The following is a 46,828-nucleotide window of genomic DNA, read 5'->3' as shown; positions in this document are numbered from 1 at the left end:
GCTGCACTGGTACAACTACCACCGACCCCACACCGGCATCCAAGGCCAAACACCCGCCAGCCGCGGCACCAACCTGTCCGGACAACACACCTAGGGCGCCGCCAGGCCCTGGCGGCGGGCCCTGGCCAGCGTCATCGCGTGCTCCACGACCCCCACCAGGACGTCCTTCACCGACTCCCGGTCCCGTGCGTCGCACAGCAGCACCGGTACCTCGGGGGTGAGGTCCAGGGCTTCCCGTACGGCCACCACGGGGTACTGCTCGGCTCCGTCGAAGCAGTTCACCGCGACCACGAAGGGGATCTCGCGCCGTTCGAAGTAGTCGATGGCGGCGAAGCAGTCGGAGAGCCGCCGGGTGTCCGCGAGGACGACGGCTCCGAGCGAGCCCTGGGCCAGCTCGTCCCACAGGAACCAGAAGCGGTTCTGTCCGGGCGTGCCGAACAGGTACAGCACCAGGTCCTCGCGCAGGGTGATGCGCCCGAAGTCCATGGCCACCGTGGTGGTGTTCTTGCCCTCCACTCCCCCGGTGTCGTCGATGGCGCGGCCCGGCTCGGAGAGGCGTTCCTCCGTCCGGAGCGGCCTGATCTCGCTCACCGCACTGACCAGGGTGGTCTTACCCACCCCGAAACCGCCCGCGACCAGGATTTTCAGGGTCAGCGGCTCGACCGGCGTCACGGCATGCATGGCGCCGGTGCGGCTAGAGCGCCCGAAGGCCATCGATCACCTCACGCAGTATGGATTCGTCGGGCAGTTCGGCCGGGGGGACCGGCCGGGTCACGTGCACCAGTTCGTCGTCGACCAGGTCGCCGATCAGGACGCGTACGACCCCGACCGCGAGGTCGAGCTCGGCCGCGAGTTCCGCGACGGACTGCGGGCGTAGCAGGCAGAGCCCGAGGATGTCCGCGTGTTCCGGGGACAGGGTCGTGTCCCAGACCGGGTCGGCGGCCGCGGACTCCGCGACCACCAGCGCGATCAGATCGAGTCGGTGCTGTCCGGCATGGCTGGTCCGGCCGCGGGTCATCGCGTACGGACGGACCACCGGACCCGCGTCGTCGTCGAACCACTGGCCGCGAGCGCCGTCGGAGGCGGCGTCCGAGGCGGTGGCGGGAGTGTGGGCGGGGTGGTCCTGGCCTGGGTCGCTCATGCCGTCCGTCTCACCCTCCGGCTGGCAGCCCGGTGCGCGGGGCGGTCGCCAGGTGGTCACCGACCCGCTTGACCATGAGGGTCATCTCGTACGCCACCTGGCCGACATCGGAGTCGGCGTCGGCGAGCACGGCCAGGCAGCTGCCGTCGCCGGCCGCCATGACGAAGAGGAACGCCTCGTCCAGCTCCACCACGGTCTGGCGGACCCTGCCGGAGTCGAAGTGGCGGCCGACGCCCTTGGCGAGGCTGTGGAACCCGGAGGCCACCGCGGCCAGGTGCTCGCTGTCCTCCCGGGTGAGGTCCTTGGAGCTTCCGGTGGGCAGGCCGTCGCCGGAGAGGACCACGGCCTTGCGGATGCTGGCGACCCGGTCGACGAGCTCGTCGAGGAGCCAGTTGAGCGGGCCGGAGCCGCGGCCCCTGGTGTCGTTGCCGGACTGCGGTGCGGTCATCGACCGTCCCCTTCGTTCTCGCTTCCGGGACCGGTGGCGGCAGGGGTGCCGGCCTCGGTCACGGACTGGTGTGGTGCGGGGCGCCGTGCTTGCTGCGTCTGGTCGGGCGCCTGCTCTGTCCGCTCTGCCTGCTCTGTCCGAGTTGCCTGCTGCCGCGCGTGGTGGTCGCGACCCGCGGTCCAGCCGCGCTGGAGCGAGGACATGCGCCGGCGTACGTCCTCGGCGTCGCGGTCGGCCCCCGGGTCCGCGGCGGCTTCGGCGGGGGCCGGGGCCGGGGCGTCCTTGAGCTGGGGCGCGAGGCTGGCCTGGCGGATCCGGCGGGGCAGGGTCGCCCCGGCGGGCGCGGCCGCGGGGTGCGCCGTGCCGTTCGGGACGGGCGCCTCCCGCGCGGGGTCCGGGACCGCGGAGACGGGGCGGGGCTCCACGCGGCGGCCGTGCTCGGCCACCAGGGTCGGGGCCGGGCGGCGGCGCGGGAGCGGTACGGCACCGGGCGAGCGGGCACCGTCGGGGCGGGCGGAGTCCGCGCGCGCCGGCTCCAGGCGGACCGGGCCGGTGGGCGGCAGGGGCTCCCGCTCGCGGTGGTCACGGCGGTCACGGCGGTCACGGTCGTGACTCCGGTCGCGGTCGCGCAGGCCGTCCCGGCCCGCGTCGCGGTCCGTGAGCCGGGCGCCGCCCCGCTCGGCAGGGGCGTCGGTGGACCGGTCGCCCTTCCAGAGGCCCGTGCGGTCGCCGGAGCCGTCCGCGGCCCGCTCGCCCATGCGGTCGGCGCCGCGGTCGCCCTTGCGGGGACCGCCGTGGTCGGTGTGCCGGTCCGTGTGCGGGCGGCCGGGCGGGCGCAGGCCGAGGAGGGAGTTGCGCGAGATGCCGTTCGGCGGGGTTTCGTCGTCGAGCGTGGCCATGGCGGGCCTGCCCTTGGCTCCGGAGACCCCGGTGAGCCCGGTGGCTCCGGCGGGGCCCGCGAGGCCGGTGGGGGCCCCCTCAGGGGCCGGGACGGGCTCGTCCAGCTCCAGCATGCCGATCGGGGCCTCCAGCTCGACGGGGCCTCGCTCGGCGCCGGCCGGGAGCCGGCGGCCCGCGGCGCCACTCTCGGCGACGGCCCTCTGGCGGGAGGCGGCCACCGGTCCGCCGGGCGCCTTGCCGCCGGCCAGCCGGATGCCGGTGCCGTTGGTCTCGGGAGCTTCCGTCAGCAGCGCCACCGGGAGGAAGACCACCGCGGTGGTGCCTCCGTAGGGGCTGATCTGGAGGCGGACCTTGACCTCGTGGCGGTGTGCGAGCCGGCTGACGACGAACAGACCGAGCCGGTCGGTGTCGGAGAGTTCGAACTCGGAGGTCTCGCTGAGCCGGAGGTTCGCGTCGAAGAGCGCCTCGGGGGTCATGCCGAGGCCGCGGTCGTGGATCTCCAGGGTGAAACCGTTGGCCACGCGCTCGCCCAGGACCTGGACCGCCGTGTGCGGCGGGGAGAAGACGGTGGCGTTCTCGAGGAGTTCGGCGATGAGGTGGGTGACGTCGGCCACGGCCGGGCCGCCGATGCCCAGGCGCGGCAGCCGGCGTACCTCGATGCGCTCGTAGTCCTCCACCTCGGCGACGGCCGCCCGTACGACGTCCATCAGCTGGATGGGCTTGCGCCACTGGCGGGAGGGCGCGGCTCCGGAGAGGATCACCAGGCCCTCGGCGTGGCGGCGCATGCGGGTGGTCATGTGGTCGAGGCGGAAGAGGTCGGCGAGCTCCTCGGTGTCCTCGGTGCGCCGCTCCATGGTGTCGAGCAGGGTGAGCTGGCGGTGCAGCAGCACCTGGTTGCGGCGGGCCAGGTTGACGAAGACCTCGGAGACCCCGCGGCGCAGTTCGGCCTGCTTGACGGCGGCCTCGATGGCCGCGCGCTGGAGGGTGTTGAGGGCCTGGCCGACCTGGCCGACCTCGTCCTTCTCGTACTCCAGGCGGGGGGCTTCGGTCTCCACGTCCACGTGCTCGCCCGCGGCGAGGCGGCGCATCACGCCGGGCAGGCGGATGCCGGAGACCTCGTGGGCCTCCTTGCGGAGCCGGGACAGGTCGCGGATCAGTCCGCGGCCGATGCGCATCGACAGGACGAGGGAGACGATGAGGGCGATGAACCCGAGCACCCCGGCGAGGGCGGCCTGCACCAGGACGTCCATGGCCACGGGTTCGACGCGCTTTTGGTAGCGGTCGCCCGCGGCGGTGCCCATGACGGCGAGGTCTTCGAGCACCTTGCCGGCGGCGGAGTCCCACTGGGAGGCGGTCACGTTGCGCGGGCTGTGGGTCGGACCCTGGACGAGGAATCGTTCCTCTGCCTCGCGCAGGGAACGGCTCTCCGGGTTGTTCCAGTACTGCTCGAACTGCTCCCGGTCGGAGGCCGGGAGGATCGCGAGGTTGAACTCGTAGAGCAGCTTGCGATTGGCCACGAAGTCGGAGGCGTGCCGGATGTCCGCCTGGCTGACGTTGCGGGCTGCCAGGGCCCCGGCGATCAGGGCGTCCTCGCGAGAAAGCGTCTCGCGGGCACGGGTGATGCCGACGAGGGCGCGGCCCTGCTTGTCCATCTCCACGTCCTGGAGCGCGTGGAGGTTCATGAGGAAGTCGTAGCAGGGGTCCACGAGCCGGTTGTAGAGCTCCAGCGCCTGGTTGGTGTCGAGGGAGCCCCCGTCCACCGCACTGCGCAGGGCTTCGATGCTGCGGAACGCTTCGAGGACGGAGCTCAGGTGCCGCAGGGAGGCCGGGTCGAGTTCGTCGGCGACCTCGGGGTCCTTGGCGTCGGCTGAGATCTTCTCGATCGCCTCGTCGGTGGCCGCACGGCTCAGGAGCAGCTCGGTGTTGGCGACGGCGGCGCGCGGGTCGCCGATGACCACGAGGGTCTGGCGGCGCTCCTTCTGGATGACGCGGACGACGTCCTCCACGGGGTAGCCGACCTTGTCGATGACGTAGGCGACACCGAGGAGTTGGACGGCCTGCCGGCCGGTGATCACCGTTGCGAAGCCCCAGAGGGCGGTCAGGGAGACGAGCGGCACAAGGAGCAACGCCACGATCTTCCGGCGGATGGACTTCCCGCGAAAGCGCATGGCCTCCCCAGCCTCCCCAGCTCAACCCCGTTACCGGGGGTTGGTGTTCCGTCATTTAAACGGCGTGAGCCTACTACTGCCACGGCGAACCTTCGAAGGCCTGTCCGGACGTTTTCGGCCTGACCCCTGGACGAAGATCACGAGTTGTCCGATAGTTCCCGTGAAGTGCGGCCCGATATGTGGCAGATGACACTTGGTGGGGCCTCGGTTCCCGTAGCGGAATGGATGGCTGGAATTCTTCGTTCCGCGATACTTCGGGGCTCCCGGTGCGTCCGGGATCCGGGAATCTATCGGCCCGTTCGTGCGTCTACCTGTTCGGGGCGGGCATGAGCGGCCGCGTGGAGGGGAGGGAGCCGACCATGGCGAGGAAGTACGCAAGCTACGAGGGCAGCGCGGACGGCACGGACGGCGAGGACGGCGGCACCGGTGCGCAGCGGGGGCGGACCCTGTGGGTGGACCAGCCGGCGGGGCGCAGGCGCATGCCGGACCCGGTGCGGACGTCCGCCGTGCGGGCGGTGCTGATCGTGGCCGTGACGCTGACGGACGCGACGGTCTCCTTCTTCCTGACGGTCACGGGCTCCTGGCTGGCGCTTCCGCTCTCGCTGTGCGCGATAGCGGGGGTGGTCGTGGCCACGTGGGGCGTGCTCGACGTGCTGATCACCCGGCAGACCTGGAACCAGCGCCACGGGGTGCTCTCGGAGCCCAGCAGTACGGCGCGGAGCCGGCGGCGCGAGCGCCGCACGGCGCGCAGGGAGGCCCGCTCGGCGCCTCCCCTGCCGCCCCGCGTACCGGCGCACGGCGAGGCGACCGGCATCTGGCCGCCTCCGACGCGCACCGGGCCGGGCTGAGACGGAGCCCGCTCGGTCCCGGCTCCCCGGACCCGCCGGACGGAGTCCGGTGCAGCGGTGCGAAGCCGGGGTGGCCCGCCGGGGCCGGGCCGTGCGAGCGGCGCGCGGAGTGGTTCAGCTTCGCCGGTACATGCGGGTCGCCGTGATCTCGCCGTGGATCGTCTCCCCGTCCGTGAATTGCTGGGGCAGGCCCGGGCGCAGGTGTTCCTCGACGCTGATGTACTTGAGCCCCGCGCGCAGGTCGGCGTCGTTGCGCAGCCGGATGACCAGCGGGAACTCGGCCAGCGCCGTGGTGTCGAACAGGCCCGTGGTGTAGAGCAGCTGGACGCCGAGCGCGTCCGAGACGGCCCGCTGGAGTTCCAGCAGGTACGTGGCGTTCGCGCGCCCGATCGGGTTGTCGAGGAAGAGCGTGCCCGCGTGCCGGTGCTTGTCGCGGCCCCGGTCGTTGCTGCGCAGTGCCGCCATCGTGCAGTACAGGGCGATCGCGGCGGTGAGGAGCTGGCCGCCGGAGAACACGTCGCCCATCTGGCCGACCGGGACCCGCTCGGCGCGCAGCACCGCGTCGGGCTTGAGGATCTCCACCGCGATGCCCTTGGGTTCCAGGGCCGCCTGGACGCCGTGCAGGAGCAGCGACATGCCGTCGCGGCGGCCCTCGCCGAAGGAGGCGGTGCTGTTCTTCTTCACGGCGGCGCGGGTCGCCTCGTCGATGACCTCGCCGAGCCGCTCGGTGAGGGTGGCCTGGTCGGGCTCCTCGAAGCGGATGCGCAGGAACTCCTGGCCCGACCACTCCCCCAGGCCCTCGGGGAGCTGGGAGAGCCGCTGGGCGGAGCGAAGGGTGGCCAGGGCCGACTCCACGAGGCCGCGCAGCCGGTCCACGATGCTGTCCCGGTTGCGCTCCAGCTGCGCCAGCTCGTCGGTGAGGACGCGCAGCCGGGGGGCGAAGGCCACGGCCCAGGCCGCGGCGTGCTCGGGCAGGGCGGAGGCCGGCAGTTCGCGGATCTGCTGGCGCGCGGGGGTGCGTACCTGCTCGTAGCGGTTGGCGTTGGCGTGCCGGACCAGGATGTCGCTCGCCTCGCGGACCGCGGCCTCGGCGGCCGACAGGTCGGCGGCGCAGGCCCGTAGCGAACGGCGGGCCTCGGTGGCCGACTGGCGGGCCTCCTCCAGGCTGCCCGGGTGGGCCACCGGCTCCTGCTCGTCCTCCTGGTGGGTGTGGTCCCGCAGGAGGTCCCGGAGCATGGCCGCGGTCTCCTCGAAGCCGCCCGTGCCCTCCTCGGCCGCGCGGTGGGCGCGCAGCAGGTCGGCGTGGGCCGCGCGGGCGGACTCCACGGCGGCGGTGTGGGCGGCCAGTTGGCCGGTGGCGGTGCGGAGGCGGGCCTGGGCCTCCTCGACGTTGTCGGGGATCAGCTCCTCGGGCAGCTCGGTGTGTGCCCCGCCCTCGGCGGGGGCGTGGCGTTCGGCCTCGCCGCGCAGCCGGCCGAGCTGCTCGCTCGCGGTGGAGGCGCGGGTCTCCAGCATCTGCACGAGGGCTTCGGCGCGGGCGGCCGCGGCCTGCCGGGAGGGGCCGTCGGCTCCGTCGGTGCCTTCCAGGAGCTGGGCCGCGCGGGTACGGACCTTGTTGGTGAGGCGGTCGAGTTCGGCGAGGGCCACCGACTCGTCGCTCTCGGCGCGGGCCTGTTCGGAGCGCAGGTCGGCGCCGACGCCGACCTTCTCGTAGAGCTGGGAGGCGGCGCGGTAGGCCTCGCGGAGGGCCGGGAGCGGCGCCTTGGCCGTGCCGTCGTCCTCGGGCAGCGGATCGGGGGCTCCGGCGATCTCGGCGCGCTCGGCGCGCAGGGCGCGGGCGGTGCGGCGGGCGTCGTCGGCGGCTCGCTGGGCGGCGCGGCGGTCCTCGTCGGCGGACCGGGCCCGGTCGAGGCAGACCTCGGCGCGGGCTTCGGACTCGGCGGCGTCGTCGGCGAGTTCGCGCAGCTTGGCCTGCCAGCCGGCGCGCTCGCGCAGCCGGTAGGCGAGACCGGCGAGGGCGTCCGCGACACGGCGGGCGCGCTGGGCGGTGTCCTGACGCTCGTCGCGGACGCGGGCGGCGTCGGCGGCGGCCTCGTCGGCCTCGGCGCGCACGGTACGGGCCTCCGCGAGCTCGGCGTCGGTCTCCTCGGCGAAGCCGCGGGCGGCGGCTGCCTGCTCCGCGAGCTCGGTGAGGCGGCCGGGCGGGCAGCCGGTGCGCCAGGAAAGCAGCCGGGCCGCGAGTTCGCGGTCGCCGGACAGGCGGGCGGCGAGCTCGCGGATCTCGGTGTCGCGGGCGGTGGCGCGGGCGCGCAGCGCCTGGCGCTCCTCGTCGGCGGCGTGCTCGTCGTGCATGGCCGGGTTCGGCGTCACGATGAAAATGCCGTGGATGCCGGACCCGTCGGCGTCGCCGGCCGGGGGAACGGGCGCCAGCAGGGCCGCGGCGGTGCCGACGGCCACGGTGGAGCGGGGCAGCAGGGCGGCGCCGGAGAGGACCTCGCGGGCCCGGGAGTGGGTGTCGGGGTCGGTGATGACGACGCCGTCGACGAGTTCGGGGCGGGCGGCGAGGACGGCGGCATGGTCGGCCGGGTCCACGGACTGGGCGAGGTAGCGCCAGCCGGGGAGGGCCGGGATGCCGTGTTCGCCGAGGAACTCGACGGTGGCGAGGACGTCGGGGCCGGGCGGCAGCAGGCCTCCGTCGCCGAGGGCGCCGAGGATGCGGGAGTCGTCGGCGGCGGCGGTGCGCAGGTCGAAGAGCTGGCGTTCGGCGGTCGCGACTCCGCGGGTCAGCAGTTCGTGCAGTTCGTCGGCGCCCCGGTCGAGGTCGGCGACCGTGAGCCCGGCGGCGGGGGCCGCGTCGGCGCCCGGTCGGCCGGGTGCGGAAGGCGTCTCGGCGCCCGTGCGGCCGGGTGCCGGGGTCCCGGCGGCGCCCCGGGGCGCATCACCCGCCCCGGTCGTTCCCGGGGCGTCCGGGAGGCCCAGGAGGGCGGCCAGGCGCGGGGCTCCGGCGAGGGACGCGGCGGCCCGGTGCTCGGCGTCGTGGGCCGCTTCGGCCGCGTCGGCGGCGTCGGCCGCGCGGGCGGCGGTGAGTTCCGCGCGGGATTCCGCCGCGGCGGCCTCGCGAGCGGCCTCGGCGGCCGCGCGGGAGGCCTCGCGGGACTCGTCCCAGGCGGCCACGGCCGTCTTCTCCGCGTCGGCGGCGGCCAGTGCGGCGCGCGCCGGGTCGGCGTCGGGTGCGGAGTCGTCGAGCCAGCCGGACCGGACGGCCTCGGCGGTCTCCTGCTGGACCTCCGCGAGGCGGGCGCGCAGGTGCTCGGCCTCGCTGCGGGCCCGCTGGGCGGCCGTGGCCGCGGCGGTGGCCGCGCGGTGGGAGGACTCGCCGGTCTCCTGGAGGACGGCGGAGCGCTCCTCTTCCTCGTTGGCGGCCCGCTCGCCCTGTTCGGCGGCGGCGTGCAGGGCCCGTACGAGCTCGGTGGCGGCGGTGGCACGGGCGGCGAGCGCCGGGGCGGCGTCCCGCTCGGCTTCCAGGATCGCGGCGGCGACCCGGGCGGAGCGGTCGGCGGCGGAGCGGTGGCGCAGGACGTGCTCGGCGGCCTGCCAGGCGGAGTGCAGGGTGCGGGCTTCGAGGAGTTCGCGGCGCTGCGCGGCGGCGGCCTTGTCGGCGACGGTCAGGGCCAGCGAGGCGTGCCGGTAGGCCAGTTCGGCCGAGACGGCGGCGCTGCGGGCGCGCGCGGACTCGGCGGCGGTGACCTGGTGGGCGGCGCCGGTGACCCGCTGCGCGAGGTCGGCGGCGCGGCCGCGCTCCTCGCCGGCGCGGGCGGACAGGCGCCGGGCGAGGGTGCGCGTACGGCGTTCGGCGCCGGCGTGGACGTCGCGGAGCCGGGAGCGGGCGGCGGCGGCCTCGACGATCTTGGTGAGGAGGTCCACGGAGCCCGCGGTGAACTCCCGTTCGGCCATCAGCTCGGCGCGGCGGCCGAGTTTGTTGCCGAAGCCGTGGACGAGGTCGGCGAGGCCGTCCGTGTCCCGGGTGTCGGTGACGGCGCGCAGCAGCAGGTCGGTGAAGTCGGAGTCCTTCTTGACCGCGAAGAGGCCGGCGGCCTCGCCCTCGTCGGCGTTCATCTCGCGCTGGTAGCGGAAGAGTTCGGGGTCGAGGCCGACTTCGGTGAGGTGCTCGTTCCAGCGGTCGTGGATCTCCTCGAAGTACACCTCGAGGTGCGGGTACGCCTTGCCGGCTTCGGTCAGGGCGTCACGGAAGCCCTTCATGGTGCGGCGCCGTCCCTGGGCGCCGGAGGCGCCTTCCACGGGCGGGCGCACCGAAGTGGCCTCGGCCACCGGGAGGTTGTCCAGGCTGAGGCCCGGTCCGGGGCGGAAGGAGTACCAGGCCTCGGCGAACTTGCGCGGGTCGTTGGAGACTTGGCGGCCGCGCCATTCGCTGACCTTGCCGACGACCACGCACTCGCCGGTCTGGGTGTGCTGCCATTCCAGCGCCACGTGGCCGCAGTCGTCGGCCAGCAGGAACTTGCGCAGGACGCCGGAGCTGGCGCCGCCCAGGGTGTTGCGGTGGCCGGGCAGCATCACCGAGAAGATCAGCTTGAGCAGGACGGACTTGCCGCCGCCGTTCTCGAGGAAGAGCACGCCGGCGGGCGCGGGGCGGCGCGGCGGGCCGGTGGGCTCGTCCTCGAAGAACTCCGCCTGGGTGGGCGCCGGATGGGGCACCGGTGCGCCGACTCCGCGCAGGTCGAGCACGGTGTCGGCGTAGCGTGCGCCGGCGGGCCCGATGGAGTAGAGGCGGATCCGGGACAGCTCGTACATGGCGGCGGACTCTCGTGGTCTTTCGTAGGTCGTACGGGGACGGGTGGCGGGCGGGCGTCGCGGGGGCCCGGGCTGGTGGGGCGGCTCAGGCGTGGAAGGGCAGGCCCGCGTCGGCGGCGAGGTCGAGGTCGTCGCCCTCGGGCGGCGGCAGCAGGCTGGCGGACCCGTCGCTGACGGGGACCACACCGAGGTCGAGGAGCTCGGCCATGGCCGCGCTGCCCGCCATGTCGCGGACCTGGAGCTGGTAGCGCGGGGTGGTGCGGTACGTGCCTCCGGCCTCGTCCCCGGTGCGCTGGAGGAAGCCGGAGTCGGTGAGGAAGGCGGCCGCCTTGCCGACGATGCCGGTGGTGGAACCGGCCAGCCGGCGGGCGTCCTTGGTGGCGCCGGTCGCGCTGCGGCGGGCGTAGACCCGCCAGGCGGCCTCCAGGCCGGGGGCGTCGGAGGCGGGGTCGGTGTTCTCGCCGAGTTCCTCCGCGCGCTCCTCCAGGCGGCGGCAGGTCTGCCGGACGAAGGCGTCCACGCCGTTGACGGTGATCCGGCCGATGTAGCCGTCGTCGGCGAGGTCCTCGGGGCGGGGGAAGGCCAGGGCCGCCACGGCGAGGTGGGCGAGGCCGTGCAGGAAGCGGTCCGCGGAGTCGGCGGTGGCGCGGCGGGCGTAGTCGCCCATGCGGACGGCGAAGACGGAGTCTTCACCGGCGGCCACGGCCATGCCGGCGCGGGAGGACACCTCCAGGACGACGAGTCCGAGGCCGGTGGCGACGGCGTCGGCGAGCCGGGCGAAGGCCGGGTCCTCGCGGTAGCGGCGCAGCAGTTCGGCGTACTCGGCGTCGCGGGCGGGCAGCAGTTTGGGCTGGAGCCCGAACGCGACGAGGCGGGCCGCGTCGGCGGCGTCAGCGGGGGTGAGGGCACCCTGCGGGGGCTGAGCCGGGGCGGTCGCCTGGACCGGAGCCGGGGCTGCGTGCGTGTCGGGCTCGCTCCACGCGGGGTGCTGCTCGGCGTGGTGGTCGCTCACGGGTGGATCTCCTCGGTGGTACGGGTGTGCGTGCGGGTGTTGCGGGCACGGGCGGTGTCCGGGCCGGCGTGCGCCGAGCCGGCTTCGGCAGGCCCGGCAGGCCCGGCAGGCCCGGCAGCAAGGAGTCTTCCCCCACCCCGCCCCTTCCCGGAAGCAGGGGCGGGCCCCCACGCCCCCGGGTGGCCGAGGTTCGTGCCCGGGGCCCCGTCGGGCCCGGGGCGACGGGCCTCAGGGGTGCTGTCGACGACGACCGCGGCCGCGCGGCGGGCCACCCGGGCAACGCCCCGGCCCCGGCCGGGCGGAACCGTACCGCCGGCGCGCCGGGCGACGGAACCGCCGGGCGTGGCGCCGTAGCGGTGCGCGCTTGTGCGGCCCGCACCGCGGCGAGCGGCACCACAGAGAGCCGCGCCGCGGGGAGCCGCTCCACACGGGGCCACCCCGCACGGGGCCACTCCGTAGCGGGCCTCTCCGCGGCGGACGGCTTCGCGGCGGACGGCTTCGCAGGGGCCCGGTCCATCGCCCGGCCAGGGCCAGGGCAAGGTCATGCCGCCTCCGTGCGGTCCGCCGTCATGGCTGCCGCGTCCAGGAGGGCGGTGCCGACGATGAGGTCCGCGCCGCCGAATTCGGGGTCTTCGAGTTCCGTGCCGTCGTCGACCGCGAAGAGGAGGCGTTCCTCGCCCTGGCGGTACGCGGTGCCCACCGCCGGGCTCGCCGCGTGGACGGCCAGCAGGGCCACCAGGTAGGGCAGATCGGGGTCGGAGCGGCGGGCTTCGGCGAGGAGGCCGGACAGGCGGCGCGGGGCGTCGTGCGGGAGTTCGAGGAGTGCCATCGCGGCGGCGAGCTGCTCCTCGCTGAAGCGGCTGTCGTCCGGGGTCGCGATCAGGTCGGGCTCCGGCATTTCCAGACCCAGGTGCTCACGCTCCACCGGCGGGGTGAGGAGGATCTCCACCAGGTCCGCGACGCGGACCGAGACGGGGGTGCGCAGGCCCGCGCCCGACGCGAAGAAGGCGTCCGTGACCCGGATGGCCTGGGCGACCGGGAGCGGCAGCGTCGGGGCCACGAGCTGCCCGTAGAGGTCGATGCCGGAGCGCGGCGCGGGGGCGGCGAATGCCTGGCGGTCCTGTTCGGCGCGGAAGAGCGGTCCGGCGTCGAGCAACCGGGACTGGAGCTGGGTGTGGCGGCGGATGCAGTCCTTGACGATGTCGACGAGCTCGGCCGCGCGACGCTTGTTGTCCGGTTCTTCGGCTTCGTCGCGGGCCTTGCGGATGTTGGTCAGGATCGCGTTCTCGTGCCGGTAGCGGTCGGCGACGTGGTCCAGGGCCTCCGCGATCATGTCGGGGACGGTCACCAGCCAGTCCACGGCCCGTACGTTGCGCCGGGTCGCGTCGAGCGTGCGGCGCAGGGTTTCGGCGTACTGGACGGTACGGTAGCGCGCCTGTTCGGCGGCGAGCTGGGCGTCGGCGAGCCGGCCCCGGCTGATCAGGACCTCCAGCTTGACCTCGGCGGCGATCTGCGCGCTGGTGACGTCCGTGTCGAGGGCGCCGACCAGGACGTTGACGGCCTCGTCCGTGGTGCGCAGGTACACCGCGCCGCCGTAGCCCGGGACTTCCTCGATGAGCTTGAAGTCGTAGTCGCGGCGGACGTACACCCCGTCCGGGCCGAACGTGCCGTAGATCGCGCGGAATCCGCGGTCGACGCTGCCGACGTTGATCAGGTTCTCCAGCACCCAGCGGGCCACCCGCTCGTGCTCGGCCGCCGGACGGGCCGGCGCCTGGGCGGCGACCCTCGGCAGCAGGCGGGCCACTATCTGCTCGTGGTCGGCCCCGGTGTCGAAGTCCATGTTGAGCGTGACCAGGTCGATCGCGGCGAGCGCGACCTCCGCCATCGCGTAGACCCCGTACTCGCCGGCCAGATTGGCCTTGCGCACGTCGAGGTCGTGCAGCGGGGCGGTGCAGGCGAGCGCGCGCAGCCGCCGGGCCAGGCCCTCGTCGGCGGCCGGGCCCGGCGCCGGGGAGGGAAGGGTCTTCGCCGGGGCAGGGAGAGTCACGGGCAAAGACTAGGCGCTGACCCTGACAACATCCCAAACGGGATGGTTCGCCCGATCCTCCCGCCGTCGGCGCGAGCGCGGCCCGCACCCCGGTCCGCGCCCTGTTCTAGGCTCACCGCATGGCTTCCATGATCACGCCGGAAACCCCGGCGGCCGGCCCAGTGATCGATCTCAACGCCGACCTCGGCGAAGGCTTCGGGCGGTGGACGCTGACCGACGACGAGGCCCTGCTGTCCGTCGTGACGAGCGCCAACGTCGCCTGCGGCTTCCACGCCGGCGACCCGTCCATCATGCGCCGCGTCTGCGAGCTGGCGGCCGCGCGCGGGGTGCGGATCGGCGCGCAGGTGTCGTACCGGGACCTGGCGGGCTTCGGCCGCCGCTCCATGGACGTGCCGGCCGGTGAGCTGGCCGACGAGGTGGCCTACCAGATCGGGGCGCTGGAGGTCTTCGCGCGGGCGGCCGGTTCCCGGGTGTCGTACGTGAAACCGCACGGGGCCCTCTACAACCGCACCGTGCACGACTCCGGCCAGGCCGGTGCCGTCGTGGCCGGGGTGCTGCTCGCGGCCGGTCCCGGCGGGCTCCCGGTGCTCGGGCTGCCCGGTTCCCTGCTGCTCGACGCCGCCGGGCGGGCCGGGCTGGCGGCCGTCCCGGAGGCCTTCGCCGACCGCGCCTACACCCCCGCGGGCACCCTCGTTCCGCGCGGTGAGCCGGGCGCCGTGGTGCACGACCCGGACGCGGTGGTGGCCCGTGCGGTGGACATGGCCGCCGGGCACGAGGTGACGGCCGCCGACGGCTCCCGGATCCCGGTGGCCGCCCGCTCCCTGTGCCTGCACGGTGACACCCCCGGGGCGGCGGAGCTGGCCCTGCGCGTCCGCGGGGCGCTCGGCGGCGCCGGGGTCCGGGTGGAGGCCTTCGCGTGAGGGTGCTGGAGGCCGGGGCCGCGGCGCTGCTGCTGGAGGTGGATTCCGCCGAGGAGGTGGCCGCGCTCCACGCGGAGCTGCTGCGACGCCGGGACGCGGGCGAGCTGGACGGCGTACGGGACATCGTGCCGGCGGCCCGGACGGTCCTGCTGGACGGGGTGCGGGAGCCGTGCGCCCTCGCGGACCGGATCGCCCGCTGGCGGGTCGCCCCCCTGACGCCGGCCGACGGGCCGCCCCCGGTGACGGTCTCGGTGCGCTACGACGGCCCGGACCTCGCGGAGGTGGCCGCGCTGTGGGAGGTGTCCCCCGGGGAGGTGCCCGGCATCGTCGGCGCGATCACCTTCCGGGTGGCCTTCTGCGGGTTCGCCCCGGGCTTCGGCTACCTGACGGGCCTGCCCGCCCGCCTCCACCTGCCCCGGCGCGCGACGCCCCGTACGGCGGTGCCGGCGGGCTCGCTGGCCCTGGCGGGCGAGTACGCGGGGGTCTACCCGCGCTCCTCCCCCGGCGGCTGGCAGCTGATCGGGTCCACCGAGGCGGTGCTGTGGGATCCGGCGCGCGAGCCGGCCGCGCTGTTCGCGCCGGGGGTACGGGTGCGGTTCGCCGAGGCGGAGGCTGCGCCGTGAGGGCCCTGGAGGTCGTACGGGCGGGCGCCCTGACCACCGTCCAGGACCTGGGCCGGCCCGGGTACGCCCACCTCGGCGTCCCCCGTTCGGGGGCACTCGACGCGGGGGCGCACGGGCTGGCGAACCGGCTGCTGGGCAACCCGCCGGGGGCGGCGGTGCTGGAGACGACCCTGGACGGCGTGGGTCTGCGGGCGGTGGGCGGCCCGGTGACCCTGGCGGTGACCGGGGCGCCCTGTGCGGTACGGGTCGACGGGCGCGCGGCGGCCTGGGGAGCCCCGGTCCTGCTGCGCGCCGGGGCGGAGCTGGAGGTGGGCCGGGCGGAGTCGGGCCTGCGCGGCTACGTCGCGGTGCGGGGAGGGTTCGCGGTCGGGCCGGTGCTGGGCAGTCGCTCGACGGATCTGCTGTCGGGCCTGGGCCCGCCGGTCCTGTCGGCGGGGGCACTGCTGCCGGTGGGCGCGCCCGGTCCGGATCCGGTGGCCGGGGCGGACGCTCCGGCGGTGCCGGGCCCGCCCACGGAGCTGGTGCTGCCGCTGCGCCTGGGGCCGCGGGCCGACTGGTTCACGGCGGAGTCGGTGACGGGGCGGCTGCTGCGGGCGGCGTACCGGGTCTCGGCCGCTTCGAACCGCATCGGGCTGCGCACGGAGGGGCCGCCGCTGGTCCGGGCCCGGGGCGGGGAGCTGCCGAGCGAGGGGATGGTGCTCGGTGCGGTTCAGGTTCCGCCGGACGGGCAGCCGGTGGTCTTCCTGGCCGACCATCCGGTCACCGGCGGCTATCCGGTCGTCGGCGTCGTCCCGCCGGGCCCCGCGCTCGACGCGGCGGCCCAGGCCCGGCCGGGGGTGCCCGTGCGGTTCGTGCGCAGCCGCTGAGCACCCGCCGTGCGGGGGCGGTGAAACGCTTCGCGCGGCAGGTGCCAAGTACGGGTGAACGGGGCCGCAGGGGCCCCGCACACCGGGGAGGAAACGGGTGCGCAACCCATCACGGGAGGCCGGGCCTCCGGATCTCACCACGCCCGAGGGGTTCGGCAGGTTCTACGAGGAACACGTCGACGCCGTCCTCGGCTTCGTCACCCGCCGGGTCTGCGATCCGCACGTGGCGGCGGACCTGACGGCGGACGTCTTCCTCGCGGCGATGGGGTCGGCGGGCGGCTACCGGCCGGACCGGGGGGTCCCGGTCGCCTGGCTGTTCGGCATAGCCCGCAACGTCCTGTCGGGCCACGCCCGTGGCCTGGCCCGGGAGAGCGGCGCCCTGGCCCGGCTCAGCGGCCGCCGGCTCCTCGACGAGGAGGACGTGGCCGCGCTGGAGGAACGGATCGACGCGGAGCGGGCCTTCCGGGCCGTCGCCGAGCGGCACGCCGCCCTGTCCGAGCCGCTGCGCGCGGCGCTCGACCTGGTCGTCGTCGACGGCCTCACGCCGGCGGAGGCGGCCCAGGCCCTGGGGGTCACCACGACGACGGTCCGCGTCCGGCTGCACCGTGCCCGGCGCGCCCTTCGCGCCACCGGGTCCGCCCCGCTTCCCACCCCGGAACCGCACCTGGAGGTAGTCCGATGAGCAGCAGGCCCAACGCGTTCGAGGAGCGGCTCAAGGCCGAGCTCATGGCCATCGCCGCGGACCGGCCCCCCGTCGCCGCCCCTGTCCGGTCGACCGCCCGGCGCTACCGGATCCCGATCGCCCTCGGCGCGGTGGCGGCGGCGGTCGCGGGTCTGGTGGCCCTGCCCGTGCTCGGCGACGGCGGGGGTACGTCGCCCGCGTACGCCGTGTCCCGAAACGACGACGGCACCATCTCGGTGCACATCTACCACCCGGACGGGCTCGACGGGACGGTCCGCGAGCTGCGGGAGCTGGGGATCACGGTGGCGGTGGTGCCGCGCAAACCGTCGGAGCAGTGCCCGGCGAGCGTGGCTTACCCGCAGGGGCTCACGCCCGGGGAGGGCGGGGGCGAGTTCGCGGGCGCCCAGGACGAGTCCGCACAGATGATGATCACCCCGGAGACGGTGCCGCCGGGCCACACACTGGTGGTGAGCACGCCCGTGGACGCCTCGGACGTCCACCCGATCGGCTTCGGCGCCGTCGAGACGTCGAAGGTGCCGTCCTGCGTGCCCGTCTACGCCGACCCGGCCAAGGCCCCCGAGCGGACCCTGAGCCCGAAGGAGGCCGCGGTGCTCAAGGACAAGCAGCGGGTCGCGCCGGAGGAGCGGGAGAAGGAGGCCCGGACGGGCGGATCCGCCACGGCGGGCCCGACGCCGAGCTCTCCGCGCAAGCCGTAGCCCGACGGTCGGCAGCCGACAGCGCGCCCCCGGTCCGTTCCTCGGACCGGGGGCGCGCTGCGTTCCGCGGGGGTGCGCGGCTACACGGCTACACGGCCGACTCCGGAGCGATCCTGCTCCGTACCGCCGACTGGACGTCCTCTTCCTCAGCCGGGTCAGCCGCCAGGCGGCGCAGGCGCGGGGCGACCCGGGCGTCGGCCGTCTCCGCATGGCGGGCGGCCACCTCCCGGGTGGTCTCCTCGCAGTCCCAGAGGCACTCGACGGCGAAGCCCGCGGCGAAGGAGGGGTCGGTCGCCGCCAGGGCCCGCGCGGCGCGGCCGCGCAGGTGGGAGGAGGAGGTCTCGCGGTAGATGTGGCGCAGTACCGGCGCCGCGCAGCCGATGCGGAGCCGGCCCGCTCCGTCGACCAGGGTGAACAGCGGCGTCGAGTCCGGGCCCGAGCCGCGGACGGTGGAGCGCAGGGCCCCGAGGACCAGGGTCGCGTCCTCGGCTCCGCCCCGGGCGGCCAGGAGGGTCCCCGCGGCCGTTCCGAGGGCGTCGGGTCGCTGGACCCAGCGTCGGGCCCGCTCGACGGCGGCGGGGCCGCACATGCGCTCGTAGGCGGCTACGGCCGGCTCGTCGCCGGCGGCTTCGATGAGGTCCAGTACGGCCGGGTTCTCCGGCTCGGCGAGGACCAGGTGGTGCAGCGCGGTGGCGCGGGCGGCCTCTCCGGACGCACCGGCGGCGGCCGCCAGGATCGCGGAGCGGTCCTCGGGGGTGGCCACGGCGGCGAGGCAGCGGGCTGCCGGGACGTGCAGGGGGGTGCCCCGGCGCAGTCCGTCGGCGGCCCAGTCGAAGACGGCCTGGACGCCCCAGCCCGGCTGGGGGCCGCGCGGGGTGAGCTGGCGCTGCCAGCGGTCGAAGGAGCCCTGCTGGCGGGCGGCGCGCAGCCGTGCGGCGTATTCGGGGGCTCCGGGGTCCTCTTCCCACAGGCACCAGGGCCTGGGCTCGTAGGCGTCACGGACGGCGGCGGCGAGCCGCGCCTCGCCCTCGGCGGTGGCGGGGAACCGGGCCAGGACGGGGGTGGCCAGTGAGCGCAGCCCCTCGTCGTCGTCGCGCAGGGCGAGTTCGTCGAGGGCCCAGGCCCAGTTGGCGCCCGTGGCGGCGTACCGGCGCAGCAGCATGAGCGCGTCGTCACGGCCGTACGAGGCCAGGTGGCCCAGGACGGACAGGGCGAGGCCCGTGCGGTGGTCGTCCTCGTCGACGAGGTCGTCGACGCTGAAGAGGTGGGCCTCGATCTCGCCCAGGGGGCCGTCGAGGTCCAGGTACAGGCGTGCGTAGTACAGGGAGCGGTTCTCGACCTGCCAGTCCTGGCGCGGATCGCCGGCCACGCAGTGGTTGAGCGCCGCGAGGGCCTCGGCCCTGGGTGCCGCGAGTGCGTGCAGCGTGCCGTCGCCGCGGCCGCGCTGGAGGAGACCGAGCAGGGTACCGCTCGGCGCTATGACTGGTTCGAACATGGGAATGGCCTCAAATCAAGCTGGGGACGCAACCGGGAATCGGAATTCACAGGGCCGCGTAACAGCATGTGAGGACGTCCGCCGTCTGGTTCCGCTCGATGTAGACCATTGCCTTCTCACTCTCGTCGGTGTCCTCGGCCAGGGCGGCGGTCCCCCGGCAGGAGCAGGGGCCGGACACCCGTTGTGTCCTGCCCGCTCCTGCCCGTCCGCCCTGTCCGCGAATCGAATCCGACGCCATGATGACCCAGGCGGTTTGTGCGCCGCGACCACATTTAAGGCCGCCGTGACCAACCCGTGAGGTCTGGACCGGCCTGGAACCGGCCTGGGGACCGGCAAAAGCGGACTACTTGGCTCCGAAAAGTTCCAGCAGGTCGGCCTTGGCGAACATGCGGGCCGTGTCCACGGCGGAGGGCGTTCCGGCGTTCGGGTCGGCACCCCCGGCGAGCAGTGCGCGGATGACGGCCTCCTCGCCCTTGAAGACCGCACCCGCGAGCGGGGTCTGACCCCGGTCGTTGGCGCGGTCGGCCTCGGCTCCGCGGGCCAGCAGGGCCGTGACGGCGTCGGCGTGGCCGTGGTAGGCGGCGAGCATGACGAGGGTGTCGCCGCGGTCGTTGGTGAGGTTCGCCGGGACGCCCGCGTCCACGTACGCGGCGAGGGTCTCGGTCTCACCGCGGCGGGCGAAGTCGAAGATCTTGGTGGCCAGCTCGACGACGTCCTCGTCGGGAACGTCCGGGGAGTCCGGAGAGTCCTGGGAGCCGCTCTCGACGTGCTCACTCATCGGTCGTACCGCCTTTCACGGGCAGGGCTGCGCACGGTACTGCGTCCGTACGGGTGAAGCGCCAGAGTAGCGCCCGGACCTGCACATGAGCGGCGCGGGCCGAGGCAATGATCACCCTGCGGCCCCCGTGCCCCCATCCCGCCAGGCGCGCCAGCCGGGATGGGCCGGTCAAGTGAAAAATTGCTGGATTCACCCATATGCACCTTTTATCGCATTGATACTTCCTGTGAGCCTGGAAGAACTGATGGTGACTGTCCCCACCCACCAGGAGAACTGACTCATGGTCCTGTCCATCTCAGGTGTCGTCCTGCTCGGCATCATCTGCTTCCTGTTCTTCAAGAAGGACGGCATGAAGCTGACGCACGCGTTCGTGTGCGCCCTCTTCGGCTTCTTCCTCGCCGGCTCCGCCATCGCCCCCAGCATCACGGCGAGCACGGCGAGCCTCGCGAGCCTTCTCGGCGGGATCAAGCTCTAGCGCCCGGCCCCCGGCACCCACCCCGAAGCATCCACAACTCCAGGAGACGCCCGTGGCCCGGCGCCCACTTCCCCGCATCCTCAGCAGCGGCACCGTGTCGCTGACTCGGGGCCGCGACTTCGCTCGCACGGCCGCCGACAGCGCCACGGACGTCCTCCATCCGCTCCTCACCATCGGACGGGGCCTGCGCGTCCTGGCCTCGGCCGGACGGCGCAAATGGTGCGACACCCCCAAGGACAAGCGTGGTCCCGCGCTGTTCCTGGGGGCCGCCTGCGTCCTCGTGGTCGCGCTCGTCCCCTACGGCCCGCTCACCGCCCTGATCACCCTCATGGCGGCGGCGGCCTGGCAGGGACGCGACCGCACCCCGGTGAAGACCGGGCCCAGCGATGCCGAGACCGAACGGCTCGGCTCCCTCTACGAAGCCCTCGTGCCGTACTTCTCCATCCCGGAGGACCCCAGCCCCCTCTTCGCCCACGGCGGGGAGTGGGACAAGGCCTTCAGCGGCTACGAGTTCGACGAGGCGGGCCGCGTCACCCGGCTCCACATCCGCTACCCGGCCTACTTCACCGACGGCGAGGCCGCGTCGAGGGCCCGGATCGAGGCACTGCTGCACGCCAAGTCCGGGCGCGGACGGGAGTATCTCTTCGACTGGGACGAGGAGGGAAACCAGCTCGACCTGAGCGTGCTGGCGGCGCTGCCGACAGGTATCGCCGCCCAGCCCTTCGTCACCTCCCCCGGTGAGACCGTGCTCGGCTTCACCGACGGCGGCAGCGTGCAGCGCACCCTGCCCGTCCTGGACGGCGACGAGCCCCGGGACATGCCGCCGGTCATCTGGCGCACCGGCTCCCGTTCCGCCGAGCCGCATCTGCTGGCCGTGGGCCAGCCCGGCAGCGGCACGTCCACGCTGCTGCGGTCCGTCGCCCTGCAGGCCCTGCGGCACGGGGGCGACGTACTGATCGTGGAGGGCGGCGGCACCGGCGAGTACTCCTGTCTCTCCGGCCGCGCCGGCGTCCTCGCCGTGGAGTGCGGGCCGACCGGGGCACTGGCCACCCTGGAATGGGCCGCCCGCGAGACCGAGCGGCGCCTGATCGCCACCCACCGGGCCCATGAAGCCGGCCGGCCCGCACCCGAGGACACCCGCCGCCCGCTGTGGATCCTGCTCGACCGGCCCAGCGTGCTGGCCCACCTGTCCGCCGCCGAGGGCGCCCCCGATCCGATCGCGCAGCTCCAGGTGCCGCTGCGGCACGGGCGCGCCGCGCACGTCACCGTGGTGGTGGCCGAGCAGTTCGACCACCTGGAGCTGCTGAACGACTCCGTCTGGCAGCACACCAGGGCCCGCGTGGTGCTCGGAGCCGCCACGATCCAGCAGATCGCCGACGTGCTGGGGCTGCCGCCGCACACCACGCCGACGGCCGTACTGCCGCCGGGGCGCGGGTACGCCCGGCTCGGCGCCGGTCCCGTGCACCGGCTCCAGGTGCCGGCCACGCCGGACCCGTACGACGAGGCGACCCATCCGGGACACCGCCAGGCGGTCCTGGACCTGCTGCCCGAGCGGCAGGCGCCGCCCAAGCCCGTCCCGGACCACGTCACCCTGGGCAAGCCGCTGCACATCGTCCAGCCGCCCGCCCAGGCGCAGGGCCCGGCGATCGACGCCTCGGAGATCCCCGAGGTCCCGGCGGACGCCCCGTAGGACCGGTCCCGGGCCCGGCCGGCGGCCTGCCCGGGCCTACGCGACGAAGGTGCGCGGCGGCTCCGCACCGCCGCCGCCCGCTCCGGTGGCGACCAGGCGGGCCGCGGCCGCCAGCCGGGCCGCTGCTTCCTCCGCCACCGGACCGCCGACGGTGAAGGGGAGCCTGACGTACCCCTCGAAGGCCCCGTCGACACCGAACCGGGGCCCCGAAGGGACTCGTACGCCCACCCGCTCCCCCACCTCGGCCAGCCGGGAACCCGAGAGCCCGCCCGCGCGGGCCCACAGGGTCAGGCCGCCGAGCGGGACCCGGAACTCCCAGTCCGGCAGTTCCCGGCGGACCGCCGCCACCAGGGCGTCCCGGTTCTCGCGGGCCTGGTCCCGGCGGATCTCCACGGCCTGCGCCCAGCCTCCGGTGCGCATCAGCCAGTCCACCGCGAGCTGTTCCAGCACGGGCGTGCCGAGGTCGGCGTAGGCGCGGGCGGCCACCAGGCTGCGGATGACGTCGGGGGCCGCGCGGACCCACCCGATGCGCATGCCGGCCCAGAAGGCCTTGCTGGCGGAGCCGACCGTGATGACGGTGGAGCCGGCCGGGTCGAAGGAACAGACGGGGCGGGGCATCTCCATCGCCGGGTCGAGCTGGAGCTCGACCATGGTCTCGTCGGCGACGAGGACGGTGCCGGCCGAACGGGCCGCCTCGACCATCGCGCGGCGCTGCTCGTCGGAGGCCAGGGCCCCGGTCGGATTGTGGAAGTCGGCGACCACGTAGGCGAGGCGGGGGGCGGAGTCGCGCAGCACCTGGCGCCAGACGTCCATGTCCCAGCCGGTCAGCCCCTCCCCCATGGCGACGGGCACGAGGCGGACCCCGGCGGCGCGCATGAGCTGGAGGATGTTGGCGTAGGACGGGGATTCGACGGCGATCCGCTCGCCGCGCCCCGCGAAGAGGCTGCAGATGGCGTCGATGGCGCCCATCGCACCCGTGGTGACCATGATCTGTTCGGGCATGGTCGGGATGCCGCGCTCGGTGTAGCGGTCGGCGAGCATGCGGCGCAGCGCGGGCAGGCCGGCCGGGTAGTCCCCGTGGGTGTGGGCGTACGGCGGGAGCTCCTCCAGGGCGCCCTGGACGGCCTTGGTGAGCCAGGGCTCCGGGGCCGGGAGGGCGGCGCAGCCGAGGTCGATCATCGAGCCGAGGGACTCGGGGGGCAGCGGCTCCAGGCCGCGGGCCGGCATGGGGTTGCCGGCGGGGACCGAGGTCCAGCTGCCCGCGCCCCGGCGGGATTCCAGGAACCCCTCGCCGCGCAGGGCCTCGTAGGCGGCGGCGACGGTGGTTCGGCTGACGGAGAGCGCGACGGCCAGCTCCCGCTCGGCGGGGAGCCGGGCGGCCACGGGGATGCGGCCTTCGAGGACCAGCAGGCGGACCCCGTCGGCGAGCGTGCGGTACGCGGGCAGCTTGCGCCCGCCGGGCGCGGCGGTCCGGCCCTGCTGGGAGGTGATGAGCCGGCCGAGCTGTGCGGCACCGACGGCCGAGGTCCACTGCGCCATGTCGTCCGGTCCACCTTCGTCGAATTGGCCCCTGCCGGCCCGCGGGGGCCGCCATTGGATCGGTTCTGCGGGGTCCAGGGTGCCACGGAGCACTCCGCGCGAAACAGGGAGGCCCCCGGCGCGCCGTTCGCCGGGCGGCCACCGGTCCGCTCCCGCGCCGGCGGGAGCAGGGGGCATACTGCCGCGGTGACGCACGTACGCCCAACCCACCCCTATCTCGACCACCCGGGTCCGATCCCCTTCGCGCACCGCGGCGGGGCCGCGGACGGGCTGGAGAACACCGCCGCCGCCTTCCGGCGGGCCGCCGCCGCGGGCTACCGGTACTTCGAGACCGATGTGCACGCCAGCGCCGACGGGAAACTGGTCGCCTTCCACGACGCCACCCTGGACCGGGTCACCGACGGACGGGGACGCATCCGGGAGCAGCCGTGGAGCCGGATCCGCGAGGTCCGGGCCGGCGGGACCGAGCCCCTCGCGCTCTTCGAGGACCTGCTGGAGGAGTTCCCCGACGCCCGGTGGAACGTGGACATCAAGGACGAGTCCGCCGTGCACCCGCTGGTCGGCCTGATCGCGCGGACCGGGGTCTGGGACCGGGTCTGCGTGGGCTCCTTCTCCGAGCGCCGGGTCGCCCGGGCCCAGAAGATCGCCGGGCCCCGCCTGGCGACCTCGTTCGGGGTGGCGGGGGTGCTCGGGCTGCGGCTGCGGTCGTACGCGATCCCCGCCGCGCTGCGCGCGGGCGCGGTGGCGGCGCAGGTGCCGGAGACCCAGGCGGGCATCCGCGTGGTGGACCGCAGGTTCGTGCGGACGGCCCACGAGCGGGGCCTCCAGGTGCACGTGTGGACCGTGAACGAACCGGAACGCATGGAGGCTCTCCTGGACCTGGGAGTCGATGGCATCATGACCGACCGGATCGACATCTTGCGCACGGTGCTGGACCGGCGCGGAGCCTGGGCCTGACCGGCCCGTTCGGCTGCGCGCACGGCGCCGGCGGCCGCGGCGGTACGGGGACCAGCGAGGGGGCACCAATGAGTGCGCAGACGACGGAAGACGCGGAACCGGGGGCCGAGGACGGCAGAGCCGGCGCCGCGGCAACGGCTGCGGCTGCGGCAGCGGCAGCGCGCAAGCGCGAGCAGCGCGGGTGGTACTTCTACGACTTCGCCGTGTCGGTGTACTCGGCGAGCGTGCTCACCGTGTTCCTCGGGCCGTACCTCACGTCGATCGCCAAGGCCGCGGCGGACGCCGAGGGGTTCGTGCACCCGCTGGGCATCCCGGTGCGGGCCGGTTCCTTCTTCGCCTACACGGTGTCCGCCTCGGTGATCCTGGCCGTGCTGCTCATGCCGATGGCGGGGGCGGTCGCCGACCGGACCGGCCGCAAGAAGCCGCTGCTGGCCGTGGCCGCGTACACCGGGGCCGCGGCGACGGCCGGCATGTTCTTCCTGGCGGGCGAGCGCTACCTGCTGGGCGGACTGCTCCTGATCGTCGCGAACGCCTCGCTGTCGGTCTCGATGGTGCTCTACAACGCCTATCTGCCGCAGATCTCCACGCCGGACGAGCGGGACACGGTCTCCTCGCGCGGCTGGGCCTTCGGATACACCTCGGGCTCGCTGATGCTCGTGATGAACCTGGCGCTCTACCTGGGTCACGACTCCTTCGGTCTCACCGAAGGCATGGCGATCAGGATCTGCCTGGCCTCCGCGGGCCTGTGGTGGGGCGCCTTCGCGCTGATCCCGCTGCGCAGACTGCGGGACCGGGCCGTGGTCCGGGAGCCGGGCGCCGCCCCGGCCGTCAGCGGCTGGAAGCAGCTCATCGCCACCCTGAAGGACATGCGGCGCTACCCGCTGACCCTGTCGTTCCTGCTGGCGTACCTGATCTACAACGACGGCGTGCAGACGGTGATCTCCCAGGCCTCGATCTACGGGTCGGAGGAACTGAAGCTGGAGCAGTCCACCCTCATCGGGGCGATCCTGCTCGTCCAGGTCCTCGCGGTGGCGGGTGCGCTGGGGATGGGCCGGCTGGCCCTCCGGTACGGCGCCAAGCGGACGATTCTCGGATCGCTGGCGGCCTGGGGCGTGACGCTGGCCGCCGGATACTTCCTGCCGGCCCGGACCCCGGTGTGGTTCTTCGCACTCGCCGCGATGATCGGGCTGGTGCTGGGCGGCAGCCAGGCGCTGTCGCGCTCACTGTTCTCGCACCTGGTTCCGGCGGGCAAGGAGGCCGAGTACTTCTCGGCGTACGAGATGAGCGACCGGGGGCTGAGCTGGGTGGGGCCGCTGGTTTTCGGGCTGACGTACCAGGTCACGGGCAGCTACCGGGACGCGATCATCTCGTTGGTGGTCTTCTTCGCACTGGGTTTCGTGCTGCTCGCCCGAGTGCCGGTGCGGCGCGCGGTGGAGGCGGCGGGGAATCCTGTACCCGAGCGGATCTGACCGGGGATCCGCCGCATCCGACGGATCCGAGGGGTCACAGCCGCGCGAATTCGGAACGAATTTCGACGTTCAAGCTAAGGGCCGGTAGTGTACGCCTTTGGCCTGCCAGGCGGACCGTTACTGCGTGCTTATGAAGTGAAGACGTTGGGTGACATCTGCTGCCAGATGTGACAAAACGGGCACTGGTGGGTACAACAAGGGGCGGTACGACGGGCGACGCATGACCCGGAGCGGGAATCTATACCGCCGACCGGACGTTGACCGGATGACGACGACAGCGACACCTGTCCTGTGGGCGACAAGCCCGGGAGGCACGATTCATGAGTGAGCGAGCTCTCCGCGGTACGCGGCTCGTGGTTACCAGCTACGAGACGGACCGCGGCATCGATCTGGCCCCGCGCCAGGCGGTGGAGTACGCATGCCAGAACGGACATCGATTTGAGATGCCGTTCTCGGTTGAGGCAGAAATTCCGCCGGAGTGGGAGTGCAAGGCGTGTGGCGCCATGGCACTCCTGGTTGACGGGGATGGGCCCGAAGAGAAGAAGGGCAAGCCTGCGCGAACGCACTGGGACATGCTCATGGAGCGGCGCACCCGCGAGGAGCTGGAGGAAGTGCTGGCCGAGAGGCTCGCGGTCCTTCGTTCCGGCGCCATGAACATTGCCGTGCATCCGCGGGACAGCCGCAAGTCCGCCTGACAGCCGGACGCCACAGCGGCAAGCAGCACCCGCAGCACCGCAAGACAGTACGAAGCCGAGGGGCCCCACCACACACTGTGTGGTGGGGCCCCTCGGCGTTGTGCTCAGCTGCTTTGTGCTCCGCTGCTTTGTGCTCTGCTGCGCTGTGCGCCCCGGCATCAGGGCGCTCAGGTGGTCAATGGGGTTCAGGCGGTCAGTGGGGTTCAGGGGGTCAGCGGCGGCCGGTGGCCGTTGTCGGGCCGCTGGGGCCCGTCCTCGCGGATGACCTCGCCGTGGATGACCTCGCCCGGGACGACCTTGCCGTCCGGGTAGTGGATCCGGGCCTGCTGGAAGGCGTCGCCGAAGGAGCCGGCCGGCGCCGAGGCCATCTTCCGCTCCAGGGAACGGGCGGCCCGGCGGCCGATCAGGGCGCGAACGGGCGGGAGCAGGAGCAGCAGACCGGCCGCGTCGGAGATCAGGCCGGGCATCATCAGGAGCAGGCCGGCCAGCATGGTCAGGCCGTTGCCCGAGCCGGGCTTGCCGGGCTGCTGCGGAGTCGGCTGACGGCCCTCCTGGGCCTGCTGGAAGGTGTCCGTCAGGTTTTTGAAGGCACGTCGCCCGGCCCGCTTGATGACCACCGCACCCAGCACCAGGCCGCCCGCGAGCAGCAGGGCGACACCCCCGCCGCCGATCATTCCGGCGACCTGGCCGAGCAGCCAGATCTCCAGGATCAACCAGGCCGCGATGGCCAGGGGAAGGTACGTACGGGCGGGCGAACGCCGCCGGGGGGCCGTAGAGGTCGGAACTCCGGTCGTCATAACCCCAGTGTGCCTGGGCCGGCGTAAAGACGTCCTCAGCCGGAGGTACCGGACATCCCCTAGGGGTGGCGGACCTTCCCGGCGTGGGCTACTTGTCCCGGGCCTTGCCCGTCAGCTTGCCGGTCAGCGTGTCCGACACCTTGCCCGAGAGCTTGCCTGCGTGCTCCTTGATGCCCCACTGGGTGACCCTCCAGAGGGCCTCCACCACGATGTCCTTGCTCATCTTGCTGTCGCCGAACTCGCGCTCGACGAAGGTGATGGGCACCTCGACCACGCGGAAGCCCTTCTGCACGGCCCGGCGGGCCAGGTCCACCTGGAAGCAGTACCCGGCTGAGGCCACGTCGGCCAGGCCCAGCCCTTCGAGGGTCTCGCGGCGGAAGGCACGGTAGCCGCCGGTCACGTCGCGGATCGGGACGCCCAGCATCAGCCGGGAGTACGTGGACCCGCCCCGGGAGAGGAACTCCCGGCTCTTGGGCCAGTTGACGACCCGGCCGCCCGGCACCCAGCGGGAGCCCAGCACCAGGTCGGCGCCCTCCAGGGCGGTGAGCAGCCTGGGCAGCTCCTCGGGCTGGTGGGAGCCGTCGGCGTCCATCTCGATGATGACGCCGTAGCCGTTCTCCAGGCCCCATCCGAAGCCGGCCAGGTAGGCGGCTCCGAGCCCTTCCTTGCCCTTGCGGTGCAGGACGTGGACCTGGTCGTCCGCGGCGGCCAGCTCGTCGGCGAGCTTTCCGGTGCCGTCCGGGCTGTTGTCGTCGGCGACCAGGACGTGGGCCCCGGGTACAGCCGCGCGGACGCGGCCGACGATCAGCCCGATGTTCTCCGCCTCGTTGTAGGTCGGAATGATCACCAAGGCCGTGCCGAGCGGTCCGTAGCTTCGCTGTCCGCCGTCGCTCACTGATTCCCCTTTTGCGTTCTCGTACATCCTGTACGCCGTGTCGCAGAGGATGATTTTAGAACAGCGATCGGGGCCCGCGGTCCTTCGGGCCGGACCGGCTCCCGCTGGCTGCGGGCCGCCTGACCGTTGTCTACTGGACCGCGGGGCCCCGATCTGAGGCCACCCGCCCCCAAGCTCCTTCGGAGCAGGGGGGACCCCCGCCCCACTCCTGCGGAACAGGGGGGACATCCTTGCGGCGAAACCTTCCCTCGCCCCCGAGGCGCGGGCGCGGCTGTGCGATCGGCTCCGTCCGGTTCGGACGTCCGGTGGTGGACCCGGCCGAACCTATCCGGGTCCGGCCGCCCTCACCGAACCACGGCCACCCGGATCACCCCTGTGGCCGTACGAATACCTCCCGGCCGCCGACCACGGTGGCCAGGCAGACCGGCAGCTCGCCGCCGGGGGTCAGGTCCGGCAGTCCGGGGGTGCCCGAACGGGGGTCCGTGGACCAGCGGGCGACCCGGTCGTCGGGGGCCTGGACCACCAGTTCGGCCGTGTCCCAGACCGCGTAGTCGGCCGGGGCGCCGGGGACGAGGATGCCCGCGTCGTCGCGTCCCAGGGCCCGCCAGCCGCCCCGCGTGTGGGCCGCGAAGGCGGCCCGTGCGGAGATGCGGTGGGCGGGGGTGTGGTGGAAGGCGGCCGCCCGGACGGCGCCCCAGGGGTCGAGCGGGGTGACCGGGGCGTCGGAGCCGAAGGCGAGCGGGACGCCTGCCTTGAGCATGGCCGCGTACGGGTTGAGGGTGCGGGCGCGCTCGCCGCCGAGCCGGTCGGCGTACATGCCCTGCTCGCCGCCCCACAGCGCGTCGAAGGCGGGCTGCACGGAGGCCGTGAGGCCGAGCTCGGCGAAGGCCGCGATGGTGGCCGGGGTCATCATCTCGGCGTGCTCGACGCGGTGCCGGGCGGCCCGGACGCGGTCCAGGCCGACCTTGTCGGCGGCGGCCCGGACCCCGGTGACCACGGCGGTGATCGCGGCGTCTCCGATGGCGTGGAAGCCCGCCTGGAGGCCTGCTTCGGTGCAGGCGGCGACGTGTTCGGCGACGGCCCGCGCGTCGAGGTAGTCGATGCCGGTGTGCTCCGCGTCGGCGTACGGGGCGTGCAGGCAGGCGGTGTGCGAGCCGAGGGCTCCGTCGACGAAGAGGTCGCCGGCGGCCCCGACCGCGCCGAGTTCCTTGACCCGGGCGAGGTCCCGGTCGGCCCAGTAGCCGAAGACACGGGGGCCGGGGTGGGTCCGTGCCAGCTCCAGGAGGGCGGTGAAGTCCTCCGGGGAGGAGATCTCCGGGCCGCCGCACTCGTGGATGGAGCCGATCCCGAGGGAAGCGGCCCGGTCGAGGGCGGTCCGCTGGGCCTCGGCGCGCTGGGCCGGGGTGAGGGCGCCGAGCGCGGCGCGGCGTACGGCGTGGTGGGCGCCCTGGGTCAGCGGCTCGTCGGCGGCCTCGCGGACCTCGGGTACGAGCCGGAGCAGGGCCGTGGTCACCACGGCGGAGTGCGCGTCGATGCGGCTGAGGTAGAGCGGGCGGCCCCCGGTGGCCTCGTCGAGCTCCTGCCTGCGGGGCGCGCGGCGCTCGGGCCAGCGGGCGGCGTCCCAGCCGTGGCCGAGCAGCACCCGGTCGGCGGGGCGGCCGTCCGCGTACGCGCGCACGCGCTGGAGGGCTTCGGCGAGGGAGGCCGCCGTGGAGAGGTCCAGGCCGGTCAGGGCGAGGCCGGCGGAGGTGGTGTGCACGTGGGCGTCGGTGAAGGCGGGGGTGACGAGCGCCCCGCCGAGGTCGACGACCTCGTCCACGCCCCGCGCGAAGGCGTCCGCGGCGCCCTCGGAGCCGACCCAGGCGATGTGGCCGCGCTCCACGACCATCGCGGTGGCGAAGGGATCGGCGGGGCTGTGGACCTCGCCGCCGCGCAGGAGGACCGTACGGGGGCCTCCGGCGGCGGGGCTGGAGTCGGCGGTGCGGGGGCCTCCGGCGGCGTTGGCGGAGTCGGCGGTGCGGTCTGTCATGCCGACAGTCTGGCGGGTGGGGTCCGCCTCCCGGAACACTGCCCCTCTGCGGTGGGGCTGGGGGGTGATTCCCCTGCCCGCCCCTCCCCGCTCACCGGGGCTGCGCCCCGGACCCCTGGCACGTGCGGCGGCGCTCCCGGGGTCAAACGCCGGCGAGGCTGATTTTCGCCTGCGGGGCCGGATTCGCCGGAATCACACCCGGGGCGGGCGGGCCTCGTACGGGGTGGAGAGGACCACCGTCGTGCGGGTGGAGACGTGGGCCAGGGCGCGCAGGCGGCTCAGGAGGTCTTCCAGCTCGAGCGGGGTGGCCACGCGGACCTTGAGGATGTAGTTCTCGTCGCCCGCGACGCTGTGGCAGGCCTCGATCTCGGGAACCCCGGACAGCCGGTCCGCGATGTCGTCGGGTGCGCTCGGGTCGAATGGCTTGACCGAGATGAAGGCCGTGAGGGGGAGACCGACGGCCTCGGGGTCCACGACGGCCGCGTACCCGCGGATGACACCGCGCTGCTCCAGCCGGCGTACTCGCTGATGGACCGCCGACGTGGACAGTCCGGTGGCCTTGCCCAGGTCCGTGTAGCTCATCCGCCCGTCCCGCACGAGCAGATCCACGATCTGGCGGTCCAGCTCCTCCATTGCGCTCATAGCCGCACAACTTACGGCCCCGAACCGTTCAGGCCCAGCCGTGTCCACGGATTGAGGTGGCACCTGCGGCAGGCATGTGACCAAGGCCACAGGGGTATGCGGGCGTACGGCGGCCGGATGTGGTTACTCGTGCCGCGCGACGGGAAGTGCTTGGGGTGGCCGTGGCCGAAGAACCTGCCCGCCCGGCCCACCCAAGGGGGAGTACATCCATGCTGAACACCAAGCGCGCCGGTCGTACCGAACCGGAGCCCCTGGAAATCGTCGAGAGCGGTTACGCCGATGACGACGACTACCTCGAATACTCCGAGGGCTTCGAGATCCACCACGCGACCTGCCCCGACTGCGGCCAGTCGATCGCGCTCGTCGCGGACGAGGAGTTCCTGCCGGAGCACGCCCTCTGCCTGACTCCGTGGAACCCCTTCGGGCTCACGGTGTGCGCGGGCACCGGGCGGCCCGCCTCCGACGCGCTGCCCACCCTCGGCTTCGGTGACGACGAGCGCTCCGAGGAGCTCGAGCTGGAGCCGGTCGTCCACCTGGCGCTGCCGCAGGGGCTGGACTGGCGGACGCAGCCCTTCTCGCACGTCGGCGGCCCCGGCTCGCGTCCCGTGCGGATGCCGGCGCGCGCGGCGATGCCGCAGATGCGCCAGCACGCGCAGGCCGCCTGAGCCCCGGGCCGAGCGGCCGGGGGGCTACCAGTACGTTCCCTGCACCATGGCGCTGAGGCTGGCATGGTGCAGGATCAAGCTGTCGGGATCCGCCGGGATCTCCACCTCGCCGAAGTGCGCCTGCCGGTAGGCGATGCGCAGCATCACGATCCCGTGCCGCAGGGCCGCGTAGAGCGTGTGGAACTCCATGTCCCGCGGCGTGTGCCCGGTGAGTTCGGCGTACCGGCGTTCTATGTCCTCGCGGCGCAGGAAGCCCGGCAGGCCCGGCTGGCCGAATCCGACGGTCAGGTCCTGGAAGAAGCGGTGCAGGTAGACCGTCCAGCCCAGGTCGACCTCGCGCGGTGCGCAGGCCGCCATCTCCCAGTCGAGTACGGCCACGGGTTCGAAGCCGTCGGCCTCGTAGATGACGTTGCCGATGCGCGCGTCGCCCCAGTTGAGGACGGCCGGGCCGCCCTCGCCGTCCGGCCAGAGCTCTTCGAGGCGGGCGAACGCCCGCTCCAGCAGCGGCGATCGGGACTTCCCCGCCACCACCCATTCGTAGTAGGCGCGTTGGGACTCGACGTGGCGGCGCAGCGGGCTCCCGTCGCCGTCCGGGAGGAGGAACCGCGCCTCCTCGGGCGGGAACTGGTCGTGCAGACGCGCGAGCAGCGCGATGCTCGACTCCTGGAGCGCGGCGCGCTGCGCGTCGGTCGCGGCGTGCAGCCAGTTCCCCTCGTAGGTGTAGGGCATCACGTCGGGCGGTACGCGCCCCTCGGCGCGGGCCATCACGAAGAACGGGGCCCCGAGCGGACCGGGGTCCTCCTCCAGCCACTGCACGCGCGGGACCGGCAGGTCGGTGTGGGCGGCGACCAGGCTCATGACCCGGTGCTGGCGGGGCATGTCGTAGCTGGGGAAGACGGTGTAGGCGGCCGGGTCGGCGGCGAGGCGCAGGGCGCAGGCGCGGATCGGGGCGTCGGGGTGCTCTATGTCGAAGAGCAGGGTCTCGCTGGACATCCCGTTGGAACCGGGGACGGAGATGTTGGTGACCTTGGCGCCGGGGAGCTCGGTGTCGAGCCAGGCGGCGAGGCGCCGGCCCAGCTCCTCGGGTTCGCGGGTGGAGGTACGGGGGCGCGGTGCCGGTCCTGCCATGGGAAACCCCTTCTCTGGCTTGGCTGTCGGGTGTGCGGCGCTGGTGCCGGCCGCCGTGTCGGCCGGCCGGGGGTTACGGGGCCACCGAGCCGTAGTCGGCGAAGCCGCTGGGGTCGTGGCGGCCGAAGCTGCCGTGCTCGAAGATGCCGTAGCCGGTGCGGCCCTCGAGGGTGAAGCGGGCCGAGTGGTCGGTGACGCCGAAGGCGGCCATGGGGTGGGCCGCGGGGTCGGAGAGGTCGTAGGTGCGGCGGTCGGTCCAGCCGCGGCCCTGCCAGGTGCCGTGCTGCCAGTCGGAGGCGGGCGGGTAGCCGGCTCCGACGGCGAGCGGGGAGGAGTTCAGGATCTCCACGCCGAGTTCCAGGGGCTTGCGGCCGGCCGGATCGGTGAGGTGGACGACGGCGCTCTCGGGGTGGCGGCCGCCCGGGCGGTAGCGGATGTCGGTGTGCGGCCAGCCGAGCTGCACGTCGTGGCGGCCGCTGTCCTCGGGGAAGACCTGGACGGCCTCGCTGAGGGCCCGGTGGCCGTCGGCGTCCTCCTGGGTGATGACCATGAGGAAGCGGTCCTCGAACCGGACGGGGATCCAGAGCCAGTGGAAGCCCTCGGGCCGGTGCTCCTCCGCGGCGCGGCCGCCCTCTTCGCCGGGGATCGGGCGCACGCCCCAGCTGCGGTCGCGGGTGCCGGTCCAGTCGGCGTCGAGGATGAACTCCTCGCCCTTGGCGCGGATGGTGCCGGTGACGCTGCCCGCCTGGACGAAGCGGCGGCCCTCGAGGATGAGGCGGTCGCCCCGGCGCTGGGTGTGGTGCGGCTCCCACACGGCGGGGAACTCCGCGGTCCAGGTGATCTCGTACGAGAGCCCGTCGGGGTCCTCGGGGTCGGCGGCGCAGGTGAGGGTGATCCGCCGGAGGGGTTCGTCGACGGTGATGCGCAGCGGGCCGACGGAGAGGTTCATGCGGTCGTCGGTGAGGGCGTCGGAGGCCCGGACCGCGAGGAGTTCGTCGCCGACGCGGAGGGTCGCGTAGGCGTCGATGACGCCGGCGTTGGGGTAGACGCCGAGGCCGAGGATCAGGACGGCGCGGCCCGCGTGGTCGAAGACGTGGAAGATGCAGCGGTCGTAGGCGTTGCGGTCGCCGGTGACGAGGTGCTTCATCGACAACGGGGCCTGGTGAATGGGGTATTCGTCGAGCGGTACGGGCCGGTCGGCGGGCATGACGAACCTCCGGATACGGGTGCGAGGGATGACACCTGAGCGGAAATGACGGTACGTCAGATTGCGGCGCGGGGGCCAGGGTTGTGGCACAGACTGTCAGGGAGACACGTCGTGCGGGGGCCCGGTCGGGGCGGGCCGTCGACGGGGGTTGCGCCCTCCCGGGCGTGGGGCCCCCAGGGGGCGCGGGGTGGGGTCCGGCGGGCCGGGCGGGGGCCGGCGGGGGCGCTCCCCCGGCCTGGTGCCCGAAGCTCCGGCCGCCGGTCGGCACCGAACCCGCGGCGCGCCCCTGCGGGGCTGTCCCCGACCCACCCTTCCACCGTTCCCCGGGGCTTCGCCCCGGACCCGTTGCCGGGTCCGGCACCGATTCGGGGGCCCCGCCCCGCTCCCGCACCTCGAACGCCCTCGGGGCTGGATCCGGGTCGGCTTCGGCCGGCGCGGCACGGGTGGGGTCCGGACGGTGTCGTGGGCGGGGACAGGTCGAACGGATGGGCGGGGTTACCCGTGGGTCCGGTGGCGCGTTGGCCCGGTATGACCACGATGGAGACTTCCACGCCGAGGGTGGGGCGCCGCCGAAGGGCGCCGGCCGCAGGGTACGAAGAATCGGTTCGGCAGGCCCCCGACCCGCCCATCTACAGCGCGCTGCTCACCCGGTGGGAGGCGGACGGCCGGACCGTGCCGGGGCAGCGCGATCCGGAGTGGTCCCGGATCGCCTCCTCGCCCATCTGGCCGACCGGCCCCCTCTTCGGCGGCTGACCGCTCACAGGGCGAGCAGTCCCGCCGCCGTCGGGCGGAAACCGCACCGGGCGTAGAACGCGCCGAGGTGCGGCTCGTAGTCCACGTGCAACCACTGCGCGCCCGCGCCCCGCGCCTCCTCGGCGGCCGCCCGGACCAGGCGCACTCCGAGCCCGTGGCGGCGCTCGTCCGGGTGCACCGTGGTGTCGAGGACGAATGCGTGCGCGCCCCCGTCCCAGGCCACGTTGACGTAGCCGACGAGCCGCCCGCCGCTGCGCGCCGCGATCCAGGTCAGGCTGCGGGCCAGGACCGGCTCGAAGGACGTGTCCCGGTGCCCCGGCCAGGACGCGGAGAACAGGCCGTTCAGCTCCGCGTCGGACAGGGCCTCCCGTACGGTCAGCTCCGCCCCGGGCCGGCCGGTCAGCGGGATTCCGGGCCCGCCAGGTGGCGGGCGATCACCATGCGCTGGATCTGGTTGGTGCCCTCCACGATCTGGAGGACCTTCGCTTCGCGCATCAGCCGCTCGACCGGGAAGTCCGCCGTGTAGCCGTAGCCGCCCAGCACCTGGACCGCGTCCGTCGTGACGGCCATCGCCGCGTCGGTGCAGAAGAGCTTGGCCATCGCCGCCTGGCGGGAGAAGGGCTTGCCCGCGTCCCGCAGCCGGGCCGCCGCCAGGTACAGCGCGCGACCCGCCTCGATCTTCGTCGCCATGTCGGCCAGCATGAAGCGCAAGCCCTGGAAGTCCGCGATGGGGTGTCCGAACTGCTTGCGGTCCAGGGCGTAGGCCAGGGCCTCGTCGAGGGCGGCCTGGGCCACGCCGATCGCGCACGCGGCGATGCCGAGGCGGCCCGCGTCGAGGGCGGCCAGGGCGATGGTGAAGCCCTGGCCCTCCTCGCCGATGCGGCGCGAGTCGGGGATCCGGACGCCGTCGAAGTTCAGCTGGGCGGTGGGCGAGCCCTTCATGCCCATCTTCTTCTCGGGGACCGCGGCCGTGAGGCCCTCCGCGTCGCCCGGGACCAGGAAGGCGGTGATGCCCTTCGGTCCGGCCACGCCGGTGCGGGCCAGCACCGTGTAGAAGTCGGCCACCCCGCCGTGGGTGATCCAGGCCTTGGTGCCGTTGATCACCCAGTCGGCGCCGTCCCGGACGGCCTTCGTGGTCAGGGAGGCCGCGTCCGAGCCCGAGGCGGGCTCGGAGAGGCAGTACGCGCCGAGCAGCCCGCCGCCGAGCATGGCGGGCAGGTGGGCGGCCTGCTGCTCCTTGGTTCCGTAGCCGGCCAGGCCGTGACAGGCCAGCGAGTGCACGCTGACGCCGAGCCCGACGGTCAGGCGGGCCGCGGCCAACTCCTCCAGCACCTGGAGGTAGACCTCGTACGGCTGGTCGCCGCCGCCGAACTCGCCGGCGTACGGGAGTCCGAGCAGTCCGGACTCCGAGAGCAGTCCGAAGACCTCCCGGGGGAAACTGCCGGCGTCCTCCTCCTCGGCGGCCCGGGGGCGGATCTCCCGCTGCGCGATCTCGCGTACGAGCGCGAGCAGGTCGCGGGACTCCTCGGTGGGCAGCGATCGGTCCACCTGCGGCGCGCGGTCGGTCATGGCTGCGCTCTCCTCACTCGTCCAGCACGGGGCGGCGCGTGAGGGTGGTACGCGTCGCCGGGTCTCGGGGCTCACAGCCGATGGTGCCCTCCCGGATCGCGGGAAGGTCCTGTTCAAGGGGCTGCGGCGGTTGAGTATGCCCGATCAGGGGCTTCCCGTCACGGGCGCGAGATCCTCCTCGGGGACGGGCGGGGCCGGGCACTGCGGGGCGAACTCCTCGATCACCGTCAGGGTCGCACGCAGCGTGCGCACGAGCAGGGCGCCGAACTCGGCCCGGTCGGGGTGGCCGGGCTCCCCGGGAACCCCGGGCCCACGGCCCTCCCCTGCCTGGGCAGGGGCATGCTCGGGAAGCTGCTCGGGGACATGCTCAGGGGGGCATTCGGAGGTCCGCGCAGGAGCCTGGGCCGGGACCTGCGGCGAGACCTCCGCCGGGACCTGATCCGGGGGCTCCGCCGGGCCGATCCAGTCGAGGGTGCTGCCCTCGACGCCCGCCAGCCAGCCGACCAGTGCCAGCCGGGCGATCGCCGGGATCTCGCGGCGGCCGTACGCGCCTTCCGCGATGGTCGCGATGAGTTCCTCGCGGACGGCGTCGCGGATGGCGAGGACCTCGGAGTCGGAGCCGACGCCGCCGGTGACGATGGTGCGGTAGGCGGCCTGGTGGTGCTCGGCGTAGTACAGGTAGCCGTCGATGGTGGTGCGCACCCGCTGCGCGTTGGGCAGCTCGCTCTCGCCCGCGGCGCGGGCCACCAGCTCGGCCACCGAGTCCTCGACGATGGCCAGGTAGTAGCCGCGTTTGCTCTTGAAGTAGTAGTAGATGAGCCCCTTGGCGACGCCTGCGTGCTTGGCGATGTCGTCCATGGAGAGCGCGTCGTACGAGGTGTCGGCGAACAACTTGCGGCCGATCGCTATCAGTTCGGCCCGCCGAACCTGCGAACGTCCAGTAGTTCCGCGCTGTTGACTATTATTCAAATTCAGCCCTAGCCTCGAACTGCCACAGGAAGCCCGCAGTATGGCAGACCCCTGTGCACCCCCCTTTGCACTCCCCCTGCGCACCGGACGACGTACGGGAGGAACACCTCATGGGCAACGGCAGGACGAGCACGAAGACAAACGCACCCGAGGGCCGGGTCAACTGGAAGAAGACGGCCGCCGTCGCGATGCCCGCGGTCGTCGCGGTCGGGGCGATGGCGATGGTCATGGCACAGGGCGCGCTCGCCGCCTCCTTCGCCGTCTCGGGAACCAGCTTCCAGGTTTCCTCGTCCAAACTGAGCAGCAAGGGCCTGGCCTCCTACGTGCAGACGGACCGCTCCGTCGACGGCAAGGGGCATCCCGTCGCGCTGCTCGGCATCGGCGAGGCCACCCTCACGGACATCTGCCAGGCCGCCGAGGTGGACACCCCGGTGGGCAAGGTGGTCTTCAAGCTGACCGCGGGCGGCCCCGCCGGCACCGTCACCGCCAGCAATCTCGTCATCGACGGCGAGGACCTGGCCGGCGACGCCGTCTTCGGGACGGCCCAGATCGGCCGCGACGCCTCCACCCTCGACCAGGTCGGCGGGATCAAGGGCGAAGCCGGCACGTTCGGCCTCCAGGCCGGGGACATCGAGGTGGTGGACGTGAAGTCGCACGCCTGGTCGGCGACCGGCGGCAACTTCCACCTCAAGGGCCTGAAGCTGAACGTCAGCCTGGACGGAAAGAAGTGCTTCTAGGCATGCGCGGGGCCACCGGGCCGGGCAGCGGGTGGCTGGAGCGACGGCTCCCGCTGCCCGGCCCCCGGGGGCGACTGCGCGCCTGGCGCCGCACCCGCCCCTTCTGGGGCGGGCTGCTCGTGATCGCGGGCGGGACCGAGCTGCTGCTGGTCCCGCTGTCCCCGCTCACGGTGCTGGTCAGCCTGGGCCTCGGCGGGATCGCCGCCATCGGGATCGGCCTCGCGCTGATCGCCGCCGGCCTGTTCCTGTGGCTGCTGCCGCAAGCCCGGGCCTACGTCTCCGTCCACGCGCTGCTGCTGTCGGTGCTGTCCTTCGTGGCGACCAACCTCGGGGGCTTCCTCCTCGGCATGCTGCTCGGCATCGCGGGCAGCGCGCTGGCCTTCGGCTGGACCCCGCTGCCCGATCCGGAGGCGGGCGAGCAGGGCCCGTACATCCCGAGCCTGGACGGCAGCGGGCCGCGCACGCTGGCCGCCGCCCTGCCGGTGGTGCTGCTCGCCTCGCTGATGGCCGGCACCGGGGAGGCGAGGGCCGCGCAGGGCGGTCCGCCGATGGCCGCGCGCACTCCCCCGACCGTGACCACCTCGCTGTTCGCCCCGCAGGGGTTCGCCTTCGCGGGGGTCACCCACGTGCCCACGGCGGACGGCCCGCTGAAGGTGCTGGTCCTGCGGATGCGGGCCGCCACGCTCACCGACTACGAGCTCCGCAGTCGCGACGGCCGCGAGGAGTACGGGCTCGCCGCGAAGCGGCTCGACCTGAGCGGCGACGTGACCTTGTACCTGACGCGGTTCAGCGGGTGCATCGAGGGGCTGCTCTGCGTGACCTTCAGCCCGGACGGGCTGCCCGCTCCCCCGGTCATCCCGCCGTTCGTCTTCATGACCCGGGTGAGCGCGGAGCAGGCGCTCGTCACCTCCGACGTGATCAAGACGGACGATCTGCGGCTGGTGGCCTCGTGATCCCCGTACAGGCCGCGCCGCTGTGGGCGTACGGCATCGGCGCCACCTTCGCGGTGGCCGCCGGGCGCCAGCTCCAGTGGTGGGAGCGGTCGGTCCGGGGCGAGGGGGTCCGCACGAGGAGCCGCGCGGCCAATCCGTACCTGGCCCTCACCCTGCTCTACGCGGCCCTGCTGCCCGCCCCCACCGGGGCGTACCTGCTCTGGCAGAACCCGGCCTGGGCGACGATGCACGCGGCCCGCGACCACGACGGGGTGTGGGCCGGATTCGCCCTCTTCTACGGGGCCTCGGTGGTGGCCGGCGCGCTGCTCGGCTTCCTGGCGGCACGGCTGTTCGTCCTGGTCGGGGCCGGGTACTGGGGGTACCTCCAGGCCGTGGCCGGGTACTTCCTGTTGTTCTTCATGCTGATCCACGGATGGGACGGCACGGGGTACGAGCGGCTGCTGAGCGCCGATCCGCGGGCCTTCGCCGACTGGTCCTCGCAGGGCGTCGCGAACGGCGTCCTGGCCTTCGCGACCTCGGGCACCTTCCTGGCCGTACTGATCTTCGGGACGGCCGTCATCGGCACGATGCTGCTGGCCGAGATCGGCTGGCTGGTGGAGGGCTGGCGACTGCCGGGCGCCGCGGCGGACCTCAAGGTGCCCCGGGTGGTCGCGGTGGCGATCGCCGGGGCGGGGGTCTACGCGCTGCCCTTCGCGGGGGCGGTGGGCGCGAGCGTCCTCGTCCGGCTGCTGGGGTGGTGGGCCGGGGCCGGGGCGTTCGCCCTGCTGGCCGGGGTGGTGCTGCTGCCGGCGCGCTCACCCGTGCGGACGCTGTACGGGCTGGTGGGCGTGCCGGACGGGCACTGGCGGGTGGAGCCCCGGGCCCAGCCGGAACCGGAACCGGAACCGGAACCGGAGGAGCTTAGAAGAACCAGCCGACCTGGGTGACGAACATGGCCACGACCACGACCAGTGTCCAGCCGAGCACGTGCTCGAGCCAGGAGGAGGAATCGTCCTCGGGTCCGCCGGTGCGGACCAGGTTGCGGGCGCGGGCGGTCAGGGCGGCGCTGTGTGCGGTCATGCCCTCCAATGTGACAGCGGGGGCGGCCCTCGCGGTAGAGACGATGGTCACGGGTGGCATGTCTCACGCCCCCGGCCGCGTGGTGCGGACCGGGGGCGTGAGGGGTGCGTGCCGGATCAGGTGGTGCGGTCGCGGCCCGCCATGCCGGCCATCGCCAGTGCCAGGCACAGGGCGATGCCGCCGGCGATGACGTTGCTCCACACCGTGCGGGTGGTGCTGACGTCGCCGGAGATGACGAAGGGCGCGACGATCGTCCAGGCGGCGAGACCGACCGCCGTCCAGGCCATGGCGTGGGTGCGTTCGTAAGCGGAGCCCAGTCCGCTCATGCACAGGCAGTACGCCAGGCCCGCGATCAGGTTGTTGATCGCCAGCGAGCTGAGCCCGCTGAATCCGGCGATCCACGGCGAAGCGGCGATGTAAAGGCCCGTCATCAGGGCCAGCGCCTCGACGACCTGGGCACTCGGGGTGCTGGTGACCCGCTCGAACCGCGAGCGCATCTCAGCGAGGTCGGGGTGGTGTTCGATTCTCGGTTGGGTGGTCATGGCGGGCTGCCTCCTATGAGAAGCTCCTATTGCCCTTTTGCCCTTTATGTTCCACTTACATGCCGTTCGGGGCAATGCGAATTCTCAGAGCACGCCTACCGCCCGCAGCGCGAGGACCTGGGCCGCGTTCGGCCGGATCGGACCGTAGAGGTAGCAGATGCCTCCGGTGCCGGAGACGACCTTGCCGGCCGCGTTGTGACGCTTGGTCCGGAGCCAGTTGTTCTCGAACTGCCGACGGCGGTAGACGCGGCGCACGGCGGGGTTGTCGGCCGAGTTCGGATCGTTGGCGATCACGTCGCCGGCGGCGGTGAAGCCGATGACGGTCATCAGGTGGCCGGCCGTGCCGTAGCCCGCGCCCGTGAGCTCCTCCGCGGTGAAGGACTGGGAGGTGATCACCGGAACCCCGGCCCGGACCAGGGTCTCCAGGTCGCTGAGGGAGCCGAGGCGGGTGACCACGCCGGCGAGTTGCCGGTAGGTGGCGGCGTAGGCGGCGTTGAAGGGCCAGTTGCCGCAGCCCTTGTACGCGGCGTCGTAGGTGGAGCGGGCGGCGTGGCAGACCTGCGGGTCCGCGTAGCCCTTCTTGACCCAGGCCACTGCGGAGGCGCTGGCCCTGCGGCCCCAGAACTCGATGATCATCTGCGAGGAGGTGGGGCTGCACCAGGCCTCGCCGCCGTTGTCGTACTCGGGGTACTGGCCGGCGTGCGTCTCCTGCGAGTACCTCGGCACCTTCAGCTCGTGGGCCCCGCCGGAGGGGGCGGAGGCGGGGACGGTGAACCGGTCCGGCACGTCCGAGACCATGGCGCCGGCCAGCCACACCGTCGGGCCGCGGCTCGCACCGGGCTTGCGGTACAGGGTCAGGCGCAGCCGCCAGTCCTTGATCCGCAGACCGCCCGCGGGGGCGTCCACGGCCAGGGTGTCCGTCCAGACGGTGGACTTGCCGTCGGTCTGCCCGTCCACGGAGGTGCGGCGGATGTCGCCGTCGCCGGAGGCCCAGCGGCCCATCACGTACCAGGGGGAGGCGGTCCCGTCGGTGTAGGTGCCGCGCAGTTCCGCCTGGATCCAGGTGCCGGCCGGGGTGCGGGCGTTCCAGGAGGCGATGGCCTCGGTGGCGGGCACGGTGGAGGTGTGGACCGGGGAGGTCCAGGTCGCGTACTCCCAGGTGCTCTTCTTGGCGGTGTGCGGGTCCGTGTACTCGGTGCGGCCCGTCGGGGTCTTGATCTCCAGGCCGGGGCGGGCGCCGCCGATGGCGGTGGTGCCCTGGTGGAGGCCGGCGGTCCAGTGGGCGTACGAGTACCAGAAGCGGTTGTCGACCGTCGTGCGGGTGGCTCCGGCGGCGGCGTCCGCGGTGGCTCCGGCCGGGGAGGGCGGGGTGGCCGGGGCCTGTCCCGGGCCGCGGGGGGCGGGCTTCGGCCCGGCCGCCGAGGCGCGGCCGCCGGGGACGGTGGCCGCGGCTGCCGCCAGGGCTACCGCCAGCAGGGCTCGGCGGGGTGTGGGTGCGGTCATCGGCGTGGCCCCCAGGGGTCGGTGCGGCGGGTCGGCTCCCGCCCACCCTTCCAGTTCCCGCGTGCGGGGCCGTGAAGCCGGGGGCCGTGTCGGGGTGACGGGGGCGCGGCCCCCTCGCCCCCATCCCCTCTGCGGGTCCCCCGGCGCGGGCCCTGCGGGGCTTGTCCCCTACCCGCCCTTCCACCGTTCCCCGGGGCTGCGCCCCGGACCCCTTGCCCGGGTGCGGCGCCGGAGCACGTGTGGTCGCTGGCGGCCGCCGCGCAGCCCAACGCCACACCCGAGGCCACGTCCGAGGCCACGTCCGATGCCACGCCTTCCGGCGGCCGAGAGTGCGGGTGGCCGAGGCCATACGCTGGGTTCGTGGAGACTCAGCCATCACATCCGTCGCATCCGTCACTTCCGGCCCTCCGGCCGCTCGCGAGCGAGATCCTCGCTGTTCCCCCCTCCCTCGGACCCGTGCGGCTCGTCGGCATCGACGGGCACGCCGGGTCCGGGAAGACCACCTTCGCGGGGGCGCTCGCCGAGGCGCTGGGCGGGGTTCCCGTGTTGCGGCTGGACGATGTGGCCACGCACGAGGAGCTGTTCGGCTGGGTGGGACGGCTGCGGGCCCAGGTGCTGGAGCCGCTCGCCGCGGGGCGGGCCGCGCACTGGGCACCGTACGACTGGGTCGAGCGGCGGTTCGGGCCCGAGCGGGTGCTGGAGCCGGATGCGGTGCTGCTCGTGGAGGGGGTCGGCGCCGGACGGCGCGCCCTGCGCCCGCACCTGGCGCGGCTGCTGTGGATGGAGACCCCGCGCGTGAAGTCCTGGGGGCGCGGGCGCGACCGGGACGGGCGTGAACTTTCCGACTTCTGGGACGGATGGGAGCGCGCGGAGCTCGCGCACTTCTCGGATGATCCTTCGCGCCCCTTCGCGGACATCCTGGTGCGGCAGAGCGGTACGGGATACGAGTGGACTTCCGGGGCGGCTGGTGTGGCTGGAACCGATGCATGCGTGACTGAGGGTGACGAGTCCCCCCAGGGCTGAGGGGCTGCGGAAAGACCCTCCGCGCGGGTGCCTCCAGGCTCCTTGACCGGGGGGCCGGGACGGCCTTACGTTCTGAAGAAGCGGCCCTCACCGGCCGCCGCGGACGCGAAGCCCCCGGTTGTTCCCCCGTGATCGGGGTCTTCGTGCCGCTCCCCGGCCCCCCGTCCCGTCACGCCCGGCACACCTCCGTCGCGGCGTCGCAGGGGGCACATCCCGGCCGATTCCTCACCCTGTGTCACCGTGGACCGCCCCGATACGCACCCGGCCCGTCTTCGTCGCACCCTACGTAAGGTGCGTAACCGCAGGTACGATGCACCCCTGATTTCATCGGCGCAGCGACAACTCGTGTACGCATCGCGGGGATTGCTGGGCACCACGGGGGCACGCTTGTGGGGGATGTGATGGACTTCGCCGCGCACGGCAGCAGCGCGCACGCCCCGGCCGAACTCGCCTGGCTGCGAGGAGTGGACGCCTGCACGATGGGCGCCTACCCGCAGGCCGAGGAGGAGTTCCGGACGGCCGTACGACTCGACCCCGCGATGGCGGATGCCTGGCTGGGCCTGCACGCGCTCCGCGTCGACACCACGAACGCGTTATTGCGCATGTACGCCCACCGGGACCGCTTCGGGGAACAGCGGGCCCGCCACCGGCGGACGCTGAACTCCTGGTACTGGCTGGGCTGGTGGGTGCAGCCGGTGCTGGAGACCAGGCGGGACCTGTTGCTGGCCCACGCCTCGCACTGGCTGGACGGGCGCCACGTCCCCGAGCTGGACCAGGCGCTGGCGGCGCTGCCGCCCGTGGACGCCGACCCGCACGTCCGCTTCCTGCACGCCTGCCGGGCCTACCTGGTCAAGGACTGGGAACAGTTGGTGCGCTCCACCGAATCACTGGTCGACGATCCGCTCCTGGGGATCGAGGCGGGCCTGTTCGGCGGGATGGCCCGGGTCCGGCTGGAGATGTACGGGCAGGCGGAGCCTCTGTTGGCGGCCTCGCTGATGCGCTGCCGCAGCGAGCAGCCCCAGCGCAAGGAGCTGCGGTACTGGCTGGCGCGGGCGCACGAGGGGACCGGGCGCAGCGCGGCGGCGCTGCCGCTGTACCGGGCGGTGCACCGGGTGGACCCGGCGTTCATGGACACGGCGGCCCGGCTGACGGCCATCGAGGACAGCGAGGACGCCGACGGCTTGGCCGGGTACGCGAGCGGCGCCGGCCACGAGGCCTTCGGCGGGCACGGAGCGGCCCCGTCGGGCGGGGACTTCGCGGCGGTGGCGCTGGGCGGCGGCCCGGTCCAGGGGCTCGCGGCGGACGGGCAGCCGGATCCGGACCCGCTGACGGCGGCCGACCCGCCGGAGCCGCGGCACGGCCCGGGGGCGCCGGGGCCCGGCGCTGGACTGCCGGCCGGCGTACGGCGCAAGGCCTCGCTGCCCGCGCAGCCGGGACCGGTGGGGCTGCCGGCCGGGCCGGCGGATCCGGCGGCGCTGGCCGAGGCGCTCGCGGAGCTGGAGCGGATGGTGGGCCTGGAGCCGGTCAAACGGCAGGTGAAGGCACTCTCCGCGCAGCTGCACATGGCCGGGCTGCGGACGGGGCAGGGGCTGCCGGTGCAGCCGCCGAAACGGCACTTCGTCTTCTCCGGCCCCTCGGGCACGGGCAAGACCACGGTGGCGCGGATCCTGGGCCGGGTCTTCTACGCGCTGGGCCTGCTCGGCGGCGATCACCTCGTGGAGGCCGGGCGCGCGGACCTGGTCGGCGAGTTCCTCGGGCAGACCGCGGTGAAGGCGAACGAGCTGATCGACTCGGCGATCGGCGGGGTGCTGTTCGTGGACGAGGCGTACAGCCTCTCCAACTCCGGGTACAGCAAGGGCGACGCGTACGGCGACGAGGCCCTGCAGGTGCTGCTGAAGCGGGCGGAGGACAACCGCGACCACCTGGTGGTGATCCTGGCTGGCTATCCGGCGGGGATGGACCGGCTGCTCGCCACGAATCCGGGGCTGTCCTCGCGGTTCACCACACGGGTGGACTTCCCCAGCTACCGGCCGCTGGAACTCACCTCGATCGGCGGGGTCCTGGCGGACGCCAACGGCGACCGGTGGGACGAGGAGGCGCTGGAGGAACTGCGGAGCATCAGCGGGCACGTGGTGGAGCAGGGGTGGATCGACGAGCTGGGCAACGGACGGTTCCTGCGCACGCTGTACGAGAAGAGCTGCGCGTACCGGGACCTGCGGCTGGCCGGCTTCGCGGGTGATCCCTCGCGGGACGATCTGTCGACCCTGCGGCTTGCGGACCTGATGCAGGCGTACGGGGAGGTCCTGTCGGGCCGGGGACCCCAGGAGCGGCCGGAGCCGCCGCCGCTGTGAGGGCCTGCGGCGCCCGTACCGCGCGCCGGCTACGGCATGTCCGGCACCGGGCCGGAGCAGGCCGCGAAGGCGTTGAGGACCATGAGGGCGACGACCGCCGCGATCAGGAACCAGACCGCCGAGAGGGGCCGTCCGCCGTACCGCTCGGCCCACCGCGCGTCCGCGTCGCCGCCGCTGCCGAGTTCCCCTCGCAGCAGGGCCCGGACCCGGACCGCGAACTCCGGGTCCGCCGCCGCGCGTTCCCTCAGGACCGCTTCGAGGGCCAGGGCCGCGGCCGGTGCGAAGGGTGCGCGCTCGAAGGCGGCCACGACGCCGACCTGCTCGGCGGGCAGCCCCTCGAGGAGCACCTCGCGCAGGCGGCGCGCCACCGGGGAGGGTGCGTCGGGGTCCTCGCTCAGCAGGTCCAGCACCTTGCGGGCCGTGTCCCGGAGCTCCGGGTCCCGCAGCTCCGGGTCCCGGTGCCCGCCGGGCCCGTCAGGCCCACCGGACCCGTCGTGCCCGTCACGCCCACCGACCCCGTCGTGCTCTCCGCGCTCGCCCTGCTCGCCGTGTTCGTCCCGTTCGCCGGACCGCATGACCCCGCCCCCTCCCGCGCCGTACCGCGAGTATGGCGGCCCGGCGCGGCCGCCGGACCCGTCGTGACGGGTCCGGCGGCGGTCCGGCGACGGCGTCAGCCGGTGAGTGCCCCCTCCGAGCGGAGTTCGGGCCTGCGGGCCTGCGGCGCCGTGCGGTGCGCGGGGTCGCGGACCTCACCCACCAGGGTTTCCAGGACGTCCTCCATGGCGACCAGGCCGAGGACCCTGCCCGAGGGGTCGGCGACCTGCGCGAGGTGCGTCGCGTCGCGGCGCATCACCGTCAGGGCGTCGTCCAGCGGGAGGGTGGAGCAGACCGTGGTCATGCGGCGCCAGACCCGCTGGGGTACGGCCCGTTCCCGGTCCTCCAGGTCCAGGACGTCCTTCACGTGCAGGTAGCCCATGAAGGCACCGCTGTCGGCGCGCACGGGGAAGCGGGAGTACCCGGTGCGGACCGTGAGCTGCTCGATCTGGCGCGGGGTGACGGCCGGGCCGACCGTGACCAGCCGGTCCGGGGCGAGGAGGACGTCGGTGACCGGGCGGCTGCCCAGTTCCAGCGCGTCCTCCAGCCGCTCCTGTTCCACCGGCTCCAGAAGTCCGGCCCGCCGGGAGTCCATGAGCAGGCGGCCCAGCTGGGCGGAGGTGTAGACGGCTTCGACCTCGTCCTTGGGCTCCACCTTGAAGAGCCTCAGGATCAGCGTCGCGCAGGCGCCCAGCGCCGTGGTGACCGGTCCGCAGACCCGCGCGAAGGCGACCAGTCCGGGACTGAACCACAGGGCCGTCTTCTCGGGGGCGGCCATGGCGAGGTTCTTGGGGACCATCTCGCCGATGACCAGGTGCAGGAAGATCACCGCGGTGAGGGCCACCGCGTAGCCCAGCGGGTGGATCAGGCCTTCGGGCACGTGAGCTGCGTGGAAGACGGGCTCCAGGAGCCGGGCCACGGTGGGCTCGGCCACGGCGCCGAGGGTCAGCGAGCACATGGTGATGCCGAACTGTGCGGCGGCCATCATGCGCGGCAGGTTCTCCAGGCCGTGGAGCACCTGGCGGGCCCGCTTGGAGCCGGCCGCCAGGGGTTCGATCTGGCTGCGGCGGACGGAGACGAGGGCGAACTCGGCGCCGACGAAGAAGCCGTTGGCCAGGACCAGGAGCAGGGCGA

At 73.9% G+C, this 46,828-nt stretch carries 41 protein-coding genes and 1 pseudogene (1 of these 42 running past the window's edge); 18 read left to right on the top strand and 24 right to left on the bottom strand.

Annotation, left to right across the window (positions count from 1 at the left end):
- Positions 1-90: 90 nt before the first annotated feature.
- The 4 genes from ACFYM0_RS09490 to ACFYM0_RS09475 are packed head-to-tail and all read right to left on the bottom strand — an operon-like array spanning position 91 to position 4,657.
- Positions 91-714, bottom strand: a complete 624-nt coding sequence (locus ACFYM0_RS09490) for an ATP/GTP-binding protein (protein WP_388498481.1) — start codon at positions 712-714, stop codon at positions 91-93.
- Positions 695-1,141, bottom strand: a complete 447-nt coding sequence (locus ACFYM0_RS09485) for a DUF742 domain-containing protein (protein ID WP_388498479.1) — start codon at positions 1,139-1,141, stop codon at positions 695-697. The genes ACFYM0_RS09490 and ACFYM0_RS09485 overlap by 20 nt, the downstream gene beginning before the upstream one ends.
- Positions 1,142-1,151: 10 nt before the next feature.
- Positions 1,152-1,589 (bottom strand): roadblock/LC7 domain-containing protein, encoded by a 438-nt coding sequence (locus ACFYM0_RS09480; protein WP_243341589.1) that lies wholly within the window; start codon positions 1,587-1,589, stop codon positions 1,152-1,154.
- Positions 1,586-4,657 carry a nitrate- and nitrite sensing domain-containing protein gene (locus tag ACFYM0_RS09475; protein ID WP_388498477.1) on the bottom strand — a complete coding sequence of 1,024 codons (3,072 nt, stop codon included), beginning with the start codon at positions 4,655-4,657 and terminating at the stop codon, positions 1,586-1,588. The genes ACFYM0_RS09480 and ACFYM0_RS09475 overlap by 4 nt, the downstream gene beginning before the upstream one ends.
- Before the next feature lie 359 nt (positions 4,658-5,016).
- Here ACFYM0_RS09475 and ACFYM0_RS09470 point away from each other — a divergent pair, with 359 nt between their 5' ends.
- The gene (locus tag ACFYM0_RS09470) at positions 5,017-5,505 is read left to right on the top strand and encodes a hypothetical protein (protein WP_388498474.1); all 489 of its coding nucleotides are present in this window, start codon (positions 5,017-5,019) and stop codon (positions 5,503-5,505) included.
- Between the two features lie 114 nt (positions 5,506-5,619).
- Here ACFYM0_RS09470 and ACFYM0_RS09465 read toward each other — a convergent pair whose 3' ends face one another.
- From ACFYM0_RS09465 to ACFYM0_RS09455, 3 genes are all read right to left on the bottom strand, one after another.
- The gene (locus ACFYM0_RS09465; protein ID WP_388498472.1) at positions 5,620-10,314 is read right to left on the bottom strand and encodes a hypothetical protein; all 4,695 of its coding nucleotides are present in this window, start codon (positions 10,312-10,314) and stop codon (positions 5,620-5,622) included.
- An 85-nt stretch (positions 10,315-10,399) separates the two neighbouring features.
- Positions 10,400-11,326, bottom strand: coding sequence for a hypothetical protein (locus ACFYM0_RS09460; RefSeq protein WP_388498469.1), 927 nt, complete (start codon positions 11,324-11,326; stop codon positions 10,400-10,402).
- 541 nt (positions 11,327-11,867) lie between these two features.
- Positions 11,868-13,373: a hypothetical protein gene (locus tag ACFYM0_RS09455; RefSeq protein ID WP_388498468.1), complete on the bottom strand. Its 1,506-nt coding sequence runs from the start codon at positions 13,371-13,373 to the stop codon at positions 11,868-11,870.
- 119 nt (positions 13,374-13,492) lie between these two features.
- Here ACFYM0_RS09455 and ACFYM0_RS09450 point away from each other — a divergent pair, with 119 nt between their 5' ends.
- The 5 genes from ACFYM0_RS09450 to ACFYM0_RS09430 all read left to right on the top strand — a co-directional run bounded on the left by ACFYM0_RS09450 (position 13,493) and on the right by ACFYM0_RS09430 (position 17,180).
- Positions 13,493-14,293 (top strand): LamB/YcsF family protein, encoded by an 801-nt coding sequence (locus ACFYM0_RS09450; RefSeq protein ID WP_388498466.1) that lies wholly within the window; start codon positions 13,493-13,495, stop codon positions 14,291-14,293.
- Positions 14,290-14,916: an allophanate hydrolase subunit 1 gene (locus ACFYM0_RS09445; protein ID WP_388498465.1), complete on the top strand. Its 627-nt coding sequence runs from the start codon at positions 14,290-14,292 to the stop codon at positions 14,914-14,916. The genes ACFYM0_RS09450 and ACFYM0_RS09445 overlap by 4 nt, the downstream gene beginning before the upstream one ends.
- Positions 14,913-15,782, top strand: a complete 870-nt coding sequence (locus tag ACFYM0_RS09440) for a biotin-dependent carboxyltransferase family protein (RefSeq protein WP_388498464.1) — start codon at positions 14,913-14,915, stop codon at positions 15,780-15,782. Before ACFYM0_RS09445 ends, ACFYM0_RS09440 begins: the two co-directional genes overlap by 4 nt.
- Before the next feature lie 97 nt (positions 15,783-15,879).
- Positions 15,880-16,464 (top strand): RNA polymerase sigma factor, encoded by a 585-nt coding sequence (locus ACFYM0_RS09435; RefSeq protein WP_388498462.1) that lies wholly within the window; start codon positions 15,880-15,882, stop codon positions 16,462-16,464.
- Complete coding sequence (locus tag ACFYM0_RS09430) at positions 16,461-17,180, top strand: hypothetical protein (protein ID WP_388498460.1); 720 nt, start codon at positions 16,461-16,463, stop codon at positions 17,178-17,180. The genes ACFYM0_RS09435 and ACFYM0_RS09430 overlap by 4 nt, the downstream gene beginning before the upstream one ends.
- An 88-nt stretch (positions 17,181-17,268) precedes the next feature.
- Here the strand turns inward: ACFYM0_RS09430 and ACFYM0_RS09425 are convergent, their stop codons facing one another.
- The gene (locus ACFYM0_RS09425) at positions 17,269-18,675 is read right to left on the bottom strand and encodes a HEAT repeat domain-containing protein (RefSeq protein ID WP_388498458.1); all 1,407 of its coding nucleotides are present in this window, start codon (positions 18,673-18,675) and stop codon (positions 17,269-17,271) included.
- A 343-nt stretch (positions 18,676-19,018) separates the two neighbouring features.
- Positions 19,019-19,453 (bottom strand): ankyrin repeat domain-containing protein, encoded by a 435-nt coding sequence (locus tag ACFYM0_RS09420; RefSeq protein ID WP_388498456.1) that lies wholly within the window; start codon positions 19,451-19,453, stop codon positions 19,019-19,021.
- A 280-nt stretch (positions 19,454-19,733) separates the two neighbouring features.
- Between ACFYM0_RS09420 and ACFYM0_RS09415 the strand changes: the two genes are divergently transcribed.
- Both ACFYM0_RS09415 and ACFYM0_RS09410 read left to right on the top strand, forming a co-directional pair.
- Entirely contained in the window at positions 19,734-19,928 is a 195-nt protein-coding gene (locus tag ACFYM0_RS09415; RefSeq protein WP_007262923.1) for a hypothetical protein, read from the top strand.
- A gap of 52 nt (positions 19,929-19,980) precedes the next feature.
- Positions 19,981-21,618, top strand: coding sequence for a hypothetical protein (locus ACFYM0_RS09410; RefSeq protein WP_388498455.1), 1,638 nt, complete (start codon positions 19,981-19,983; stop codon positions 21,616-21,618).
- A 36-nt stretch (positions 21,619-21,654) separates the two neighbouring features.
- On the opposite strand, the gene ACFYM0_RS09405 is transcribed toward ACFYM0_RS09410, so the two are convergent.
- A complete protein-coding gene (locus ACFYM0_RS09405; protein WP_266910602.1) occupies positions 21,655-23,157 on the bottom strand; it encodes a PLP-dependent aminotransferase family protein in 1,503 nt (500 codons plus the stop codon).
- Positions 23,158-23,343: 186 nt separating this feature from the next.
- Here ACFYM0_RS09405 and ACFYM0_RS09400 point away from each other — a divergent pair, with 186 nt between their 5' ends.
- The 3 genes from ACFYM0_RS09400 to ACFYM0_RS09390 all read left to right on the top strand — a co-directional run bounded on the left by ACFYM0_RS09400 (position 23,344) and on the right by ACFYM0_RS09390 (position 26,278).
- Positions 23,344-24,114, top strand: coding sequence for a glycerophosphodiester phosphodiesterase (locus ACFYM0_RS09400; protein WP_388498452.1), 771 nt, complete (start codon positions 23,344-23,346; stop codon positions 24,112-24,114).
- Between the two features lie 68 nt (positions 24,115-24,182).
- On the top strand, positions 24,183-25,583 hold the full coding sequence (locus ACFYM0_RS09395; RefSeq protein WP_388498450.1) for an MFS transporter: 1,401 nt from the start codon (positions 24,183-24,185) through the stop codon (positions 25,581-25,583).
- Positions 25,584-25,903: 320 nt separating this feature from the next.
- A complete protein-coding gene (locus ACFYM0_RS09390; protein WP_007262928.1) occupies positions 25,904-26,278 on the top strand; it encodes an RNA polymerase-binding protein RbpA in 375 nt (124 codons plus the stop codon).
- A 203-nt stretch (positions 26,279-26,481) separates the two neighbouring features.
- On the opposite strand, the gene fxsA is transcribed toward ACFYM0_RS09390, so the two are convergent.
- The 4 genes from fxsA to ACFYM0_RS09370 form a co-directional block, all read right to left on the bottom strand.
- The gene (fxsA, locus tag ACFYM0_RS09385) at positions 26,482-27,075 is read right to left on the bottom strand and encodes an FxsA family membrane protein (RefSeq protein WP_388498449.1); all 594 of its coding nucleotides are present in this window, start codon (positions 27,073-27,075) and stop codon (positions 26,482-26,484) included.
- 88 nt (positions 27,076-27,163) lie between these two features.
- Positions 27,164-27,997 (bottom strand): polyprenol monophosphomannose synthase, encoded by an 834-nt coding sequence (locus ACFYM0_RS09380; RefSeq protein ID WP_388498447.1) that lies wholly within the window; start codon positions 27,995-27,997, stop codon positions 27,164-27,166.
- A gap of 340 nt (positions 27,998-28,337) precedes the next feature.
- A complete protein-coding gene (locus ACFYM0_RS09375; RefSeq protein WP_388498445.1) occupies positions 28,338-29,999 on the bottom strand; it encodes an amidohydrolase in 1,662 nt (553 codons plus the stop codon).
- A gap of 192 nt (positions 30,000-30,191) precedes the next feature.
- Positions 30,192-30,632, bottom strand: a complete 441-nt coding sequence (locus ACFYM0_RS09370) for an Lrp/AsnC family transcriptional regulator (RefSeq protein WP_327309536.1) — start codon at positions 30,630-30,632, stop codon at positions 30,192-30,194.
- Between the two features lie 218 nt (positions 30,633-30,850).
- On the opposite strand from ACFYM0_RS09370, the gene ACFYM0_RS09365 reads away from it, so the two are divergent.
- Positions 30,851-31,306, top strand: coding sequence for a hypothetical protein (locus ACFYM0_RS09365; RefSeq protein ID WP_388498444.1), 456 nt, complete (start codon positions 30,851-30,853; stop codon positions 31,304-31,306).
- 24 nt (positions 31,307-31,330) lie between these two features.
- Here the strand turns inward: ACFYM0_RS09365 and ACFYM0_RS09360 are convergent, their stop codons facing one another.
- Both ACFYM0_RS09360 and ACFYM0_RS09355 read right to left on the bottom strand, forming a co-directional pair.
- Entirely contained in the window at positions 31,331-32,434 is a 1,104-nt protein-coding gene (locus tag ACFYM0_RS09360; protein ID WP_388498442.1) for a phosphotransferase family protein, read from the bottom strand.
- Between the two features lie 73 nt (positions 32,435-32,507).
- Positions 32,508-33,641, bottom strand: a complete 1,134-nt coding sequence (locus ACFYM0_RS09355) for a hypothetical protein (RefSeq protein WP_388498440.1) — start codon at positions 33,639-33,641, stop codon at positions 32,508-32,510.
- Positions 33,642-34,178: 537 nt separating this feature from the next.
- Between ACFYM0_RS09355 and ACFYM0_RS09350 the strand changes: the two genes are divergently transcribed.
- Complete coding sequence (locus tag ACFYM0_RS09350; RefSeq protein ID WP_388498438.1) at positions 34,179-34,394, top strand: hypothetical protein; 216 nt, start codon at positions 34,179-34,181, stop codon at positions 34,392-34,394.
- A gap of 4 nt (positions 34,395-34,398) precedes the next feature.
- Here ACFYM0_RS09350 and ACFYM0_RS09345 read toward each other — a convergent pair whose 3' ends face one another.
- The 3 genes and pseudogenes from ACFYM0_RS09345 to ACFYM0_RS09335 all read right to left on the bottom strand — a co-directional run.
- A complete protein-coding gene (locus ACFYM0_RS09345; protein ID WP_388498530.1) occupies positions 34,399-34,731 on the bottom strand; it encodes a GNAT family N-acetyltransferase in 333 nt (110 codons plus the stop codon).
- A 62-nt stretch (positions 34,732-34,793) separates the two neighbouring features.
- Complete coding sequence (locus ACFYM0_RS09340; RefSeq protein ID WP_388498435.1) at positions 34,794-35,963, bottom strand: acyl-CoA dehydrogenase family protein; 1,170 nt, start codon at positions 35,961-35,963, stop codon at positions 34,794-34,796.
- Positions 35,964-36,410: 447 nt separating this feature from the next.
- Positions 36,411-36,932 (bottom strand): annotated as a pseudogene (locus ACFYM0_RS09335) (TetR/AcrR family transcriptional regulator); the annotation flags it as partial.
- A gap of 188 nt (positions 36,933-37,120) precedes the next feature.
- Between ACFYM0_RS09335 and ACFYM0_RS09330 the strand changes: the two are divergent.
- The 3 genes from ACFYM0_RS09330 to ACFYM0_RS09320 are packed head-to-tail and all read left to right on the top strand — an operon-like array spanning position 37,121 to position 39,548.
- Positions 37,121-37,669 carry a DUF6230 family protein gene (locus ACFYM0_RS09330; RefSeq protein ID WP_388498528.1) on the top strand — a complete coding sequence of 183 codons (549 nt, stop codon included), beginning with the start codon at positions 37,121-37,123 and terminating at the stop codon, positions 37,667-37,669.
- A 2-nt stretch (positions 37,670-37,671) separates the two neighbouring features.
- The gene (locus ACFYM0_RS09325) at positions 37,672-38,622 is read left to right on the top strand and encodes a DUF6114 domain-containing protein (protein WP_388498432.1); all 951 of its coding nucleotides are present in this window, start codon (positions 37,672-37,674) and stop codon (positions 38,620-38,622) included.
- Positions 38,619-39,548: a hypothetical protein gene (locus ACFYM0_RS09320; RefSeq protein WP_388498429.1), complete on the top strand. Its 930-nt coding sequence runs from the start codon at positions 38,619-38,621 to the stop codon at positions 39,546-39,548. Before ACFYM0_RS09325 ends, ACFYM0_RS09320 begins: the two co-directional genes overlap by 4 nt.
- Here the strand turns inward: ACFYM0_RS09320 and ACFYM0_RS09315 are convergent.
- The 3 genes from ACFYM0_RS09315 to ACFYM0_RS09305 all read right to left on the bottom strand — a co-directional run bounded on the left by ACFYM0_RS09315 (position 39,523) and on the right by ACFYM0_RS09305 (position 41,726).
- Positions 39,523-39,681: an SCO1431 family membrane protein gene (locus ACFYM0_RS09315; RefSeq protein WP_243341628.1), complete on the bottom strand. Its 159-nt coding sequence runs from the start codon at positions 39,679-39,681 to the stop codon at positions 39,523-39,525. The two genes, ACFYM0_RS09320 and ACFYM0_RS09315, sit on opposite strands and share 26 nt — an antisense overlap.
- 116 nt (positions 39,682-39,797) lie before the next feature.
- Entirely contained in the window at positions 39,798-40,223 is a 426-nt protein-coding gene (locus tag ACFYM0_RS09310; protein WP_266910589.1) for an SPW repeat protein, read from the bottom strand.
- An 84-nt stretch (positions 40,224-40,307) separates the two neighbouring features.
- Complete coding sequence (locus ACFYM0_RS09305) at positions 40,308-41,726, bottom strand: peptidase C39 family protein (RefSeq protein WP_388498425.1); 1,419 nt, start codon at positions 41,724-41,726, stop codon at positions 40,308-40,310.
- Between the two features lie 360 nt (positions 41,727-42,086).
- On the opposite strand from ACFYM0_RS09305, the gene ACFYM0_RS09300 reads away from it, so the two are divergent.
- Together ACFYM0_RS09300 and ACFYM0_RS09295 are read left to right on the top strand one after the other, a co-directional pair.
- Positions 42,087-42,749 (top strand): uridine kinase, encoded by a 663-nt coding sequence (locus tag ACFYM0_RS09300; protein ID WP_388498423.1) that lies wholly within the window; start codon positions 42,087-42,089, stop codon positions 42,747-42,749.
- Between the two features lie 401 nt (positions 42,750-43,150).
- A complete protein-coding gene (locus ACFYM0_RS09295) occupies positions 43,151-45,100 on the top strand; it encodes an AAA family ATPase (protein WP_388498422.1) in 1,950 nt (649 codons plus the stop codon).
- Positions 45,101-45,129: 29 nt separating this feature from the next.
- Here ACFYM0_RS09295 and ACFYM0_RS09290 read toward each other — a convergent pair whose 3' ends face one another.
- Both ACFYM0_RS09290 and ACFYM0_RS09285 read right to left on the bottom strand, forming a co-directional pair.
- Positions 45,130-45,675 carry a hypothetical protein gene (locus ACFYM0_RS09290; protein ID WP_388498419.1) on the bottom strand — a complete coding sequence of 182 codons (546 nt, stop codon included), beginning with the start codon at positions 45,673-45,675 and terminating at the stop codon, positions 45,130-45,132.
- 95 nt (positions 45,676-45,770) lie between these two features.
- Positions 45,771-46,828, bottom strand: partial view of a hemolysin family protein gene (locus tag ACFYM0_RS09285; protein ID WP_388498417.1) — the 3' portion only. It continues 22 nt past the right edge of the window; only the last 1,058 of its 1,080 coding nucleotides appear in the window; the start codon falls outside the window, past its right edge; its stop codon occupies positions 45,771-45,773.

The organism is Streptomyces sp. NPDC006487, from assembly GCF_042870555.1.
Classification (GTDB): Bacteria; Actinomycetota; Actinomycetes; order Streptomycetales; family Streptomycetaceae; genus Streptomyces.
This window is presented reverse-complemented; position numbering and strand designations above follow the sequence as displayed.

Excerpts from the sequence above, each read along its gene's own strand:
- ACFYM0_RS09465 (WP_388498472.1), bottom strand. The coding sequence starts at position 10,314 with ATGTACGAGCTGTCCCGGATCCGCCTCTACTCCATCGGGCCCGCCGGC.
- ACFYM0_RS09360 (WP_388498442.1), bottom strand. The coding sequence starts at position 32,434 with ATGGCAGGACCGGCACCGCGCCCCCGTACCTCCACCCGCGAACCCGAG.
- ACFYM0_RS09370 (WP_327309536.1), bottom strand. The coding sequence starts at position 30,632 with ATGGAGGAGCTGGACCGCCAGATCGTGGATCTGCTCGTGCGGGACGGG.
- ACFYM0_RS09355 (WP_388498440.1), bottom strand. The coding sequence starts at position 33,641 with ATGCCCGCCGACCGGCCCGTACCGCTCGACGAATACCCCATTCACCAG.
- ACFYM0_RS09375 (WP_388498445.1), bottom strand. The coding sequence starts at position 29,999 with ATGACAGACCGCACCGCCGACTCCGCCAACGCCGCCGGAGGCCCCCGC.
- ACFYM0_RS09290 (WP_388498419.1), bottom strand. The coding sequence starts at position 45,675 with ATGCGGTCCGGCGAACGGGACGAACACGGCGAGCAGGGCGAGCGCGGA.
- ACFYM0_RS09380 (WP_388498447.1), bottom strand. The coding sequence starts at position 27,997 with ATGTACGAGAACGCAAAAGGGGAATCAGTGAGCGACGGCGGACAGCGA.
- ACFYM0_RS09325 (WP_388498432.1), top strand. The coding sequence starts at position 37,672 with ATGCGCGGGGCCACCGGGCCGGGCAGCGGGTGGCTGGAGCGACGGCTC.
- ACFYM0_RS09390 (WP_007262928.1), top strand. The coding sequence starts at position 25,904 with ATGAGTGAGCGAGCTCTCCGCGGTACGCGGCTCGTGGTTACCAGCTAC.
- ACFYM0_RS09485 (WP_388498479.1), bottom strand. The coding sequence starts at position 1,141 with ATGAGCGACCCAGGCCAGGACCACCCCGCCCACACTCCCGCCACCGCC.
- ACFYM0_RS09470 (WP_388498474.1), top strand. The coding sequence starts at position 5,017 with ATGGCGAGGAAGTACGCAAGCTACGAGGGCAGCGCGGACGGCACGGAC.
- ACFYM0_RS09365 (WP_388498444.1), top strand. The coding sequence starts at position 30,851 with ATGCTGAACACCAAGCGCGCCGGTCGTACCGAACCGGAGCCCCTGGAA.
- ACFYM0_RS09450 (WP_388498466.1), top strand. The coding sequence starts at position 13,493 with ATGGCTTCCATGATCACGCCGGAAACCCCGGCGGCCGGCCCAGTGATC.
- ACFYM0_RS09340 (WP_388498435.1), bottom strand. The coding sequence starts at position 35,963 with ATGACCGACCGCGCGCCGCAGGTGGACCGATCGCTGCCCACCGAGGAG.
- ACFYM0_RS09430 (WP_388498460.1), top strand. The coding sequence starts at position 16,461 with ATGAGCAGCAGGCCCAACGCGTTCGAGGAGCGGCTCAAGGCCGAGCTC.
- ACFYM0_RS09330 (WP_388498528.1), top strand. The coding sequence starts at position 37,121 with ATGCCCGCGGTCGTCGCGGTCGGGGCGATGGCGATGGTCATGGCACAG.
- ACFYM0_RS09295 (WP_388498422.1), top strand. The coding sequence starts at position 43,151 with ATGGACTTCGCCGCGCACGGCAGCAGCGCGCACGCCCCGGCCGAACTC.
- ACFYM0_RS09425 (WP_388498458.1), bottom strand. The coding sequence starts at position 18,675 with ATGTTCGAACCAGTCATAGCGCCGAGCGGTACCCTGCTCGGTCTCCTC.
- ACFYM0_RS09310 (WP_266910589.1), bottom strand. The coding sequence starts at position 40,223 with ATGACCACCCAACCGAGAATCGAACACCACCCCGACCTCGCTGAGATG.
- ACFYM0_RS09305 (WP_388498425.1), bottom strand. The coding sequence starts at position 41,726 with ATGACCGCACCCACACCCCGCCGAGCCCTGCTGGCGGTAGCCCTGGCG.
- ACFYM0_RS09415 (WP_007262923.1), top strand. The coding sequence starts at position 19,734 with ATGGTCCTGTCCATCTCAGGTGTCGTCCTGCTCGGCATCATCTGCTTC.
- ACFYM0_RS09490 (WP_388498481.1), bottom strand. The coding sequence starts at position 714 with ATGGCCTTCGGGCGCTCTAGCCGCACCGGCGCCATGCATGCCGTGACG.
- ACFYM0_RS09480 (WP_243341589.1), bottom strand. The coding sequence starts at position 1,589 with ATGACCGCACCGCAGTCCGGCAACGACACCAGGGGCCGCGGCTCCGGC.
- ACFYM0_RS09315 (WP_243341628.1), bottom strand. The coding sequence starts at position 39,681 with ATGACCGCACACAGCGCCGCCCTGACCGCCCGCGCCCGCAACCTGGTC.
- fxsA (WP_388498449.1), bottom strand. The coding sequence starts at position 27,075 with ATGACGACCGGAGTTCCGACCTCTACGGCCCCCCGGCGGCGTTCGCCC.
- ACFYM0_RS09350 (WP_388498438.1), top strand. The coding sequence starts at position 34,179 with ATGGAGACTTCCACGCCGAGGGTGGGGCGCCGCCGAAGGGCGCCGGCC.
- ACFYM0_RS09420 (WP_388498456.1), bottom strand. The coding sequence starts at position 19,453 with ATGAGTGAGCACGTCGAGAGCGGCTCCCAGGACTCTCCGGACTCCCCG.
- ACFYM0_RS09395 (WP_388498450.1), top strand. The coding sequence starts at position 24,183 with ATGAGTGCGCAGACGACGGAAGACGCGGAACCGGGGGCCGAGGACGGC.
- ACFYM0_RS09475 (WP_388498477.1), bottom strand. The coding sequence starts at position 4,657 with ATGCGCTTTCGCGGGAAGTCCATCCGCCGGAAGATCGTGGCGTTGCTC.
- ACFYM0_RS09405 (WP_266910602.1), bottom strand. The coding sequence starts at position 23,157 with ATGGCGCAGTGGACCTCGGCCGTCGGTGCCGCACAGCTCGGCCGGCTC.